The sequence below is a fragment of the Shewanella ulleungensis genome, assembly GCF_014648315.1.
Taxonomy (GTDB): Bacteria; Pseudomonadota; Gammaproteobacteria; order Enterobacterales; family Shewanellaceae; genus Shewanella; species Shewanella ulleungensis.
The window spans coordinates 115344-173014 of the sequence record NZ_BMQW01000004.1 but is presented as its reverse complement, the minus strand read 5'-3'; the positions used below and the strand labels follow the sequence as shown (position 1 = coordinate 173014).

52 protein-coding genes (2 of these 52 cut by a window edge) are annotated in these 57671 nt (G+C 41.7%); 33 read left to right on the top strand and 19 right to left on the bottom strand.

Annotated elements, in window-relative coordinates:
* The 10 genes from IEY40_RS09715 to IEY40_RS09670 form a co-directional block, all read right to left on the bottom strand.
* Window positions 1-24, bottom strand: partial view of a sensor domain-containing protein gene (locus IEY40_RS09715; protein WP_188955611.1) — the 5' end (the start) only. The gene continues 2241 nt to the left of window position 1, outside the view; only the first 24 of its 2265 coding nucleotides appear in the window; its start codon is at window positions 22-24; the stop codon falls past the left edge of the window.
* A gap of 187 nt (window positions 25-211) precedes the next feature.
* Entirely contained in the window at window positions 212-1297 is a 1086-nt protein-coding gene (locus IEY40_RS09710) for a methyl-accepting chemotaxis protein (RefSeq protein WP_188955609.1), read from the bottom strand.
* Between the two features lie 169 nt (window positions 1298-1466).
* Window positions 1467-2279: a sterol desaturase family protein gene (locus tag IEY40_RS09705; RefSeq protein WP_188955607.1), complete on the bottom strand. Its 813-nt coding sequence runs from the start codon at window positions 2277-2279 to the stop codon at window positions 1467-1469.
* Window positions 2276-2938 (bottom strand): CDP-alcohol phosphatidyltransferase family protein, encoded by a 663-nt coding sequence (locus IEY40_RS09700; RefSeq protein WP_188955605.1) that lies wholly within the window; start codon window positions 2936-2938, stop codon window positions 2276-2278. The genes IEY40_RS09705 and IEY40_RS09700 overlap by 4 nt, the downstream gene beginning before the upstream one ends.
* A 71-nt stretch (window positions 2939-3009) precedes the next feature.
* Window positions 3010-3675 (bottom strand): ATP-binding cassette domain-containing protein, encoded by a 666-nt coding sequence (locus IEY40_RS09695; protein ID WP_188955603.1) that lies wholly within the window; start codon window positions 3673-3675, stop codon window positions 3010-3012.
* 8 nt (window positions 3676-3683) lie between these two features.
* Window positions 3684-5336, bottom strand: a complete 1653-nt coding sequence (locus IEY40_RS09690; protein WP_428848151.1) for an ABC transporter permease — start codon at window positions 5334-5336, stop codon at window positions 3684-3686.
* Window positions 5337-5386: 50 nt separating this feature from the next.
* Window positions 5387-6679: an ABC transporter substrate-binding protein gene (locus IEY40_RS09685; RefSeq protein ID WP_229777067.1), complete on the bottom strand. Its 1293-nt coding sequence runs from the start codon at window positions 6677-6679 to the stop codon at window positions 5387-5389.
* Complete coding sequence (locus IEY40_RS09680) at window positions 6666-7523, bottom strand: DUF547 domain-containing protein (protein WP_188955599.1); 858 nt, start codon at window positions 7521-7523, stop codon at window positions 6666-6668. Before IEY40_RS09680 ends, IEY40_RS09685 begins: the two co-directional genes overlap by 14 nt.
* 134 nt (window positions 7524-7657) lie before the next feature.
* Window positions 7658-9811, bottom strand: coding sequence for a dihydrolipoyl dehydrogenase family protein (locus IEY40_RS09675; protein ID WP_188955597.1), 2154 nt, complete (start codon window positions 9809-9811; stop codon window positions 7658-7660).
* An 11-nt stretch (window positions 9812-9822) separates the two neighbouring features.
* Window positions 9823-12207: a TonB-dependent receptor gene (locus IEY40_RS09670; RefSeq protein ID WP_229777066.1), complete on the bottom strand. Its 2385-nt coding sequence runs from the start codon at window positions 12205-12207 to the stop codon at window positions 9823-9825.
* 212 nt (window positions 12208-12419) lie between these two features.
* On the opposite strand from IEY40_RS09670, the gene IEY40_RS09665 reads away from it, so the two are divergent.
* The gene (locus IEY40_RS09665; protein WP_188955595.1) at window positions 12420-12833 is read left to right on the top strand and encodes a hypothetical protein; all 414 of its coding nucleotides are present in this window, start codon (window positions 12420-12422) and stop codon (window positions 12831-12833) included.
* A 345-nt stretch (window positions 12834-13178) separates the two neighbouring features.
* Window positions 13179-13844, top strand: coding sequence for a flagellar brake protein (locus IEY40_RS09660; RefSeq protein WP_188955593.1), 666 nt, complete (start codon window positions 13179-13181; stop codon window positions 13842-13844).
* 121 nt (window positions 13845-13965) lie between these two features.
* Here the strand turns inward: IEY40_RS09660 and IEY40_RS09655 are convergent, their stop codons facing one another.
* Window positions 13966-15372, bottom strand: coding sequence for an FAD-dependent oxidoreductase (locus tag IEY40_RS09655; RefSeq protein WP_188955591.1), 1407 nt, complete (start codon window positions 15370-15372; stop codon window positions 13966-13968).
* A 2-nt stretch (window positions 15373-15374) separates the two neighbouring features.
* Window positions 15375-19823, bottom strand: a complete 4449-nt coding sequence (gene gltB / locus IEY40_RS09650; RefSeq protein WP_188955589.1) for a glutamate synthase large subunit — start codon at window positions 19821-19823, stop codon at window positions 15375-15377.
* 521 nt (window positions 19824-20344) lie between these two features.
* On the opposite strand from gltB, the gene mnmL reads away from it, so the two are divergent.
* From mnmL to oxyR, 3 genes are all read left to right on the top strand, one after another.
* A complete protein-coding gene (gene mnmL / locus IEY40_RS09645; RefSeq protein WP_188955587.1) occupies window positions 20345-21310 on the top strand; it encodes a tRNA modification radical SAM protein MnmL/YtqA in 966 nt (321 codons plus the stop codon).
* Window positions 21311-21540: 230 nt separating this feature from the next.
* Window positions 21541-21906: an Hpt domain-containing protein gene (locus IEY40_RS09640; protein ID WP_188955585.1), complete on the top strand. Its 366-nt coding sequence runs from the start codon at window positions 21541-21543 to the stop codon at window positions 21904-21906.
* A 177-nt stretch (window positions 21907-22083) separates the two neighbouring features.
* Window positions 22084-23007, top strand: a complete 924-nt coding sequence (oxyR, locus tag IEY40_RS09635) for a hydrogen peroxide-inducible genes transcriptional activator OxyR (RefSeq protein ID WP_188955583.1) — start codon at window positions 22084-22086, stop codon at window positions 23005-23007.
* Between the two features lie 5 nt (window positions 23008-23012).
* Here oxyR and IEY40_RS09630 read toward each other — a convergent pair whose 3' ends face one another.
* Complete coding sequence (locus tag IEY40_RS09630; RefSeq protein WP_188955581.1) at window positions 23013-24035, bottom strand: adenylate/guanylate cyclase domain-containing protein; 1023 nt, start codon at window positions 24033-24035, stop codon at window positions 23013-23015.
* A 233-nt stretch (window positions 24036-24268) separates the two neighbouring features.
* Entirely contained in the window at window positions 24269-24937 is a 669-nt protein-coding gene (gene mutH / locus IEY40_RS09625; protein ID WP_188955579.1) for a DNA mismatch repair endonuclease MutH, read from the bottom strand.
* 1053 nt (window positions 24938-25990) lie between these two features.
* Between mutH and rppH the strand changes: the two genes are divergently transcribed.
* The 3 genes from rppH to IEY40_RS09610 are packed head-to-tail and all read left to right on the top strand — an operon-like array spanning window position 25991 to window position 29620.
* Window positions 25991-26509 carry an RNA pyrophosphohydrolase gene (gene rppH / locus IEY40_RS09620; RefSeq protein WP_188955577.1) on the top strand — a complete coding sequence of 173 codons (519 nt, stop codon included), beginning with the start codon at window positions 25991-25993 and terminating at the stop codon, window positions 26507-26509.
* Between the two features lie 24 nt (window positions 26510-26533).
* A complete protein-coding gene (gene ptsP / locus IEY40_RS09615; protein ID WP_188955575.1) occupies window positions 26534-28771 on the top strand; it encodes a phosphoenolpyruvate--protein phosphotransferase in 2238 nt (745 codons plus the stop codon).
* Between the two features lie 48 nt (window positions 28772-28819).
* Window positions 28820-29620, top strand: a complete 801-nt coding sequence (locus IEY40_RS09610; RefSeq protein WP_188955573.1) for a sulfite exporter TauE/SafE family protein — start codon at window positions 28820-28822, stop codon at window positions 29618-29620.
* A 49-nt stretch (window positions 29621-29669) separates the two neighbouring features.
* Here IEY40_RS09610 and IEY40_RS09605 read toward each other — a convergent pair whose 3' ends face one another.
* Window positions 29670-30521, bottom strand: a complete 852-nt coding sequence (locus IEY40_RS09605; RefSeq protein WP_188955571.1) for a thymidylate synthase — start codon at window positions 30519-30521, stop codon at window positions 29670-29672.
* Window positions 30522-30727: 206 nt separating this feature from the next.
* Between IEY40_RS09605 and nhaA the strand changes: the two genes are divergently transcribed.
* The 5 genes from nhaA (at window position 30728) to IEY40_RS09580 (ending at window position 34072) form a co-directional block, all read left to right on the top strand.
* Window positions 30728-31912, top strand: a complete 1185-nt coding sequence (nhaA, locus tag IEY40_RS09600; protein ID WP_188955569.1) for a Na+/H+ antiporter NhaA — start codon at window positions 30728-30730, stop codon at window positions 31910-31912.
* Window positions 31899-32285 (top strand): hypothetical protein, encoded by a 387-nt coding sequence (locus IEY40_RS09595; RefSeq protein ID WP_188955567.1) that lies wholly within the window; start codon window positions 31899-31901, stop codon window positions 32283-32285. The genes nhaA and IEY40_RS09595 overlap by 14 nt, the downstream gene beginning before the upstream one ends.
* A 131-nt stretch (window positions 32286-32416) precedes the next feature.
* The gene (gene nhaR / locus IEY40_RS09590) at window positions 32417-33340 is read left to right on the top strand and encodes a transcriptional activator NhaR (protein ID WP_188955565.1); all 924 of its coding nucleotides are present in this window, start codon (window positions 32417-32419) and stop codon (window positions 33338-33340) included.
* Between the two features lie 20 nt (window positions 33341-33360).
* The gene (locus IEY40_RS09585) at window positions 33361-33609 is read left to right on the top strand and encodes an FAD assembly factor SdhE (RefSeq protein WP_188955563.1); all 249 of its coding nucleotides are present in this window, start codon (window positions 33361-33363) and stop codon (window positions 33607-33609) included.
* On the top strand, window positions 33590-34072 hold the full coding sequence (locus tag IEY40_RS09580; RefSeq protein ID WP_188955561.1) for a protein YgfX: 483 nt from the start codon (window positions 33590-33592) through the stop codon (window positions 34070-34072). Before IEY40_RS09585 ends, IEY40_RS09580 begins: the two co-directional genes overlap by 20 nt.
* A 2-nt stretch (window positions 34073-34074) precedes the next feature.
* Here the strand turns inward: IEY40_RS09580 and nadB are convergent, their stop codons facing one another.
* Window positions 34075-35691, bottom strand: coding sequence for an L-aspartate oxidase (gene nadB / locus IEY40_RS09575; protein ID WP_188955559.1), 1617 nt, complete (start codon window positions 35689-35691; stop codon window positions 34075-34077).
* 234 nt (window positions 35692-35925) lie between these two features.
* Here nadB and rpoE point away from each other — a divergent pair, with 234 nt between their 5' ends.
* From rpoE to IEY40_RS09515, 12 genes are all read left to right on the top strand, one after another.
* The gene (gene rpoE / locus IEY40_RS09570; RefSeq protein ID WP_160053050.1) at window positions 35926-36504 is read left to right on the top strand and encodes an RNA polymerase sigma factor RpoE; all 579 of its coding nucleotides are present in this window, start codon (window positions 35926-35928) and stop codon (window positions 36502-36504) included.
* Between the two features lie 26 nt (window positions 36505-36530).
* A complete protein-coding gene (locus IEY40_RS09565; RefSeq protein ID WP_188955557.1) occupies window positions 36531-37142 on the top strand; it encodes a sigma-E factor negative regulatory protein in 612 nt (203 codons plus the stop codon).
* Between the two features lie 40 nt (window positions 37143-37182).
* Window positions 37183-38115 carry a MucB/RseB C-terminal domain-containing protein gene (locus IEY40_RS09560; RefSeq protein WP_188955555.1) on the top strand — a complete coding sequence of 311 codons (933 nt, stop codon included), beginning with the start codon at window positions 37183-37185 and terminating at the stop codon, window positions 38113-38115.
* Window positions 38116-38330: 215 nt separating this feature from the next.
* Window positions 38331-38804, top strand: coding sequence for a SoxR reducing system RseC family protein (locus IEY40_RS09555; RefSeq protein ID WP_188956011.1), 474 nt, complete (start codon window positions 38331-38333; stop codon window positions 38802-38804).
* A gap of 207 nt (window positions 38805-39011) precedes the next feature.
* Complete coding sequence (lepA, locus tag IEY40_RS09550) at window positions 39012-40802, top strand: translation elongation factor 4 (protein ID WP_188955553.1); 1791 nt, start codon at window positions 39012-39014, stop codon at window positions 40800-40802.
* Between the two features lie 192 nt (window positions 40803-40994).
* Entirely contained in the window at window positions 40995-41909 is a 915-nt protein-coding gene (lepB, locus tag IEY40_RS09545) for a signal peptidase I (RefSeq protein ID WP_188955551.1), read from the top strand.
* The gene (gene rnc, locus IEY40_RS09540) at window positions 41909-42589 is read left to right on the top strand and encodes a ribonuclease III (RefSeq protein ID WP_188955549.1); all 681 of its coding nucleotides are present in this window, start codon (window positions 41909-41911) and stop codon (window positions 42587-42589) included. The genes lepB and rnc overlap by 1 nt, the downstream gene beginning before the upstream one ends.
* Complete coding sequence (gene era / locus IEY40_RS09535; RefSeq protein ID WP_188955547.1) at window positions 42586-43590, top strand: GTPase Era; 1005 nt, start codon at window positions 42586-42588, stop codon at window positions 43588-43590. Before rnc ends, era begins: the two co-directional genes overlap by 4 nt.
* 45 nt (window positions 43591-43635) lie before the next feature.
* Window positions 43636-44349 carry a DNA repair protein RecO gene (gene recO / locus IEY40_RS09530; RefSeq protein ID WP_188955545.1) on the top strand — a complete coding sequence of 238 codons (714 nt, stop codon included), beginning with the start codon at window positions 43636-43638 and terminating at the stop codon, window positions 44347-44349.
* Window positions 44350-44443: 94 nt separating this feature from the next.
* The gene (pdxJ, locus tag IEY40_RS09525; protein WP_188955543.1) at window positions 44444-45181 is read left to right on the top strand and encodes a pyridoxine 5'-phosphate synthase; all 738 of its coding nucleotides are present in this window, start codon (window positions 44444-44446) and stop codon (window positions 45179-45181) included.
* Window positions 45181-45561: a holo-ACP synthase gene (acpS, locus tag IEY40_RS09520; RefSeq protein ID WP_188955541.1), complete on the top strand. Its 381-nt coding sequence runs from the start codon at window positions 45181-45183 to the stop codon at window positions 45559-45561. The genes pdxJ and acpS overlap by 1 nt, the downstream gene beginning before the upstream one ends.
* A 113-nt stretch (window positions 45562-45674) precedes the next feature.
* Window positions 45675-46196: an Mpo1 family 2-hydroxy fatty acid dioxygenase gene (locus IEY40_RS09515; RefSeq protein WP_188955539.1), complete on the top strand. Its 522-nt coding sequence runs from the start codon at window positions 45675-45677 to the stop codon at window positions 46194-46196.
* Window positions 46197-46281: 85 nt separating this feature from the next.
* Here the strand turns inward: IEY40_RS09515 and IEY40_RS09510 are convergent, their stop codons facing one another.
* Both IEY40_RS09510 and IEY40_RS09505 read right to left on the bottom strand, forming a co-directional pair.
* On the bottom strand, window positions 46282-47571 hold the full coding sequence (locus IEY40_RS09510) for an HlyC/CorC family transporter (protein WP_188955537.1): 1290 nt from the start codon (window positions 47569-47571) through the stop codon (window positions 46282-46284).
* A gap of 152 nt (window positions 47572-47723) precedes the next feature.
* Complete coding sequence (locus IEY40_RS09505) at window positions 47724-48512, bottom strand: cytochrome C assembly family protein (protein WP_188955535.1); 789 nt, start codon at window positions 48510-48512, stop codon at window positions 47724-47726.
* Window positions 48513-48786: 274 nt separating this feature from the next.
* Here IEY40_RS09505 and ffh point away from each other — a divergent pair, with 274 nt between their 5' ends.
* The 8 genes from ffh to IEY40_RS09465 all read left to right on the top strand — a co-directional run bounded on the left by ffh (window position 48787) and on the right by IEY40_RS09465 (window position 55682).
* The gene (ffh, locus tag IEY40_RS09500; RefSeq protein WP_188955533.1) at window positions 48787-50160 is read left to right on the top strand and encodes a signal recognition particle protein; all 1374 of its coding nucleotides are present in this window, start codon (window positions 48787-48789) and stop codon (window positions 50158-50160) included.
* A gap of 229 nt (window positions 50161-50389) precedes the next feature.
* A complete protein-coding gene (rpsP, locus tag IEY40_RS09495; RefSeq protein ID WP_160053063.1) occupies window positions 50390-50641 on the top strand; it encodes a 30S ribosomal protein S16 in 252 nt (83 codons plus the stop codon).
* Window positions 50642-50666: 25 nt separating this feature from the next.
* Window positions 50667-51197: a ribosome maturation factor RimM gene (rimM, locus tag IEY40_RS09490; protein WP_188955531.1), complete on the top strand. Its 531-nt coding sequence runs from the start codon at window positions 50667-50669 to the stop codon at window positions 51195-51197.
* A 15-nt stretch (window positions 51198-51212) separates the two neighbouring features.
* Window positions 51213-51959 carry a tRNA (guanosine(37)-N1)-methyltransferase TrmD gene (gene trmD / locus IEY40_RS09485; protein WP_188955529.1) on the top strand — a complete coding sequence of 249 codons (747 nt, stop codon included), beginning with the start codon at window positions 51213-51215 and terminating at the stop codon, window positions 51957-51959.
* Window positions 51960-51992: 33 nt separating this feature from the next.
* A complete protein-coding gene (rplS, locus tag IEY40_RS09480) occupies window positions 51993-52346 on the top strand; it encodes a 50S ribosomal protein L19 (RefSeq protein WP_188955527.1) in 354 nt (117 codons plus the stop codon).
* 619 nt (window positions 52347-52965) lie between these two features.
* The gene (locus IEY40_RS09475; protein ID WP_188955525.1) at window positions 52966-54057 is read left to right on the top strand and encodes a 3-deoxy-7-phosphoheptulonate synthase; all 1092 of its coding nucleotides are present in this window, start codon (window positions 52966-52968) and stop codon (window positions 54055-54057) included.
* Between the two features lie 11 nt (window positions 54058-54068).
* Window positions 54069-55208 (top strand): bifunctional chorismate mutase/prephenate dehydrogenase, encoded by a 1140-nt coding sequence (tyrA, locus tag IEY40_RS09470; RefSeq protein ID WP_188955523.1) that lies wholly within the window; start codon window positions 54069-54071, stop codon window positions 55206-55208.
* A gap of 129 nt (window positions 55209-55337) precedes the next feature.
* Window positions 55338-55682 carry a hypothetical protein gene (locus IEY40_RS09465; protein WP_188955522.1) on the top strand — a complete coding sequence of 115 codons (345 nt, stop codon included), beginning with the start codon at window positions 55338-55340 and terminating at the stop codon, window positions 55680-55682.
* A 101-nt stretch (window positions 55683-55783) separates the two neighbouring features.
* Here IEY40_RS09465 and IEY40_RS09460 read toward each other — a convergent pair whose 3' ends face one another.
* Window positions 55784-57671: the 3' portion of a chorismate mutase gene (locus IEY40_RS09460; protein ID WP_188955520.1), read on the bottom strand. 53 nt of this gene lie beyond the right edge of the window; only the last 1888 of its 1941 coding nucleotides appear in the window; the start codon falls outside the window, past its right edge; the stop codon is at window positions 55784-55786.

Here is a 57671-nt window from a genome sequence, read left to right as displayed (position 1 = left end):
AAAAAAATTGTTCAGAAAACTCATACAACACTATGTGCTAGTTACCGTGATGTTATTAGACAGTAATGCTTTTTTTAAATCAATAAATTGAATATGAATTATGGCTGATAACGTGCAAATTTGTGTAAAGGCATAAAATCATCACCTGATTATTGATTAGATGATGATTTTAAAGGCTTATCTTCTATGAATGTAATGATATTCAAACATTTTATTGCTGACTTTGCATCAATAAATGGTCGATTGCTCTAGCCACATTAATACTTGCTTGTTCCATCGTGTCAAGGTGAGTCAAAATTGCTGATTCGTCACCTGACAACATAGAATCCACCGCCGATTTTCCTGCGCTATGTACGGCTTTATGTGGTTGTTCAATGGCTTTAAAGCTCGACAAGCTTGCATATTGTTGGCCTTCACCATGGTAATACCATTTTCCGAGACGGCATTCAGTGTGGCTATTGACGCTAGCATTACGGTCTTTATTAGCTAATATACTGTAAACGTTGCTTTTCCAGACGCTGTGGTCTAATTTCACAGTGGTTAAAAAGGCGGTCATTGATGCTTCACCAATGACACGCTTCATGACTCCTGAACTTTTGAGCACTTCGGTGACGACTTGATCAATTTGTTCAGAAGACACGGCAATGTCACTCGAACAAGTTTGGTTTGTAATGACAACTTGTTTAATTTGCTCGGTTTGATCAATGACTGTAGCAACTAACTTTTCAATATTGGCGCTGGCGTCATGGGCATTACTGGCTAATTGTCTAACCTCACTTGCCACTACCGCAAACCCTCTACCCGCATCTCCTGCACGCGCCGCTTCAATGGCGGCATTGAGTGCCAGTAAGTTAGTTTGTTCTGAAATCTGTTGGATCGATGACACTAAATTACTAATGCCATTGGCTGATTGACTTAATTGAGCCGCAGTCGCCATGCTCTTTTCTGCATGATCATTTAAATGCCCCGCACGTTCTTTCAAGTTACCGATAGCGACTCGTGTCTGACCGAACAGTTTATCGACTTCAGACAACATGTGTTTTTCTTCATCGAGCTTGATTGAGTTAGCGAGGGTGGTATCTCGAATATCGTTAAGCATCGTTGCACCTTGCAATTGCAAATTGGCGCGTTGAGCATCGTATTCGGATTGATTATCAGAGTCTGCTAATTGCTGAGTTAATTGTGCAATATGCTGATGCAATTGAGAGAGCTCATCTGCATGCTGCTGTTTTGTTTTGGTCAGCTGCTGCTTTAAATCGGCAATTTCTGCTTTTAAGCTCTGGGTAAAACCGATCATAATATCTCTATTGGTTATTTATACATTAGTAATATAGTGAGTAAGTTTGCTTTTTTAATCAAGCTCACCAAGTGTTATACATCACAAACAACAACAATAAAAATATGACACTTTGATAGTTAAAATGCATTAAAAATGACTTCAACTTGAGATCAGAGTGGCCTTATGACTATTTTTTACGAGTAAAAGGCATCCATAATAAACCGTTTAACCATGCATTTTGTTTCGCGTTAGGGTATTGAGTTAAGCCAATATCAATTTGAGAATCTGGTTTGCTGGCCTGTGCGGTGTATGTGCCAAACAGTTTGTCCCACCAAATAATACTAAAACCAAAATTAGTATTACTTTCAGCCATAATTTGGCTGTGATGAATACGATGCAATACCTGAGTGACTAGCACTAAACGGGCTAGGTTTTCAATTTTTGCGGGTAAGCGAATATTGGCGTGGTTAAAAATAGCAAAACCATTGAGCAATATCTCAAACAAGATGACAGCTTCTGCTGGAATACCAAACGCCACAATGGCGACGGCTTTTATGCCAAGGCTGGCAATGATTTCGATAGGGTGAAACCTCAGTGCGGTACTGCTGTCGACATGACGGTCAGCATGATGCACTTTATGTAATCGCCACAATAATGGAATGCGATGAAATAATCTGTGCTGCCAATAAATCAGCAGGTCTAACAGCAACACACTGACGCCGATATTAAGCCAAAGTGGTAAAGCAAAGTAATGCAATACGCCCCATTGTTGTGAGCTGACATACAAGGCAAAGCCGGCTAAACCTAATGGCAGTATTAACCTTGCGATTAGCGATGAAATAATTAGTAAGCCAAAATTACCCAGCCACCGTGTTGCCATTGACGCAGTTTGTGGGTTCTTACGTAGCTTTCGGGCAGGAAATAATAATTCCAGACTCATCATTAATGCCAAAATGGTTAAAAATACTCCGAGTCTAATTGCTGCCATATCATCTATCATGTTTTAGGCCCCTCAACGATATTTGTTCTAGTTTGCTGGTTACTTGAATGGTTTTTTAAGGTGTTATAACCGCCATGAATACGGGTGAAAATAGTAATAGCACCTAAAAAAGCAAACGTATAAGCAAGTTCTGAAAAGTAAGCTGGCCACAAACAAAATGCCACAAAAAAGGCTATGGTTTCAGTGCCTTCAGTAAGGCCGTTTAAAAAGTAAAAACTTTTATGGGCAAACTGTGGCCTTGGTAAATGAAGTTTTTCGGCTGGGATTGCAAACGCTAAAAAACTCGAGCCTGTACCGATAAATGCCGTAAGTAATACGGCAGCGGCTAAAGCGTTTTCATTGGGACTTGCCAATGCAAACCCTAGAGGAATGGCAGCGTAAAACAAAAAATCGAGACAGATATCTAAATAACCCCCAGCTGGCGTAGTGTGTTTTTGATGACGGGCAAGGGCGCCGTCAAGTCCGTCAATGATACGATTTAATACGATAAAAAATAATCCCACATACCATGCTTGTATGGCTAAAAATGGCACAGCTAACATACCCACCACAAAGCCTATGAGTGTTAATTGGTCTGGCTGTACTTGTTTTTTATCCAGTAGTAATACAATTGGTTTAAGCATAGGCTTAATCACCGGTGTAATAAATCTATCTAGCATTTATGGTTTCCAATTAATTGATACACTTGTTGTTTATGTGGATTGAATAATCTTTGCTGATTAAATCAACGCTAAAACAGCGAAATAATTTTACCCTGAGCTGCGTCAGCATCGCTTTGGTCATGAGTGACCATAATAGCGGGCAGTTTGTGTTGACGAATTTGTTCAAACACCAGCTGGCGAGTTTCTTGGCGCAATTGGCTATCAAGCTTACTAAAGGGTTCGTCGAGTAAAATGGCTTTAGGCTGACTGAGTAACACTCTAAGAAGTGCGACTCTAGCTTGCTGACCACCGGATAAGCTTTGTGGACTGCGATGCTCTAGACCGGCTAATCCCACTTGAGATAATGCTTGGCTAATATCTGCTTGTCGCTGTGTTTTGGCACTTGCGGGCATAGCGAAGCTAATGTTACCTGAGACAGTGAGGTGCGGGAACAGTAAAGGGTCTTGATATAATAAGCCAATACGGCGCATGTGGCTGGCAGTGTCAGTGATTGACTGTCCATTTAGATATAAATTGCCTTTGGCACTAAATCCTTTAGGTAACATACCCGTTAGCCAATTTAATAATGTTGATTTACCGCTACCTGATGGCCCCATAATGGTCAGGATATCACCACCGGCAATAGTTTCGTTTAATGATAGCAACACCTGTTGTTGCCGTTGTATGGTTAACTGCTCAATCACCAACGAAGAGGTGTTTGAGTTTGCCGCGCTTATTTGCTCGTGTTTTTGCATGTTTATCCTTATTCGCGGTGTGTTAACAGCATTTTAGGCAGTGCCCATGCGAGCAGAAAACCAAGTGCTGGGAGCAACATTTGGACTAACGCATAAACCGCACTGGTGCGTCTGCTTGCGCCATTAGCTAGCGATACTGCCTCAGTGGTAATGGTGTTGATACGCCCACCTCCGGCCAATAATGTCGGTAAATATTGACTAAAACTAATCGCTAAACCCAATGCCGCAGCAATAAAAATGGGCGCCAGTAACATGGGCAGTTTTATTTGCCAAAATATTTTTGCCTGGCTTGCGCCTAAACTTGCGGCAACATAGCTAAACCGTGGGTCTAAACGTCGAAAACTACTCGCGAGCGATAAAAATACATAGGGCAATACAAAGAGTAAATGCGCTAACACCACATTGATAAAAGTATGGTAGCTGTTAATTTGCTCCAATACCCACACTAAGCCAAATAAAAACGCAATGCTGGGAATAAGCAAAGGTAAGTAAATAATTACGCTACTTAATCTTGATACCGTTTTGTTGGTATGTTGCTCGGCTTCAAGTGTCAACAAGGTCAACACTATGGCTAATCCCGTAGCGCAACCCCCAATTAAAAGTGTGTCGAGTAAAGGTGTGTGCATTTGTTGTAGTGCAGACTGCCAGTGCTGGGTAACAAAAGTCTTAGGCAGCAGATCAGGGTAAGCCCAAAAGCCCGCGAAAGACCACAACACCATGCCAAGTAAGGCTAAACCTATAACCGTTAACATCATCACAGTAATCAAGTGAGTGATGTTTTGTATGATGGCACCGGCATATTCGCGCTTGCCATTAACAAGCATAGATTGACAGAACTTTTTGATTAGTTTTTCAGCGAGCCACCAGCTAAGCAGTAACATTAACGTCAGGGCTATTTGCACAATGGCTCCAGCCGAGGCTTTAATACGCAAGCTTAAATCCACATCGTGAAACCATTGCATAATGGCAACGGCAAGCGTTGGAGGACTATTGGGTCCTAAAATTAACGGGATTTCGACACTGGCACTGGCATACGCAAGTACCGCTAAAATCGGCAAACGTAAAAATGGATACAAGCTTGGCAATACTACTTTAAAAAATGCAGTCATTGGGCAATAGCCCAGGCTTAATGCCACGCGATGTTGAGCTCGCAATGTGTGGCCTAACTCGGGCTGAGCGAGCACACCCAGTGCCATCAACAATAAGAAAGGTAGCTCTTTGAGTGTTAGGCCTAAAATAATACTTAGACCGAAAGCATCATGTGGGAATAACCAATCAGGTGGCGTATCCCAGCCGCTTAACCAGGGGGAAACCAGCCGAGAAAACATCCCTGATGGCGTTATTAAGAAGCCTATTGCAATAGCTGCAGCAGCATGAGGGATAACTAAAATAGGTCCTAACAAGCGCTGGATATAACCTAGCCAAGGGCTGGTAAAGTAACTAGCCAAAATCAAAATGGTAATCACAAAAGCCAGTAAGGTACTGATAAAACTAGTGGACACACTGAGCAGCGCCATATTGCCAATGCCGGGCGTTTGCCATAAATCGACAAAACCATTGATATTAAATTGAGTGTGTCCTAGCACCGGAAACCAGCCAAAAGCGGGTAACACCACTGCAATCAAGCCACCAATAACTGGCAGCACTAGCAAGGCCATCATTAAATATGGACTACTGCGAACTAAGGTATTAAAACCACTTTTTGATGTTATCACCGCATCACTCCATAACGCTGCAACCATTGCGTTGCAATGACTTTAGTCCAACTTGGGTGCGGTTCACTTAATGCGGGGCTGATATCTTGGTTAGTAACATTGGCACTTGGGTGTGACTGTGCTGGTGGCTCAAACCACATCTGCTGCGCCGCAGGCAACTGAGATAATGCAATCACACTGGTGTCACCCCACACGTTTGCTTGTTGCTTTTTGGCTTGCGCTTTTGGGCTGAGTAAAAAGTTCACTACCAATTTAGCGCTATCTGTATGGGCTGCATTGTAAGGAATGGCAATAAAATGGATGTTACTTAGACTGCCATCACGCATGCGATAGCTTCTGGTGCTGTCTGGTAAATCAAAGCGCGCGATAGCGGCCGGTACTTCTGTTGCAGAAAAGGTAAATGCCAATGTCAGCTCACCATCCCCCATTAATCGGCGCAGTGCTAAGCCGCTAGACATAAAGTGTTGGCCTTTACGCCATAAGTACGGGTGTAAATCGTCTAAATATTGCCAAAGTGCTGGCAATAATAATGCCTGACTTTGGGCGTCAGCTTGCTGGTAAAGCCGATTTTTTATGGTTTCAGGTTGACTGTCGTTAAGGGTGATTAGCGCGTATTTTAAAAAGCTCATTGCTAAAAAATCAGGCGGCTTAGGGTAACTAAAACGCCCCGGATATTGTTTGGACCAAATGTTTAATTGCTGTAATGTTTGTGGCGGAGTCTGGGTGAGTAAACTGTCATAATAAAACGTCAGTGCAGCTTTACCCCATGGCGCTTCCATGCCTTGAGTGGGTACGCCAAAATCACGTGTCATGGCGGGGTTATTATCTGGATCGGTTAAGGCAAAGTTGGGCAATTGCGCCACCCAGTTAGGCGTTAATAATTGATGTTTTGCCATTGCGGCGAAATTTTCGCCATTGATCCACACTAGATCAACTTGACCGTTATTGTCGTTATTGGCAGATTTCTCAGCCAATACTCGGCTAACGGCTTCGCCTGTGTCGGTCAGTTTTACATGGTGTAATGTGATTTGGTATTGCTGCTTAACTTGTTCTGCAACCCACTGAATATAGCGATTGATTTGCGGATCGCCGCCCCAAGCATGAAAGTATACATCTTGGTTAACCCCACGAGTTTCAATCAGTTCCCATGCGGCAAGCTTATGGGGTTGTGAATAAGCCACGCTGATCCAAAGGCAGGCATACACACTGATACCTAATGCCGTAGCAGCCACAATATGCTTCATTATGTTACAGATTGTACTCGGGAATATTTGCTTATCTAACTGCATTTAACGACCAGTTATAATCGAGAAAGTCGATAGCTAATTGCTGTTTTTTTGCTGCAGTTTGCTGAACCGCATTGAGTTGTAATGCGTTAGGGTACAACAATAAAAACGCTTCAACAGAATCCGCCCCGGCAAAGCCTTGAGTAAAGTCATCGCCATACCATTTAAAAATGGCAGATAAATAAACCGTGTCGCCTTTGGCATAGTTACGACTGCTGTCAGCTAAAAAACGCTTGGTTTGTGCATCGAGTTGCTGCTCAAGCTTGCTGCCGGTATAGGCTTCTTCAAGCAAAGCAGGGCAGCCTATGCTGGCACAATTTACCGCAAAATGGATTCTAGGATCATTGTATCTTCCACTGCCGCGAATAAGCTTGTGCTCAATGTCATTTAGGCTGCGGCTTTTACCGAGTAAAGGAATAAAACTTTTGTCCCAAGGCGAACTAAATAATCCGCCTAGGTCTTTAATTGATTCAATCTCGGGATACTTGGTTAAGATTAACTCAACGGTCCAGGCGTTGTACGCATTGATGAGCATGGCCAATTGTGTTGATTTATCCCATGCATCAAATTGCGTCTGACTGATGTTGCTCAGCTGCTTGAGGTAGCTTTGCAGTTGAGTGCGTGCGACTTGCATTTCTGCATAATCTACCGCAGTACTACTGCCATGATTAATCGGCTTTACGTGCTGACTCACCAGAGCTTGCCATTGTTGGTGTAAGGCCGATTCAGTTGTGGTTTCCACTGGCATTACTTCGGCAGCAACACTGATTTGGCTGAATAGTAGGGTGCTACAGAGTAGGGGCGCAATGACAACACTTGCGACAAATGCCTTGAATATTGTTCTCATCTTATTTGGCTCTCTTACTGCGATTGGCATCATCCCTTGCCGGGCAGTTTGCTATTGATTTACGCGTGTTTCATTAAATATGCGTCAGTTAATCAGGGTTAACTGACGCTATCATTGGGTCGTCTTTTAAGGGATTAACCACGGCGCCATGTGTGGTATTTTTCTAACCAAAGCAACACAGTTGCTGGGGCATGGTTACGTTTCCATTCTCCGGCAGCGTACTTGTTGCCTTCGGCCCATGTTGGGTAGCTGTGGATAGTACCTAAAATCTTATTTAGTCCTAGACCGTGCTTCATGGCTAATACAAATTCTGCTATTAAGTCACCAGCATGCTCAGAGACTATGGTGACACCTAAAATTTTATCTTTCCCCTTAGGCGTAATGACTTTAATAAAACCGTCGGTCGCGCTGTCGGTTATTGCACGGTCAAGCTCGGCAAAATCAAAACGAGTCACTTCGTAATCAATACCTTGCTGCTTGGCTTCATATTCGTTTATACCCACGCGCGCCACTTCTGGATCGATAAAAGTTGTCCACGGGATAACGCGGTAGTCGACTTTAAACTTTTTCAGGTGCCCAAATAGTCCATTTACCGCAGCGTACCAGCCTTGATGTGCTGCCACATGAGTAAATTGATATGGGCCAACAATGTCGCCAGCAGCAAAGATATTAGGGTACAGAGTTTCTAGGTATTCGTTGGTTTGTATTGTACGGTTTGTTTCAATCCCTAATTCTTCTAGTCCATAACCACTTAAGCGTGCACTACGACCGACGGCACATAAAAGCTGGTCGTATTCTAACGCTAGTTCTTGCTCTTGATGCTTAACGATAAGGTATTTTTTACCGTCTCGCAGTTCGCAGCGCAGCGCTTGGTGTGAGGTTAATATATTCACGCCACTGTTTTTCAAAGCTTGGGTAGCAAACTCAGAGACTTCAACATCTTCTTTAATCATGATGCGCTCAGCCATTTCAACTTGAGTCACTTGTGATCCTAAACGAGCAAAGCTTTGTGCCAGCTCTGAGCCAATTGGACCGCCGCCAAGTACCACTAATTTTTGTGGTGCAGTATCAAGTTTGGCAAACTCGTTCCATAAGGTATCACTGGTGACATAACCGACTTCTTCAATGCCCGGTAATGGCGGCACAAATGGTCGAGCACCCGTGGCAATAACAATGCTGCGCGCGGTTAAGCGAGTGGTGTTCCCGTCTGGGTAGGTAATTTCGACTGTCCATGGGTCGATTAACTTGCCGTAACCCTTAACAACATCAACCCCTAAATTGGTGTAACGCTCAACACTGTCGTGTGGGGCTATATCGGCAACCACTTGATGTACTCGGGCCATGACTTTTTTAAACGAAAACTCTGGAGTGGTGTCTTCTAGGCCGTAATGATGGGCATTACGGATTTGCTGGGCTATTTTGGCACTCTTAATAATGGCTTTACTGGGTACACAGCCATAGTTTAAACAGTCTCCACCCATTTCACCGGCTTCAATTAAGGTCACCTTAGCTTTTACAGCGGCGGCAATATAACTGGTTACAAGACCACCAGCACCTGCACCAATCACAATCATATTTCGATCAAATTTAGTGGGTTTAGTCCAGTTGCTGTACACGCGACGTTTTTTAATCATATTGACGATGGCCTTAGCGATAAGTGGGAATAAGCCTAATAGGGCAAATGACACAATTAGGTTGAACGATAAAATGTTAGACAGACTGTCGATTTGTGCTAATTGAGTCCCGGCATTGACGTAAACAAAGGTGCCTAAAAACATACCGACTTGGCTTACCCAATAGAAAGTCCACGATTTAAACGCAGTAACGCCCATCAGCATGTTGATTAAAAAGAACGGGAAAATAGGCACTAACCGTAGAGTGAATAGGTAAAAGCCACCTTCTTTTTCAATTCCGGCATCAATGGCCGCTAAACGCTCTGGAAAGCGTTGTTTAATAGAGTCGCGTAATAAGTAACGCGACACTAAAAAGGCGAGTGTGGCACCAATGCTTGATGCGAATGAGGCAATAATTAAGCCTTCGACGATGCCAAATAACGCACCTGAGGCGATGGTAAGAATCGCCGCGCCAGGTAAGGACAATGCAGTGACTGCCACATACAATGCAAAGAAGCCACCGATGACTAATACCGGTGATTCTTGGCGCAGTTGGCTGAATTGCTCCATTGAGCCTTTAAGGCCATCAAGTGTGAGCAATTGGTTTAAATTAAAGTGGAAAAATAACCCCACCAGTGTTGCTGCAATAATTAGTAATACGATTTTTTTCAACATGTTTTATAGCCTTAAAATGAATGCTGCAATGTCAGGGTGGCATTAATCGGTAACTCAGGGTAAACCAAGGTAGAACCAAAATAACCGCCTTCAAATACTGGGCGCCAGTTCTTTTGGTCTGTGACGTTATTCACGTCAAGTCTTACGCTGGTTTGTTCGCTAAAGTCATAACGAGTATTGATATTGAGCGTGTATTGATCGCGAATATACACAGTCGCTAAATAGTCCAATGGATAACTCTTGGTATATAGACCGGAGAAACCGGCTTTCCATTTCTCAGTAATTGCAATTCCGCCATTAATTGTGAGCGATTGTTCAGGTAAACCTTGTACGCGGCTATTTGATGGCGCGAATGAGGCAAAATTGGGTGCGCCTATTCCGGTGCCGGTAATGATATCTGGACGTGAATTATCAAAGGCATCGGCGACTTGAACCGTATCTTGGCTACTGGCTGAATTATCATAACGAGCATCTAAATAACTGTAGCCCGCACTAAACCAATAAGGGTCAGCATCATAAAAGGCTTGTGCTTCAAATCCTTTAGTGCGAATACCTGTATTGCTGCCATCACGATTTCGCAAACTGCGTTTTTGATCAAACACTGCTGCATCGACATACCAGGCACTATCGTTTGGCGAATATTTAATTCCCACTTCGGTTAAGGTGTTTTCGGTAGCAAAGTTTTGACTGCTAATTTGGTTATTGGCGCCTAATGTGGTGCCGCCCGCCATGCTGTTTGAGGTGGATTCGTTATAACTGGCACTGGCATAAGTGGTGATAAAGTCGCTCAGTTGATAGCTAATACTAATTTGCCCAGATTCGAGCATTTCATTAATTGAATCACTGGCGGCGATTTGACCTTGGGGTGCTAAGGCATCTCGAGCCTCAACATCATAAAAGTCGGCACGATACCCTATGCTGGTCGATAATTTATCGGTCCATTGACTATTGTGTTGAATGGCTAAGCCTGTTTGCCAGCTGGTTGAGTCTGTAGTGTCTGATAATGAATAGTCGCCGCTGCCATTACCATCAATGTCGTATTGCGCCCCTGGTGATACAAACACCCCTGGGCGCAGTTCAACTAACCTGGCTTGTTGTTCTGCAGTCAGTGGGATTCGGCGATTTTCAATTGGGCCTGTTAAATCGATAGGTAAATCGGCTTCGGTGGTAAATTGGCTGTAACCTAATACCTTGTTGTAGCGTATGTCGGCGGCAACAATAGTGTTTTGATCATTATTCCATTGATAGGCTAGCTCAACTCGGTTTTGTGCAGTGTCAGCGCCATCGATGATTTCAACAAAACTGTTTTGGGCAATTTCTTCGCGCTCTAAATGCTGGTAGTAAGTGATATTTTTAAAGGTGGCTTTATCGCTTAACTCACGCACATAAGTGCTGTGAATGATAAATGTTTGCGCGTTGTTGATGTTGTCAGGGTCGGTCAAAACCTGGCTGCGATCTATTTTTACTAATCCTGTTGGCGACACAATGGCATTAGCGCCAGCTATGGTGCTGCCATTAGGTTGAACGCCTTGACCAGTCACATATAAGCCATCATCAATTAATGCTTGGGTTGGGCGGTTTATCCCAGCGTTGTCGGTAAAATCGACATCATAATATTCGACATTGATGTCCCAGGTGCTGGCATCGTCTGGTAATAGGCGAAATGCTGCAAAAATACTGTCGCTTTGAAAACCTGAGTAATCATAATAGCTGCCATTATCGATATGCTCGACACTTAACCGCACGCCACTTTGATCTTCGACGATATCTGTTGCTACATCTAATTGAGCACGGTAATGCTCCCAACTGCCGGCAGAAGCGGTAAGGTTAGCAAATTTGTCATTAGTGGGTGCTACTTTTGAGTGTACATTAACAAAGCCACCGTTACGTTGGCTGGTGCCTAGCAATACGGGTGGCGCACCTTTTACCACATCTATTTGATCTATGGCATTAAAGGACATAGGAATGCCGAAACCATTATTTCCTGCTTGGCGACGCACACCGTCTTGGTATAACTCACCTAACTGACCACGAATAGTCGGCAAGCTTGATGCGCCAAAGCCGCTAGCCGAATAACTATTAGGGCTGACTTTTTGAATATCTGACAAGTCGATGATATTAAGCTGTTCAATCATCTCGCTGGTGATCGGGGTGACCGAGCGGGCAATATCTTTAAGCGCAATCCCATCACCAAATGGGCCATCAACGGTGCTGTTTTTAGGTGATAAACCTTTATCGTTAATCGCTTTGCCTGAGACATGAATAACTTCGATAGCTGAAGTGTCATCAGCGACGACAGTTAACGAAGAGAATAAGGCTAAGCCAACAGCCAATGCTGTTAATGAGCGGTTTGGATAACGATAAATAGGCATAATTTTTTCTGCTTTAATGAACATGGCCTAAAAGACCCACTAACGACGGTATTTATTACAACAATCTTATGCCAAATAAAGTCAGTTTAGAATTAAATGGAATAAGTGGTTGTGCAACATAATTTTGCTTGGCTCGGTCAATTAGGCGCAGATTAACGCGTTAATCTGACAGGGTTAGTCTAGCTTATTAATCACTCAGCAGAATGAGTTTTATTTATATTTTTTAAGGAATTATGATGCAAACAACACTAAATAGCGACGTTCAAAGTAAATTGCAATGGTCGTTACTGTCTCTTCGTCTTGGCGTTTTTATCGTGATGCTAGTGTGGACATTGGATAAATTTGTTAATCCTGGCCACAGCATGAAGATATTTGAGAAGTTTTACGGAATAGGCGGCGTGAGTGAAGTCGCAGCGTATGTCATGGGTGGATTACAATTGCTATTGGTGTTTGCCTTTGTACTTGGGATTAAAAAACGCATCACTTACGGTGTGATTTTCTTAATGCATGGTGCTTCTACATTATCGGCATTTAATCAATATTTTGATGCATTTAATAACTTATTGTTTTTTGCAGCATGGCCAATGTGGGCAGCATGTTTTGCCTTATACTTATTAAGAGAACAGGATACTAAGTTTACAGTTAAATAACCGTATAGTTATTTATCTCAGTATATTTCAGGTCAGCTTTTGCTGACCTGATTTTTTATGCTGCTCGTAAATATGTCGTTGGGATTATTATCCAGCAAGGTTATTTGTGTCGCGTCATGTAGCAAGTGCTCTTCACTGAATAAAACAAGCTTAGATTTCAAGGCAATCGCTCATAAGCCGCGGCTATCATGGGTAATTAAATAGCGTTTTAAGCACAAAGATCGACAGGCTCTAGCTACTATGATCCTAAATCTGTTATCTTTATCTTTATGTTAATGATGATATTTAGGCTTATAGGTTGATGAAAAAGAGCTTTATCACGTCCACTTATAGGGTGAAAGTTCTATGATAAAAACACCAGTGAGCGAGTTGCTTGACGATTTGCGCTTAATTGATATTGGCATGGAGTTGTTTGTTGAGATCCATTTTGCCAATGGTAAAAAAGTCCAATCTCGTTCAAGTTTGATTGGTTATCAAATTAACCGGTTTATTTTGATTGAGTTTCCCACCAAAGATTTCTCTGAAGCTTACCAGCATATGTTAGCCAATGCTGAAATCGTGGTGAGAGCGATGACCAACAGCGGCTTCAAAGACATCATTGCCTTTAAGACCTCTATTTTGTCGGTGGTTAATCTTCCTGTGCGCATGTTATGTCTCAGTGTGCCTAAATCTATCACCAAGAAAAAAGTCAGAGAGCAGCAGCGAGTCGATATTAAGCAAGATGTGTTTATTATGCATGACGATAATAAAATCAATGCCAAAATGCTCGATTTTTCGTTGACAGGTTGTTTTGTTACGCTCGCGCCTAAATCAATGAATATTGAGCAAGGTGCTGAAATTCATGTGGCGATTTCGATTGATGAAAACTTGTCAGGTATTTTAACTGGATCTGCAGTAAAGGTGCAGCTGCATGAGGAACAAATGACAATAGGGGTGAAATTTTTAGACGAACATCCGGAGTTAAAAAACAAACTGTTTAGCCACTTTTTAGTTAACTTGGCGAATAAATAATTACCGACGGTTAGGCAAAAAAATGCGCATCATATAGATGCGCTAAAATTCACAAGCAAACTCGGTACATTCTGTTAATTATTAGCCTGTAATCAATCACAGGCTATATTGGTCAATCTCGTTAATCTAAGTAGTTTAAGATTCCCATCGCAGCATCGCGACCTTCTGCTATCGCAGTAACGACCAAATCAGATCCTCGGACCATGTCGCCACCAGCAAATACTTTAGGATTGGTGGTTTGGAAAGGGTTATCGTCAACTTTAGTTGCTTTTACCAAACCCCATTCGTTAGTTTCGATACCAAAGTCATCAAACCAAGCCGCAGGACTTGCCTGGAAACCAAACGCAATAATAAGCGCATCAGTCTCTAGTACTTGTTCACTGCCTTGGATGACTTCAGCACGTTGACGACCACTGGCATCCGCTTCACCCATTTGGGTTTCCACACATTCAATACCAACAACAACACCATTTTCAGCTTTAATGGCTACAGGCTGGCGATTAAATAAGAAATTAACCCCTTCTTCACGAGCGTTCTGAACTTCACGGCGAGAGCCAGGCATGTTGGCTTCGTCACGACGGTATGCACAAGTTACGCTTTTAGCGCCCTGACGCACAGCTGTACGCACGCAATCCATCGCAGTGTCACCACCACCAAGCACCACTACATTTTTGCCTTCTAGGTTCAAATAGGGCGTTGATTGATCTTGAGTACCCATTAAATGATGAGTGTTACCGATTAGGTAAGGCAGTGCTTGAATTACACCCTGCGCTTCTTCGTTGGGTAACTTCGCTTTCATCGCTGTGTATGTGCCCATACCTAGAAATACAGCGTCATATTCATCTAATAAGCTCTGAAAGCTAATATCTTTACCAACCGTCATACCCATTTTAAATTGAATACCCATACCTTCAAGTACAGAACGACGTGTGGCCATGACCGCTTTATCAAGTTTAAATGATGGAATACCATAGGTGAGTAAACCACCAATTTGTGGGTATTTGTCATACACCACAGCTTGTACGCCATTGCGCGCTAAAATATCGGCACAACCTAAACCTGCAGGGCCCGCACCAACAATCGCAACTCGCTCTTTACGAGGTGTTACTTTTGTCATGTCTGGGCGCCAACCTTGAGCGATTGCGGTATCGGTAATGTATTTTTCAACATTACCGATGGTGACAGCACCAAAATCATCATTAAGGGTGCATGCGCCTTCACACAAACGGTCTTGCGGACATACTCGACCACAAATTTCAGGCAGAGTATTGGTTTCGTGCACCAAGTCTGCCGCTTCCATAATGCGGCCTTGCTCAGCCAGTTTTAACCAGTTTGGAATGTAGTTATGCAGTGGACATTTCCACTCACAATACGGGTTACCACAGTCAAGACAGCGATCGGCTTGTTCTTTAACTTCTGGTTGCGTAAACGGCTGATAAATTTCAATAAATTGTGTAGCACGTTTTTTGGCTTCATGTTTTACCGGGTCTGCACGACCCACTTCGATAAATTGAAAGTCATTGCTCATGATTATCCTGCCTTTACAACTAATTCCGGACTCTTCTGCTCAATTTTAAGCAGGTCAGCAACGGCAATATTCTTTGGTTTAACCAGTACGAAACAATCTAACCAGTTTTCAAAATCACTTAAAATTAAGTTGGCGTGCTCACTGCCCGTTTCAGCATAGTGAGTTTCGATTAAACCTTTTAGGTGTTGCTGGTGGATGGTTGATTCGACTTTTTGCGTATCAACCATTTCAGTGTTAACTCGGCGGTTAAAGCGACCAAATTGGTCGAAGACGTAAGCAAAGCCACCAGTCATACCCGCGCCAAAGTTAACTCCAGTTTTACCTAAAATCACCACGATGCCGCCAGTCATGTATTCACAACCGTTATCACCGACACCTTCAACCACAGCAATAGCCCCTGAGTTACGAACGCCAAAGCGCTCACCGGCTTGGCCAGCAGCAAATAACTTGCCGCCAGTGGCGCCATACAAGCACGTGTTACCCATAATTGCGCTGCGTTCACTTTGGAATGGGCTGCCAATCGGTGGGTGTATTACAATCTTACCGCCAGACATGCCTTTGCCGACATAGTCATTGGCATCTCCGCATAACTTAAGTTCTAACCCTGGACTATTCCATACACCAAAGCTTTGACCTGCACTGCCATTAAAACCAAGGCTAATCGGCTCTTTTGCACCTTTAACACCAATTTTTGTGGCAATAAAACCAGACAATGCCGCGCCAACAGAGCGGTCGGTATTGTTAATTGAGTATTGATACGAGTATGCCTCGCCAGCTTCAACTGCTGCTGAGCAGTCTGCTAATAACGTTTGGTTAAGCTGGCCAACATCTGACGGAGGATTGATTTCTTTCCAGGTCAATGCTGAGTTTGGTTTTACTGTTGGCTTATATAAAATAGGCGTTAAGTCTAAACCACGTTGTTTATCAGTTTGCCCTTCAAGTGCATGAAGCCAATCACTACGACCGACTAAATCTTCAAACTTGACTACACCTAATGCTGCCATCCATTCGCGCACTTCTTGAGCAACAAACTCAAAGTAAGTCATAACGCGTTCTGGTAAGCCATGATAGTGTTTGTCACGTAAGTTCTTATCTTGCGTTGCTACACCTGTCGCACAGTTATTTAGGTGACAAATACGTAAGTATTTACAACCAAGCGCGATCATTGGCACAGTGCCAAAGCCAAAGCTTTCAGCGCCAAGTAATGCTGCTTTAATCACGTCAGTACCGGTTTTTAAGCCACCATCCACTTGTAAGCGGATTTTATGGCGTAAGCCATTTTCAACTAACGACTGATGTACTTCAGCTAAACCAAGTTCCCAAGGAGAACCGGCATATTTAACTGAAGTAATAGGGCTTGCACCGGTACCACCGTCATAACCCGAAATCGTAATCATGTCGGCATACGCTTTAGCGACACCCGTTGCAATTGTGCCTACTCCAGGTTCTGAAACCAGTTTGACTGACACAAGTGCTTTAGGATTTATCTGTTTTAAATCGAAAATAAGTTGAGCTAAATCTTCAATCGAATAAATGTCGTGATGTGGTGGAGGTGAAATTAAAGTGACACCTGGGCGTGCATGACGTAATCCTGCAATTTCAACACTGACCTTGTGACCCGGTAACTGGCCACCTTCGCCTGGTTTTGCGCCCTGAGCGACTTTAATCTGCAGAACATCAGCATTAACAAGATAATGCGCTGTTACGCCGAAACGGCCCGATGCAATTTGTTTAATTGCCGAGTTACGTTCGCTGTTAAAGCGTCTTGCGTCTTCTCCACCTTCACCGGAGTTAGAGCGACCACCTAAACGGTTCATTGCAACTGCTAACGCCTCATGAGCTTCAGGGCTTAACGCTCCAATACTCATGGCTGCACTGTCAAAGCGAGAGTACAAGGTTTCTGCGCCTTCTACTTTGTCTGTGTCGATAGCGTCTAGTTGGCCTTTAATGCCAATAAGATCGCGTAACGTCGCTACTGGGCGGTCATCAACTAAGCGAGCAAACTTTTTGTACTCGGCATAATCTTGATTTTTAAGTGATGCTTGTAAGGTGTTTACAACATCAGGGTTAAAGGCATGGTATTCACCACCTTCAACATATTTTAATAGTCCACCTTGTGGAAGTGGCACATGAGTTCGGTACGCCGCAGTATGTAAAATCTTTTGATCGTTAGCGATATGTTCAAAATTAACACCTTCGATACGGCTAATCACACCCTTAAAGCATAAATCAATGACGTCACGCGCAAGTCCAACGGCTTCAAATTGTTGGCTGCAACGGTATGAGCCAACGGTACTGATCCCCATTTTTGACATGATCTTACGCAGGCCTTTCTCAATACCATAACGGAAGTTAAGCATTAATGGGGTGACGTCTTCTATTTGGTGTAACTTTGCCATCGCAGAAATTGATTCATAGGCAAGATATGGGTAAATGGCCGTTGCGCCAAAACCAAGTAACACCGCAAAATGATGTGGGTCACGTGTAGAGGCGGTTTCAACAATGATGTTAGTGTCACAGCGCAGGCTTTTATCAACTAAACGTGTTTGAACAGCACCGACAGCCATTGCAGCAGGGATCACTTGTGCATTTTGTGCAACAGCGCGATCAGATAGTACTAGCAAGGTTGTGCCGCTGCGTGCTAAACGCTCAGCTTCATCGGTAATACGATGTATCGCTTGTTCTAGGCTTTCGTGTGTGTCGTAGTTTAAATCAACGGTATTAGCACGGTAGTTCGTGCTATCTAGACCGAGCAACTGGTTAAAGTCACTGAACAGTAATATCGGTGAGTTAAACATTACACGATAAGCGTTACCTGTGGTTTCGCTAAATAGGTTTTGTTCGCGGCCAACACATGTTGCTAAAGACATCACATGTTTTTCACGTAATGGGTCGATAGGCGGATTGGTGACCTGAGCAAATTTTTGACGGAAATAGTCATATAACGAGCGTGACTTTTTCGACAATACTGCCATTGGGGTATCGTCACCCATTGAGCCGATTGCTTCTTCACCTTGACTTGCGAGTACCCAAATAACTTGCTCAAGTTCTTCGCGGGTGAAACCGAATTGTTTTTGGTATTGCAATAACGTTTTTGAATCAAAACCACTAGCGCCTAATTTCGTCGGAGCCATTTGTTCGGCAGGAATTAAGGTTTGGCTGTTTTTAGCCATCCATTCTTTGTAAGGATGACGACGTTTTAAATCATTATCGATTTCAAATGATTGGTATAAACGACCATTTACAGTGTCTAGTACTAATAACTCTCCAGGACCGACACGGCCTTTTTCAATCACTTCATCAGCAGCATAATCCCAAATACCCACTTCAGAGGCTAAGGTTAAAATACGATCTTTAGTGATCACATAACGAGAAGGGCGCAAGCCATTACGGTCAACCGCACAAGCAGCATGACGACCGTTGGTCATTACGATACCGGCAGGGCCATCCCAAGGTTCCATGTGCATTGAGTTAAAGTCATAAAAGGCTTTTAACTCATCATCCATTTCTGGGTTTGATTGCCACGCTGGTGGAATAAGCAAACGCATGGCGCGGTATAAGTCCATACCACCAGATAAGAGCATTTCGAGCATGTTATCAAGTGAGGATGAATCAGAACCTGTTTCGTTCACAAACGGAGCGGCTTGCTGTAAATCTGGTAGCAATGGTGAATTAAATTTATAAGCACGAGCTCGTGCCCATTGACGGTTACCCGTAATGGTATTGATTTCACCGTTGTGGGCTAAATAACGAAACGGTTGCGCTAATGGCCATTTTGGCGATGTATTGGTAGAAAAGCGCTGATGAAATAAACAAATAGCACTTTTTAAGCGAATGTCAGCAAGGTCTGTATAAAATGAGGGCAAATCTGCCGGCATCATTAAACCTTTATAGACGATCACTTGACCAGATAAACTGGCAACATAGAAATCTTTGTCATCGGTTATTTGTTGTTCAAGACGACGACGCGCCATATACAAACGGCGTTCAAGATCTTTTTCACGCCATCCCACTGGCGCATTAATCAGAACTTGATAAATTTGTGGCAAACTTGCCCGGCCAATCTCCCCCAGAACATCTGGATTAACCGGTACTTTACGCCAACCTGCAACACTCAATGTTTCTCTTTGTAGTTCTTTTTCTAAAATTAATTTAGCTTCGTCAGCGCGTTGTTCGTCCTGGCTGAGAAACAGCATACCAACGGCAAACTTTCGGCTTAAATGCCAATCGTTTTCTGCGGCGATAGCTTCAAAGAAACCCGTAGGCATTTGCATTAATAAACCACAGCCATCACCTGTGCGTCCGTCAGCTGCAATACCACCACGATGCTTCATTCGATCGAGACCATGAATTGCGGTGCGCACAATGCGATGACTAGCGTCACCGTCCATTTGTGCTATTAAACCAAATCCGCAATTGTCACGCTCAAAACTGGGATGATACAAGCTCATACAAAAAACCCCCTAAACCTCTACTGGATACGACTCGGGGTAAATGTGAAACATTCCATAGATATGCACCCGAACCATTCAAATTAAACTGAGAATGCATAAAGGTCAAACCAAAAAAATGCAACAAACTGAAATATAATTACCAAATAAGCGTAACAACCCACCAAGTTTACGTTAACGTTAACTGCGTTCTTGTTGCTATAACCTTATGAATAAAAACAATTTTAGAAATTATTCAAACAAATGATTACCTTTTAGTAACAATCAGTTAAAATTGTATGTGAAATAAAAATATTGAATTTTATTTCAAATACAGTTTATGGATAAAAAATTATTCTAAATGAGTAAATATTCATTTCTGGGCATGTAAATACGTCTGGCATTGTTTTAAACAGTTTTCCTTCCATATCTCAGTTTGCAGCATACTTGAATTGATCGAACGTTTTATTGATTTAGCACCAAGACAGACGTTTAACTGCTCCTTAAAATGACGCCCTTTTGATAAATATTAAGGGCTTATTGTGGGCTTAGACGATTACGTTAATACTTTTGGCTCTTACTGCAAATCTAGATACGGTGAGCGCATCAAAAAACTCACTATTGACGCGCAGTTTACCTGCCCAAATCGTGATGGCACATTAGGCATAGGAGGCTGCACCTTCTGTAATGTGGCCTCGTTTAATGCTCAACAAGGTCTCGAACAACCTATTTCAACTCAGCTTGCTGAAGGAAAGTTACGAGCTCACTTTCCTCCTTCTGATAAGCAAAAAACTCGACCGGCAAAAGTATCAATTGCTAAGTATATTGCTTATTTTCAGGCATATACGAGTACCTATGATGAATTTAGCCAGTTAAAACGCAAATATGATCAGGCGATTGAAGATAAAGACATTGTTGGTCTGCATATCGGTACTCGCCCAGATTGCGTACCTGACGAGGTCATCGATTTATTAGTTGAGTATCAACAGCAAGGGCTAGATGTGTGGTTAGAACTTGGATTGCAAACAAGTAATGCTTTGACACTCAAAAGGATTAATCGTGGCCATCATTTAAATGAATATCGCAAAACTGTTCATGCTGCACGCTCACGTGGAATTAAAGTATGCACTCACTTAATTTTAGGTCTACCAGGGGAAACGACGGCCGATTACTTTAATAGTTTACAAACCATATTAGGCATAGGTGTAGATGGGATAAAATTGCATCCTTTACATATCGTAGAAGGCAGTACGATGGCGAAGCAATGGCGTTATAAGCCTATGCCTTTATTAACTCTCGAGCAATATGCTTCAGCTGCAGCAACACTCATTCGTCATACACCTGAACACATTATTTATCATCGTGTAACCGCTTACGCTAAAAAGCCAATGTTACTTGCACCAGACTGGTGTGCTTACCGCTGGGATGGTCTTGTTGCGATTGTGGATGAACTTCGAGAATACGGTGGTCAAGGAAGCGCTCTTGTTGGGCAATATAAAACGGCTTAGTGTTATTAGGTGCGAGTGTGTTGTTAGTCTTTTTAATCGTCTTATTGGATAAATTAGTGCCAAAATGAGCTTTTTTTAAACATTGGTAATACCAGTGGTACAGAGGTGTTAATGAGTTGTTATCGTTTTAAATAAAAATGGCATGATCCTTTAGCAAGTCTTGCATAGGGTATTTTACTCGGTATTATGTTTGTAATTTTATAGAGTTAGATTTTAATAGAGGTGCCACAATGGCAACAACGCAGTTAGACTCAATATTGGATCTCAATACGCTTGAGCAATATATCAGTGCCATTGGTGCTGGGACCTTATTAAAAAGCGTCGTGTTATTTGAGCAGTTAATGCCTGAGTATGTTAGTAGTTTAGTTAAAGCTGATGATGCTAGTGACAAAGAAACTTTATGTGCAGAAGCACACAAGTTTAAAGGTGCGGCAGGTTCTGTTGGGTTAAAGCGCATTCAACAATTTGCTCAGCTATTACAGCATAGCGAAGAAGCTAACTGGGATGCGGATCATAAAACTTGGCTTGGCCAAATTGTTGAACATGCTGCTAACGATTTACAACAATTAAAAGAGTACTTGGAAGCTAAAGCCTAATTGCTATTAAGCTCGCATCAGTAAGTTTTTAAACGTAAGCACATAACAACGAAAAAATGCCTCATATTTATGAGGCATTTTTTATGGGCGTTTATCATGTAATCCACATCATTAACTTGTCATTTGACCTTATTTAATTCATTATTTGAATCAACAACGATAAGGGCAATCGCTTATATGAAAAACCTACCCAGCCTTAAAAATCTCTATTATTTAGTACATTTACATCAAGAACAAAACTTCAACCGTGCTGCAAAAATGTGCTTTGTGAGTCAGTCTACACTTTCTAGTGGTATCCAAAACCTGGAAGAACAATTAGGCTATCAGCTAATTGAGCGCGATCATAAGTCGTTTATGTTTACTGCTATTGGTGAAGAAGTGGTTGAGCGTGCTCGAAATATATTAACCAATGTGGATGATTTAGTTGAACTGGTTAAAAACCAGGGTGAACCAATGACCGGAGAGATCCGTTTAGGCTGCATTCCAACTATTGCACCATTTTTACTGAGTCGCGTGGTTAAGTTGTGCCAGCAAGATTACCCAAAGCTGAGCTTGCTATTAAAAGAAGACACTACTGAGCGTTTACTCGATGCGTTAGCTAAAGGTGAGTTAGATTTATTAATATTGGCATTGCCAGTTGATACTAATGGTTTCCATAGTATGAAAGTGGGTATCGACCCGTTTAAAATGGTAATGCACAAAGAGTTATCGCAAGGTGTTTTGCAGCCTATTGATTACCAAAAAATGCCAGATGAAAGTATCTTTTTACTGCAAGCAGAGCACTGCATTACTGGTCATGCGATTACAGCATGTCAGTTAGGTGATAGTACCAAGGTTAATCCATTTGCGGCAACCAGCTTGCATACGTTAGTGCAGATGGTTAATAGCAAATTAGGTACCACTTTTTTACCGCAGATGGCTATAGATACTGGCATTTTACACGACACTGATTTAATCGCTATGGACCCTCCTGGTGAAGCACCGTATCGAGATATAGGTTTAGTGTGGCGCCAAACAACTAGTCGTATTTCAACGTTTAGAACTTTAGGGTTAGCGATTCAGAAGAAATTGCTTGCTCAAGAATTACCAAGCAAAAAATAGACGAATTATAAGTGCGTTGATTTGATCGGAGCAGCACCAAATACTTCAATTGGGTGTTGCTTTCCTTTTAGGACAATTGGGCCTAAATCTGTTAATTCGTATTGGCTGTTTTGCTGCTCAAGCCGATGGACCACATCTCCAGATAGCAACATTCTTTGGCCTAATGGATTACATTGATCTTGTAGTCTTGCCAGTGTGTTGAGGACATCACTAAAGAAACTAATCTCTTGTTTATGTACGCCAACTACCGCCGCAACCACTTGGCCACAATGCGCTGCAGCCTTAAATTTAGGGACAAACCCATATTGTTGTTCAAAATATTGAGTTTGCCATTTGAGCTGCTGGCAAAATTCAAAATAAATGTTCATACAGCGATCGTGCTTTATACCTTGCTCCAAAGGCCAATGGATTAACACTGCATCGCCCATATAACGATAAATTTCCGCTTCATTGTCTGAAACGGTATCGGCCAACATACTAAAGCTGTCCTGAATTAAGCGGCTAAAACGATAATCACCTAAACTCTCTGCATGTGCTGTAGAAGAAACCATATCGATAAATAAGAATAATTGATGCTCATATCGAGGTTTATGGTATCTACCCAAACCAATATTTAGTAGAACTTTAGGTCCAACTAATAGAGCCATCTGTTCGATAAACGCTAAGCTAACCCGCACCACTACAAGGTATACCACCAGCGCCTGAAATGAAGGACTGTAAATAATATGTATGCTAAGCATTTGTCTTAGTGTCACCATGTGGTTGTCTATCGCCCACATATTTAAAAATTGAGTAACATAAGCAAGTGTGGTCGCACCGAGGAGTAAAAACAGGCCTTTAAATACCACTGAAAATAAATAGGGCAGGCGGCTGATAGCACTGAAGTCGGCGATTAAATTTGACATCCAATGTAATCCACCAAATATAAATCCCATGAATACCGCAAGCGTGGCTAAATCGGCATTACTAATGGCCCAATCTGGAAGCTGTGCGGATTGTGAATAGCGAAAAAACACAAATGACGCCATTGCGACGCACCAAGCAAACACAGCGAATAATAATTTTTGAGTCTGACGGCGTGCTTTCACTAGGAAATTAAGTGTCCGAATGGCTTAGTAATAATCGGTGTAGTTTATAGAATAACGGTTCGATTGGGACAGTTTATTTGTGATGTAGATCAAGAGATGTGCAGAAAAATGTGTCCTAGTGCATACTTTTGTCCAGATGATGTAACTTGTATTCAATAATCGTGATGGTTAATTTAGCCAAAGGCGTTATTTAAAATTTGTTGTGTAAACTCAATTTTTAAATAAAAACCGCGAGGATTAGATAACTGTATGCTACCGTCTTCGGCAATACTTTCGGTTAACGTTTGACTGTTAGCAGCCTTAGGCCGAAGCTGCAATACCTCGCCATGGCGAGCTGTGATTTTATCTACTTTTCCCAGAGCGATAAGCTCCATGATTTCTTCCCAATCTTGTTGCAATTGTTGAGCTTGTAGCGCATTAGGTTGCCACAGTATAGGTGTGCCTACGCGTCGCTCTGCAACGGGAATACTGCGCTCACCTTCTACTGGTACCCACAATACGTGTTGCAGCTTATGAAATACAACACTGTCTTGCCATGTTAATCCTTGAATATTAACCAGTGGGGCCACGGTGACATAAGTGGTTTCGAGCGGTTTGCCTTTACAGTCAATAGGGATTGTTTTTAACTCAATACCGAGGTGAATAAAGTCTGGTTGTGGTTTCGAACCGGCTAATGCGCCTAATTCAGATTCGATCAATTGCCCAACCCAACCTTTATCGCGTCTTAGGTTTTCTGGTACTGATATTTGGTTATCTGCTGCAATATCTGCAAGGCGAATACCCGCCATATCATGCGCTCTTTGCATTAATTCATGAATGTCTTTAGGGGACGATTTTGCCATGAGCTAATAAGTACCTCTATATTGATGCAAGTAATCTCTGAGAAAAGTGTTTATACAATGATATTACCATGAGTAATCGTTAACTTGCCTGGAATGGCTTAATTGCTGTTGGTCGTTGGCAATACGTATATTAATGGAGATTTTGAACTTAACCTTCGCCAAGCCAAAAACAGTGTGCAATATGCTATCAAGTATTGATTAACAATAACAAGTTTACTGAGTTTATTATTCTTGGTTAAAAAATAACCTCAAGTGTTGCAAATAACAAAAAACAACAAAATGATACTTTAAGTTATTGTTTTTAAGTTTCTTTTTTTCTTTCGTATTTCAAAGGTTTTAGTTTGTCCCAAGTTACTCTCCCTTTTCCCTGTATTTCACACATAGTTATCCACAGATTTAATGGATAACTGTTATTTTCAATGTCTTTAACTGATTAAAAAGGCCAAGTCAACGCAATAAAATAGCTTTTTTATCAGTTTATTTTCAAAAAAGCCTTGTTATTTGTGTATAACTTATAAGGTAAGCAATGCATTTAGGTAACATCTGTAATGCTGTTTGATTTTTGTTCAGTTATTGCGATCGATCATAATCCTTAGCCTTTTAAATTTTTATCGCTTTGTATTTGTTAAGTATTTTTGTGGTATTTGTATGGTTATTAAAAATTGTTAACTGCTGGTTTTTACATCTTAATCAAGGTTTACCAAAGTTTCGAACAGAGATATCCACAGAATTTGTGGATAATCTACAGTTCTATCGAGTTTGGCTGTTGATAAAGTGTATTTGTGCACAATGCTATGCAATTATCCACAATGTAAGGTATTGGCAGCTTCTTACACTTGTTATTGAGCGCAGCTGTATTTTACTTTAAGTGCGATGAAATTGATGAGTGAATCCTAGCCAAGAGTAAAGCAAAGACTTAATTTTATGCAATTTCCTGATTTTAATTTAATTATCCCGCTAACTAAGGTGAATTGAGGGTAAATAGAGGTTTGCCGATAGGCATGCTTTGTGAAACAATCAAACGATATAAAATTTGTTAATTTTGGAGTCCATGTGATTGATAGCGACGGCTTTCGCGCAAATGTGGGCATCATTATCTGCAATAAATTTGGACAAGTAATGTGGGCCCGACGTTTTGGCCAACATTCATGGCAGTTTCCACAAGGTGGGTTAGATGATGGCGAATCTGCGGAAGAAGCTATGTATCGTGAACTTTACGAAGAAGTGGGGCTGAGACCCGAACATGTTCAAATTTTAACATCCACTCGCTCTTGGTTACGTTACCGTTTACCTAAGCGTTTGGTACGCCAAGAAAGCAAACCTGTTTGCATTGGCCAAAAGCAGAAATGGTTTTTACTACAATTAAAAGGTCACGATAATACCATTAACTTAAATTCTTCAGGTCATCCTGAATTTGATGATTGGCGTTGGGTGAGTTATTGGTACCCGGTTCGTCAGGTAGTGTCTTTTAAGCGCGATGTATATAGAAAGGTGATGAAAGAGTTCGCATCGACGACATTAGCGCTGCAAACGCGCGAATTTAGTAACAAACGAAGCAAACAACGGAGTTAACTGATTTCATAGAGGGTTGAAACAGTGATAAATATGCTCAGGGATATCACCCAAGCTGTAGCGAGAGCCAATAGCTTGGAGAGTGCATTAAATATTTTGGTGTCACAAACGCGCATCGCGATGGCGACGCATTGCTGTTCTATTTATATCCTCGAGCAACAAAACCTGGTGTTATCGGCCACTGAAGGACTTGAAAAGTCCGCTGTCGGCCGAGTCAGTATGCCTCTTTCTGAGGGCCTCGTCGGCTTAGTCGCCCAACGTGAAGAAGCCGTTAACTTGGCTGACGCACGTATCCACCCGCGTTTTAAATTATTCCCCGAAGCTGTTGAAGAAGAGTATCGAGCCTTTTTGGCGGTTCCAATTATTTTTCAAAAGTTGGTTGTGGGTGTGATTGTTGTACAGCAGCCTGAAGCTAGACAGTTTAGCGAAAACGAAGAAGCATTTCTGATGACGTTGGCTGCTCAGCTTGCGGTTGTGATTAGAAGTCTTAAGCATAAAGCTGCCATTACCAATGTTCAGCATCAAGTTGTATTCAGTGGTGTTACGGCATCGAGTGGTATCGCGATTGCCCACGGCTTAGTGCTGGGTGGCACTATTTCATTAGAGCAGCCAGAATTACATTGCGCAGATATAGAAAGTGAATTGCGTCGACTAAAACATGCTATGCAGCGTTGCAGTGACATGTTGTCTTCGATATCACAGCGTTTTGAACGCGAAAAGTCAGCCGATGTTGCCTCTATTTTTACCGCATTCCAATTACTCCTCGACGAGTCTAGCTTAGGCGGTGAATATGCCCGCGAAGTTGCACTTGGTTGGCAGCCAGAGTCGGCGGTGAGTCGTGTCTCGTTGCGCTATATTGAACAGTTTTTGGCGATGGAAGACCCGTATTTAAAAGAACGGGCCAGTGATATTCGAGAACTAGGTCAAAAAGTCCTACGACAATTGATTGAGCCTGGACGCTTAGAGGTTGATCCAGATAAGCCGGTTATTTTAGTTGCCAAAGAAGTTGATGCGACATTACTCGCTGAATTTCCAAGACAAAAGCTAGCGGGTATTGTAACAGAGCGTGGTGGGGTTAATGCCCATGCTGCAATATTAGCTCGCGCTTTAGGTGTCCCTGCTATTGTGGGTACAGAAGATATTCTGTCGGCTGATATCGATCAAAAACTATTAGTGCTTAATGCCACGAGAGGGCAACTTCTTGTTTCACCTTCTCCGGCAGTAATTGAAGAATATCAATTACTGCTTGATGCTGATGTTGAAAAGCAAAAGCAATTTTCTGCTGAGTTAAGTTTACCGTCGATTACAACCGATGGGCAGCGGATCCAGTTATATCTCAACGCAGGCTTATTAAGTGGTATTGCGTCTGAAATTGCCGAAGGTGCTGACGGTATTGGTCTTTATCGTACCGAAATTCCCTTTATGCTTCATCAACGCTTCCCGAGTGAGAGTGAACAAATCAATGTTTATCGTCAGGTGCTTAGCGCTGCAGGTGATAGACCTGTTGTGATGCGCACGTTAGATGTAGGTGGAGATAAGCCTTTACCATATTTTCCAATCAAAGAAGATAATCCATTCTTAGGATGGCGTGGTATTCGGTTGTCGCTTGATCATCCCGAATTATTTTTGGTGCAGTTACGGGCCATGTTACAAGCGGGTGGTAAAAGTAATCAGCTACAAATCTTATTACCTATGGTGAGTAACCTCGATGAGATCGATCAAACTTTAGCTTATCTTGAGCAAGCCTTTACCGAATTAAGCCGAGAATTAAATACAATTTTAGTGAGACCTAAAGTGGGCGTCATGCTTGAAGTGCCAGCATTACTTTATCAGTTACAAGATGTGGCCAAGCGTGTCGATTTTGTGTCTGTAGGCAGTAACGATTTGACGCAATATCTGCTCGCTGTCGATCGTAATAATCCTAGCGTTAGCTCATTATTTGACAGCTATCATCCTGGGATCTTACGTGCCCTAAAAATGGCCGTTGATGATTGTAAACATTACGACTTAGATGTGAGTGTCTGTGGTGAATTAGCCGGCGAACCCTATGGTGCCTTATTATTGGTGGCGATGGGCTACCACAAGTTGAGTATGAACCAGGCCAGTTTAGCTAGGATTAACTATTTACTTAGACGTGTTTCACAACAGGATTTATCAGAGTTACTTATAGTTGTGCTGAGCCAATGTAACGGCCAACAAGTAAGAACTTTATTAGCTAATTTTTTACAACAGCATGGTTTAGAAGATTTAGTTAATCCGTAAGTAGTAAATGTTATTACGGTTTATAGCGCTTATTAGAAGGATGTCGTAATGGATAGTATGCTGCAGGTTTTTATTATTTGTCTGTTGCTTGGTTCAATTGTTGGCTTTCTAGCCGGGTTACTGGGTATTGGTGGTGGGCTCGTTATAGTACCTGCATTATTATACATTTTACCGTCAGTTGGTGTGAGCGTTGCTCAGTTAACCCATGTCGCGATTGCAACCTCACTAGCTTCGATTATTTTAACCTCTATGTCATCTGCTACCGCTCACCATAAACGCGGTAATGTGCCTTGGGAATTATTCAAACCGATCATGCCAGGTATTGTGGTTGGCTCTTTGGCCTCGGCATTTGTTTCTGAACAAATTTCATCTGCAGATTTGCAACAAACGTTTGCAATATTCGTGGTGTTAATGGCAATTCAAATGGCGTTTCCTTTTAAGGTCAAAACCGGCGACAACATGCCTAAATTTGGCGTGTTATTTGGTATATCCATTGTAATTGCGCTTATTGCAGGTTTAATGGGGATAGGCGGTGGCGTCTTGTTGGTGCCTTTCTTGAGTTACTGCGGATTGCAAATGCGTCAAGCGGTCGGGTTTTCATCAGTAACCGGTATGTTTATCGCAATTTCAGGTACCATCGGCTATATCATTGCAGGCTTTGATGCGCCAAATTTACCTGAAGGTGCATTTGGATTTATTTATTTACCTGCTTTATTCGGCATCATTATTAGTTCAATACTGTGCGCACCTATTGGGGTTAAAGCGGCGAGTTCTTGGCCTACTCCAGTGTTGAAAAAAATCTTTGCTTGTTTGCTTATCGTGGTTGGTCTGAAGCTTTTATTGAGTTAATTTAAAGCAAGCCCTAGTTCACTTTCTTGAACAAGGGCTATGAGCTGCATTACACTGCAAAAGGGTATTTAATGGCATCGTGATGTTCATAGCCTTCAACGCTAAAATCATCTAATGTGACCCAGGTTTCAATGTCGTTTAAGCTGGTGATTTTGGGGTTGATTATCAACTTTGGTGAGCTATATGGTTCACGTGTTAATTGAATATCACGCATGGGGGCCAGTTGATCTTCATAAATGTGGGCATTAACGATTTTATGGTACGCCTTGCCGGGTTTATGGCCTGTTATTTGTGCCATTAACGCAAGCAATACATATACTTGAACCATATTGAAATTGAGCCCAAGCGGCACATCACAACTGCGTTGGGTACTGTTAAGGTACAATGTGTCACCTAAGAGCGAAAAATGATGTTCGTACATACAAGGACGTAGACAACCGAGGTCAAAAGCGCCAGGATGATAAAAAGTTAAGATTTCACCGCGGTTATCAATGCCTTTACTTAGGTCATCCACTATTTGTTGTAGTAAATCAACATGGCCACCTGTCGGTTTTGGAAACGCGCGACCGAGTGCACCATAAATGAGCCCCATATCATCGTGGCCTTTACGGTTTGGGTTATTAAGCCAAGCTTGGTTTTCGTTGGCGTTAGCGTCCCATGTTTTGGTGCCTAATGCTCTAAAGTCAGCGGCATTTTGATAACCACGCAAATACCCGAGCACTTCAGCAATTGCCGATTTCCAAAAACTCTTGCGCGTGGTGACTAGTGGGAATTGATTGTTGCCAACGTCGTAAACTAAATCGGCATTAATGACGGTAAGGCATTTTTTGTTGGTTCGGGCATTATTGACCCATTCACCTTCATCTACGATGCGTTTGCACAGATCTAAATACTGTTTCATTTGTTCCAATTCCTTTTTTGCTTTTAGCGATTATACCTAATCAAGGCAGCCAAATCTTTATGCGCTAAAATTTTAATTTAAGACTAAATACGTTAAGTAATATCATAGATACCTCGGTAAAACCGAGTTAACTAGCAGAAAGAATCGATTATTATTGTTTGAGTTGATACTGTAGAGTCAATCTATTGTTCATAAAGGAGTGTTATATGGAACGTGCAATTAGAAACTTTGTCAGTCAAGAGTCAGCTGGTGGTATTTTGTTGATGGTCGCAGTGGCCTTGGCAATGCTCTTAGCTAATTCGCCTTTAGCGGATTTATATCAGGGCTTCTTGAGTACAGGAGTACAATTGCGTGTAGGCGAGCTAGATATCAATAAGCCATTATTACTCTGGATTAATGATGGCTTGATGGCATTGTTCTTTTTACTCATAGGTCTTGAGGTTAAACGCGAACTATTAGAAGGTGCACTTTCAAGTGTCGCTAAAGCTTCGTTACCAAGTTTTGCTGCGATTGGAGGTATGGTATTCCCTGCATTATTTTACCTTGCATTTAACTATACCAATCCTGAAACCCAGGTTGGTTGGGCAATTCCTGCAGCAACTGATATTGCGTTTGCGTTAGGTATTATGGCGTTGTTAGGCAGCCGAGTACCTGTTGCGTTAAAAGTGTTTTTATTGGCTTTGGCTATTATTGATGATTTAGGCGTAATTGTGATTATTGCCTTATTTTACAGCACTGATTTATCGATGATGAGTTTAATTATTGCTGCTGTTTCTATAGTGTTAATGGTCGCGCTTAATCGAAGAGGTGTAAGCGCAATAACCCCATATGCATTAATTGGATTCGTATTGTGGGTTGCGGTTTTAAAATCTGGTGTGCATGCCACGTTAGCGGGTGTCATTATTGCATTTTGTATTCCATTACGAGACAAAGCTGGCGCGTCGCCATCAGGGCGTTTAGAGCATAAGTTACATCCTTGGAGTACCTTTTTAATTCTACCAGTATTCGCTTTTGCTAACGCGGGTTTGTCATTGACCAATATGTCTTTCGAGTCTTTTGCAGAACCGATTACTTTAGGCATCATGATGGGGCTTATGTTAGGTAAACCTATTGGAGTATTATTATTTAGCTACGCGGCAGTGAAACTTAAATTAGCAGAGTTACCCCCGGGGATTGGTTGGAGTCAGATTATCCCTGTTGCAGTAATGTGTGGTATCGGCTTCACCATGTCAGTCTTTATTGCATCGTTAGCATTTGAACATTCACCAGCAGCTTATGGTGATTATGCAAGATTAGGCATTTTAACAGGATCGTTATTTGCAGCGCTGATTGGTTACTTTTGGTTAGCCAAAGTTCTGCCTAAGACAGGAGAAAACCATGAAACTATTTAAATTATCATTAGGGCTATTACTGAGTGCATTTGTTATCCCTGCGTCTGCAAACTCGTTTGATGTTTGTTTGAAGTCATCTGAGTCGGCCACATGTCAGAGTTATTTAGAGGGCGTTGTTGATGGTGCGTTGATGTACCGTGATAATCAGGCTAAGAAGCGCATTGACCCCAATAACTATGAATCGCGTGCGTTAAAATATCGTGCGGGTAAACGTTACCAAACTGCCAATGTTAATTACTGCTCAAGCCACATATTGATTAAAGAAGAAGTGGTGTCTGCGCTAACCGAGCAAGTGTCATTAAACAATGTGAGTAATAGCGATGAGTTAGAAATTGTTATTACTAGCCTGCTGGATTGCCCACGACCTAAATAGTGACTATGCTATTTTAACGCAGCCTCAAGGCTGCGTTTTTTTATAAGTGTTTACCGTGAAAGTACTCAATTATTTGCGATCGACGATTTTTGCTATAGTAGAGAGATTAATTTTTTAGGTTTTTGAATGATATGCAGCATTTAAACTATAACCATCTTTATTATTTTTGGATGGTACAAAAAAAAGGTTCGGTGACTAAAGCTGCCGAAGCTCTGTGTCTTGCTCCACAAACCATCACTGGCCAAATTCGTGCATTAGAAGAACGCCTGAAAGGGTCGCTGTTTAAACGTGTAGGGCGAAATTTAGTAGCGACCGAGTTAGGTGAATTGGTTTTTCGCTATGCAGATAAAATGTTTAGCCTTAGCTATGAAATGCTTGATTTACTCAATTACCAAAAAGATGACTCATTGTTATTTGAAGTGGGTATTGCAGATGCATTATCAAAAGCATTAGTTAGCAGAGTGTTGTTAACGGTTATCCCTAACGATGGTTCGGTGCATTTAGCTTGTTATGAGTCGACTCATGAAAGTCTTATCGAGCGCTTGCGCGAGCATAAGTTAGATATGATTTTATCGGATTGTGCTGGCGGCTCATTAAAATATCCAGAAATTCTATCAAAAAAACTTGGTGAATGTGGTATCAGCTTTTTTGCAGCAGAAGCTTCATCGCTGCCTTTTCCTGCTTGTCTTGAAGAGCGTAAATTACTTATCCCCGGAAAGCGGACATCTCTTGGGCAACAGCTACATCGTTGGTTTGCTGAAAAAAATCTTAATGTGAATATACTAGGCGAGTTTGATGATGCAGAGATGATGAAGGCGTTTGGTTATTTTAATCGGGGTATTTTTGTCGCACCGTCTATTTATCGTCATGATATACTGTCCCAAGGAATGGTTTTGCTTGGTGAAACCAACGATATACAAGAAGAATACCATGTAATGTTTGCTGAACGTATGATTCAACATCCGGCGGTTAAATCGTTATTAGCCACTGATTTTGGTGATTTGTTTGCAGGGTTAGATCTACAAGTACAAAGTTTTGAACATCGTATTAGCTAGTAGGCATCAGGAGATTTGTGTTGGAATTAATGAATATTGCTCGTGTTCGCTGGGCATGCCGTCGCGGAATGTTAGAATTAGATGTCTTGTTTCAACCGTTTGTTGAAGCACAATATGAAGCACTGACTGATGCTGACAAGCAGACCTTTATCCGTTTATTAGAATGTGAAGACCCTGAGTTATTTGCTTGGTTTATGGGTCATGAACAATGCCCTGACTCACAATTAGCCGACATGGTCGTTAAAGTTCGTGGACGAGCAGCACCTTAAAGCTTCTTCAGCTTTTACCCGCTCTTTTAGCACTCATCAGCATCAATTTGCGTTGAGTGCTTCATTTCTATTTCGATTCGCACTAGTGTGTGCTTTTGCCGTTATGCTGTGCAGCTTTCTAGCTTGGCCAGCTTCATCATTATCGTTATATCTATTTATACAATTGTTATTGGCCATGTTAACCCTAGGGTTGCTGATTTATTGTTTGCGTAAGCTAAATTTATGGTATTGCGTGTTGTGCATCGATAATTCTGGCAGAACAACAGTGTCAGATGCCGTATCTAAAGGTTGTATAGTCGAGTTTAGCCGACACCCGATAGTGAATCCATTAGTGTGTGTTCTCTTTTTACGGGAGGTTAAAACCGGTGAAAAACGATGGGTGTGGGTATGGCAAGATATGTTAACCGACACCGAGTATCGCACTCTGTGTCGGTTATTATTACAACTTAAACTGCCTTATTAACTTTATCGTCCAGGCTGTAAAATTGTCGGCTTAGGGTTGTCAATTTGTTCCGGATAGTCGATGTTGTAATGCAAGCCCCGGCTTTCTTTACGCTCCATGGCACATCGAATTATTAACTCAGCTACTTGCACTAGATTACGCAGTTCTAATAAATTATTACTGACTCTAAAGTTTGAGTAATATTCTTCAATTTCTTGTTGCAGCATCAAACAACGTCTAAGTGCGCGCTCTAAGCGTTTATCGGTACGCACAATACCGACGTAATCCCACATAAACAGACGTAGCTCGTGCCAGTTATGAGCAATAACCACTTCTTCATCAGAGTTGCTGACTTTACTCTCATCCCAAACCGGCAGCGGACATGGCATGGCAATTTTATGCAGTTGGCTTTCGATATCTTGAGAGGCTGCTCGTGCAAAGACTAAGCATTCTAGTAGTGAGTTACTGGCTAAACGGTTTGCGCCATGTAGGCCTGTATAAGCTACTTCACCGATGGCATATAAGCCATTGATGTCTGTTTGGCCGTGCAGATCTGTCATCACGCCACCACATGTGTAATGGGCGGCAGGTACCGCTGGAATAGGATCTTTAGTGATATCTATACCTAATTCAAGACAGCGCTGATAAATGGTTGGGAAATGTTTAATGATAAAGTCAGCAGGCTTGTGGCTTATGTCTAAATAAACACAATCAGCTCCGAGGCGTTTCATTTCATAGTCGATGGCTCTGGCAACAATATCACGAGGCGCGAGCTCTGCTCGCTCGTCAAAATCAGGCATAAAACGGCTGCCATCAGGACGACGTAAATAAGCACCTTCACCTCGTAATGCTTCAGTCAGTAAAAAATTTCTAGCATTAGGATGAAATAAACACGTTGGATGGAATTGATTAAATTCCATATTAGCGACACGACAACCGGCGCGCCATGCCATAGCTATTCCGTCGCCACTGGCAATATCTGGGTTAGAAGTATATTGATATACTTTAGAACTGCCTCCGGTTGCCAGAGCAACAAACTTTGCTTTAATGGTTTCGACATGTTCTTCATCTCGGTTCCACACATAAGCACCTAGCACTCGATTACCCGGGCGATTGAGTTTACGCGTAGTAATTAAATCGATAGCGTTATAACGCTCTAGCACCGTGATATTGGGGTGCGCAAGAGCGCGTTCTTGTAATGTGGTTTGTACTGCTTTACCGGTAGCATCAGCTGAATGTAAAATACGGCGATGGCTGTGTCCGCCTTCACGGGTAAGGTGGTATGGCATAGCTGCGGTGCTGTCTCCAGCGACAGTTTCTTCTTTATCAAATGCTACGCCACAGTTAATGAGCCACTGCATTGCACTTTTGGCATTTTCTGCGGTATAGGTGACAACGGATTTATCACACAGTCCTGCGCCAGCAATTAAAGTATCACTGACATGAGATTCAATTGTGTCACCTTCATCAAATACTGATGCGATTCCACCTTGAGCATATAAGGTTGATCCTTCAGATAAAGGGCCTTTAGAAAGAAGAATTACTTTTGATTTTTCAGCTAGATGTAACGCTAAAGTCAGTCCTGCAGCTCCGCTGCCGATGACCAAAATGTCAGATTGGTGTTCAACTGCTTGTTTCATCAGGTATCATGGTGTGGCCAAGTGGTTTGATTATAGTAAATCAAATTATCTAGGCTGGGTACTTTTACAGCGTGTTTTATTGCGGTTTTGCTTAGTTATTTTAATTACATCTCAAAATAATTAACTTTTTTTAATTCAATATCGAACTTTTTTCATATCGGTGAGTCTACTTATATGAACAGGATTCGAGCGACTGAGAAATCAGTATTACAGATTTAGGAGTAGTCGGCTCGGATGAGTGGACAATATAGTGATCAACAATTAGTTGAACGAGTACAGCAAGGCGATAAAAACGCATTTAACCTGTTAGTGCTAAAGTATCAAAATAAAGTGATGAGTTTGATTTCTCGGTATATTCGCAACCAAGCGGATGTTCAAGATGTGACACAAGAAGCCTTTATTAAAGCATATAGAGCGTTAGCGAATTTTCGTGGTGAAAGTGCATTTTATACTTGGTTGTATCGTATTGCGGTAAACACCGCAAAAAACCATCTTACTTCACAAGGGCGCAGAGCACCTGCAAACGATGTGGATGTTGAAGATGCAGAATATTATGAAGGTAGTGATGCGTTAAAAGAGTTTGCATCGCCTGAGCGTTTATTAATGAAAGATCAAATGAGCAAAGTGATCTTCGATACGCTTGATACCTTGCCAGAAGAATTAAAAATGGCGATATCGCTCAGAGAGTTAGACGGTATGAGTTACGAGGATATTGCCAATATCATGGATTGTCCTGTCGGGACCGTTAGATCACGTATCTTTCGTGCTCGAGAAGCAATCGACAAACAGCTCCAGCCTTTGCTGGAAAAGTAACTGCCTTAACGTTAAATAGGTGAAAAATGCTTAAATCAAGTCAAGAATGGGTATCTGCAGCAGTTGATGGTGAAGCCGATGAAAACACATTAGCACAACTTTCTACTGACGTTGATTCACATGCACAATGGCAGCGTTATCACATGATAGGTGATACGATGCGCGGTGATCTGCCCGCGACCATTGACTTAGATCTTTCTGCTAGCATTATGGCTGCAATTGAGCTTGAACCGACAATTATGGCCCCTAAAGCGCAGCTTAAAGAGTCGACAGAGCAAGTTGCTTCAAGTCCTGCTAAAACCAGCAATGTTGTGCCATTTTTCAAACAGTTTGGCCAATATGCGATCGCAGCAACTGTTGCAATGGTAGCCATTGTAGGTGTGCAATCTTATAATCAAACTAATGATGCTGAGTCACCATTACCTGTATTAACTACACGGCCTTTAGTGGGTACTGTGTCGCCAGTAAGTTATCAAACTGGGGCAGTGCAAAGTCAGCAAAATTACTCAAACGATCAAGTGATTGAACAACGTCGTCGTATTAATGCTTATATTCAAGACCATATGTTGCAACAACGCTTGAATCCAGGTGTGGTTATCGACGAAAATAACAATCAAGATGCTGCGGTTAAGCCTTAATCCGTAGCGAAACCTTGCCTTATCATTCTTAGGAGTTAGCTTGCGCCTTATCCTGCTAGCACTGTTAGTTTTAACCTTTTCAACACACGCTGAAGAAGATTTATCTGCAAAAGCTTGGCTTAAAAACATGAGCCAAGCGTTACAAGATAAACAATTCAAAGTGTCTATCATCCAACTTCAAGCCGATCACATACGTCCACTGGTTTATATACATGGTATCGTCGATAATCAAGAGGTTGCATTACTTGAATATCTCAATGGCCCGCCTAAAAATGCTGTGAGAGTGGGTAATCGGGTTACTTTTATTGAGCATGATCAACCCGCTTACAGTGTCAGTGCTCCACGCATTCAAGGTGTGTGGCCTGCAGCGTTAGCGGGTGACATTAGCCAGCTTGAAAAAGGCTATCAATTTGTTATTGGCGGGCGTAGCCGTATTGCTGGCCGTCCAGGTCAAATGATCCGTTTACTCGCTAACGACGAAAACCGTTATGATGCGCAAGTTTGGGTCGATATGGACACCTATCTGCCACTTAGATTTGATACGTTAAATAAAGAAAAACAACTGCTGGAACAAACTATGGTGGTTGAGTTAATTGAGCTTGCTGAGCCTGCTAATATTTTGATTGAAGCTGCTAAGCAAGATTGGCCAGCGGTCATCAATCAAGCAGAGCGTACAGACGGTAAAAATTGGCAATTTACGTGGCTACCACAGGGATTTGACGTAGTTGTACGCGATCATCATCGCTTAATAGGGATCCATGAGCCTGTAGAATATATTGCGTTAACAGATGGATTAGCCAATATCTCTGTCTACGTGGCACGTTCAGGTGAAAACCCTATGCCAAATGAGTTACTTACCCGTAATGGTTTATCTATGGTGGTTGTTAAGGTGGGGACGCTAGAAGTGGTCGCCATTGGTAAGGTCCCTTCAGAAACGCTAGAGCGTATAGCAAATAGTTTGGTTTTAAAATAGCCAACTCCTAAGGTTAAAGTATCTTTTAAATGATGCTTTAACCTGTTATTTACAATCTTAAATTTCTAATTGTAGTGTTGTCTATTTCTACGGCTCAGGTGTAGGAATAACATTGTGCTGAAAGGAATAACTGTATTATTTCGCTTTGTGTTAATATCGGGGCATTCAGGTCAATAGGTCGTTTTATGAGCCAATCAACAGCGTCACAATCAACAATGATGGAAGAAATTGCTCGTGTTGTTGACTATCAACAAGGCTGGGCGACCGTTGAGGTGGAATTAAAAAGTGCCTGTAATCATTGTGCAAGTAGTGAAAACTGCGGTACATCAACTATTGCGAAAGCTTTTTCTGTAAAAACTCAACGATTTTCATTGCCTGCGGATAAACCTTGTCGTGAAGGTGACTTATTGAAAGTAGGCTTGCCAGAAAGCGTTATTATCAAAGCTGCTGCATTGGTATATTTATTACCTTTGCTCGGCTTGTTTGTCTTTGCAACATTTGGTCATTTATTTGCTGCTGGGCTCGATTTAAGTACTAACGCATTTGCAATGATTTTTGGTGCGATTGGCGCTGTCATTGCTTGGTTTATAGGCAAGCATTTAGCCAGCAAAATAGAAATGGATGCGTCGCCAGTGATCATTGCCTATTTAGGCCAAGAAGTCGGTGTTATTCGTGCTCATCAAGCATAAATCAGTCATATTTCGCTAAGTTAATACTTAATTCCAGCTTTAATAGAGCCCTATTAGGGCTATAATTACCCACGTAAACTTGGCGTTTTGGTCTATCTTAGAGGCAAAATAGAGACTATTGCTGAATCTGATTGGTATTGCCCCCCTAATCAGGTACAATTTGCCTCCTTAATTTTAATCAAATTTAGTAGTAGTCATTGCAGCATAATGAAACACATTAGAAACTTCTCGATTATTGCCCATATCGACCATGGTAAATCAACTTTATCCGATCGCCTGATCCAGGTATGTGGCGGCTTAACTGACCGTGAAATGGCTGCACAGGTTTTAGATTCTATGGATCTAGAACGTGAGCGTGGCATTACGATTAAAGCCCAAAGCGTAACCCTTGATTACCATGCAAAAGATGGTAATACCTATCAATTAAACTTTATTGACACCCCCGGCCACGTTGACTTCTCTTACGAAGTATCACGTTCGCTTGCCGCGTGTGAAGGTGCATTATTAGTTGTTGATGCTGGGCAAGGTGTTGAAGCTCAAACACTCGCAAACTGTTACACAGCACTAGATATGAATCTAGACGTTGTCCCCATTCTTAATAAAATAGACCTACCACAAGCTGAGCCTGACCGCGTTGCCGCTGAAATCGAAGATATTGTCGGTATTGACGCTAAAGATGCAGTACGTTGTTCTGCCAAAACGGGTGTTGGTGTAGATCTTGTTTTAGAAGAAATTATTGCAAAAATTCCACCTCCAGTAGGTGATGAGAATGCGCCGTTACAAGCATTAATTATCGACTCATGGTTTGACGCTTATCTTGGTGTCGTTTCATTAGTACGTATTAAACATGGCGTATTAAAGAAAGGCGACAAGTTTAAAGTCATGTCGACAGGTCAAAACTACAATGCTGACCGTGTAGGTATTTTTACTCCGAAAGAAAAAGATGAACCGGAGCTGCGCGCAGGCGAAGTAGGTTATGTTATTTCGGGTATTAAAGAAATTCACGGTGCACCAGTGGGTGATACGTTAACTCACGCAAAAAATGGTGCCGACAAACCCTTACCAGGATTTAAAAAGGTTACTCCACAGGTTTATGCTGGTGTGTTCCCTATTTCTACTGACGAATACGAAAACTTCCGTGATGCATTAAACAAGCTGAGCTTGAACGATGCGTCGCTGTTTTTTGAACCTGAGACCTCGAGTGCACTTGGTTTTGGTTTCCGTATTGGTTACTTGGGCTTACTCCACATGGAGATTGTTCAAGAGCGCTTAGAGCGTGAATATAACCTTGATTTGATCACCACAGCGCCGACAGTAGTTTACGAAGTTGTGATGACCAATGGCGATGTCGTATATGTTGATAATCCATCGGATTTACCTGCTCTGAATAATATCGAAGAGCTACGTGAGCCGATAGTTGAAGCCAATATCCTTGTGCCAAAAGAGTACTTAGGTAACGTTATTACCTTATGTATCGAAAAGCGCGGTTCGCAAACCAACATGGTTTATCACGGCAACCAAGTGGCAGTAACCTATCATTTGCCAATGGCTGAAGTTGTGATGGACTTCTTTGACCGTCTAAAATCAACCAGTCGTGGTTATGCATCACTTGAATATAACTTTATTCGTTTTGATCCAGCAGATATGGTGCGTTTAGATATCTTAATCAACGGTGATCGTGTTGATGCATTAGCGATGATTATTCACCGCTCTAACATTCGTCATCGTGGCTTAGCTCTCGTTGAAAAAATGAAAGAACTGATCCCACGCCAAATGTTTGATATTGCCATTCAGGCTGCTGTAGGCAGTCAGATTATTGCGCGTTCAACGATTAAAGCATTACGTAAAGACGTAACCGCTAAATGTTACGGTGGCGACGTTTCGCGTAAGAAGAAACTGCTTAATAAGCAGAAAGAAGGTAAAAAACGCATGAAGCAAGTGGGTAACGTTGAAGTGCCGCAAGAGGCATTTTTAGCGGTACTTAAATTAAACGATTAATTATAATTAATTGTTTTAATTTGCTTAATAACGCCGCGTATTGCGGCGTTATCGTTATTTTTACTATATATTTTGTAACACTCAACAGGGTGAATGTTTATTCGTTAATCACCATACTGGAATGAGTTAAATTGGGTTATTACCCAAACCATATGGAAACATTTACATCATCCTGCAGGAGATAAATCAGTAATGGCAGCCTATTTTTCACTTATTTTAGTGCTCGTAACCTTAGGTAGTGGTCTTATCTGGTTGATTGACGTTGTATTTTTTGCGCCTAAACGTCGTGAAAAACTGGCATTAGCTCAAGCTAACTCAAACCAATTGAGTGCTGATGCCATTGACAAAATTGTCCGTGAACCTATTTTAGTGGAAACCGCGCATTCGATATTTCCGGTTATCGCATTTGTAATGATTTTACGCTCATTTATTTATGAACCCTTTCAAATACCCTCAGGTTCAATGATGCCAACATTGCTCGTGGGTGATTTTATTTTGGTGGAAAAATTCAGCTATGGTTTACGTGACCCGGTATGGCGAAGCAAGTTAGTTGAAACCGGTGAGCCTGAACGCGGTGATGTATTTGTATTCAAATATCCTGAAAACCCCAAAATTGATTATATTAAACGTGTAGTGGGTTTACCTGGTGACAAGATTATCTACCGGAATAAACAATTAATGATTCAAGAAGCCTGTGATAGTGGCACTGATTGTGCTGCACCGAAAGTGATTGAACATACTGAGCTAAACCGTGGCGAATTTAGTCAAAACGATACACCATTAATTCGGTTAAGCGAGCAATTAGGCGATGTTCAGCATGATATTTTGATCAATCCAGCGCGTCCTGATTTTAGACAACATTTTTACCCGCAGCCAGGCTTGCCTGCTGGAGAGTTCGTGGTACCTAAAGGCATGTACTTTGCGATGGGTGATAACCGCGATAATAGCACTGATAGTCGTTTCTGGGGCTTCGTGCCAGAAGAGAATTTAGTCGGTAAAGCTGTTGCTATTTGGATTAGTTTTGAATTTGACCGCAACCCTAATGATTGGTTACCTACTTGGGTTCCTACCGGTGTGCGTTTTGATAGAGTAGGTGGAATACATTGATGGAACCCATTAAAAATTTGCCGCGTTTGTGCCGTACTTTAGGTTACGAGTTTAATAATGTTGAGTTACTTACTCAGGCATTAACTCATCGTAGCGCAGCAAATAAACATAATGAGCGTTTAGAGTTTTTAGGTGATTCGATTTTATCGATAGTGATTTCGGATGCGTTATATCACCAATTTCCTAAGGCGACCGAAGGTGATTTAAGCCGTATGCGCGCAACCTTAGTTAAAGGTGACACGCTGACGTTAATCGCCAAAGAATTTAAGTTAGGTGACTATTTATTTTTAGGTCCTGGAGAGCTAAAAAGCGGCGGTTTTAGACGTGAGTCTATTCTAGCTGATGCTGTTGAAGCTATTATTGGTGCCGTATATCTTGATGCCAATCTCGATGTTTGTCGAACTTTGCTATTGAGCTGGTATGAAGGCAGGTTAGCAAATATTAAACCAGGGATTAATCAAAAAGATCCTAAAACCATTTTGCAAGAACACTTGCAGGGTTTTAAAAAGCCATTGCCTGACTATCAGGTTGTTGCGGTAGAAGGTGAAGCACATGATCAAACCTTCACTGTAGAATGTAAAATTAGCGAATTGAATCAAGTTGTCACAGGTGTGGCAAGTTCTAGAAGAAAAGCTGAACAGCTTGCTGCTGCTCAGGTATTGGAGTTACTGAATAAATGACCAAAAAAACAGACTTGCCAGCAGGTGCTAATCAAGAGCCTAGCTTAGATGAACTGCTGGCAAGGATGAACCAAGCAGCCCCAACTGCCGCCGCGAAATTTGATGTTACATACTGTGGTATGGTGGCTATTGTCGGTCGTCCTAACGTAGGTAAGTCGACACTGTTAAATAAATTGCTTGGCCAAAAAGTCAGTATTACGTCTAAAAAACCACAAACGACTCGTCATCGTATTATGGGTATTCATACTGATGGTCCTAACCAAATCGTATTTATTGATACACCTGGTTTACACATTGAAGAAAAACGTGCAATTAACCGTTTAATGAATCGAGCAGCTGCCAGCTCATTAGCTGATGTTGCGATGGTCATTTTTGTGGTCGATGGTATGACATGGACAGCTGACGATGAAATGGTATTACAAAAGCTCAAGCATCGTAACGATGACCGTAAAATCATTTTAGCGATTAATAAAGTCGATAACATTAAAGATAAGGAAAAGCTATTTCCTTATTTAACAGAACTTGCTCAGAAGTTTGATTTTGACGAAATTTTGCCCATTTCAGCCAGTAAAGGAACCAACGTACAGCGCATTTTAGAGATGGCACGTGATTCGTTACCTGAAGCGCCGTTTTACTTCCCTGAAGACTACGTTACCGATCGCTCGCAACGTTTTATGGCTTCTGAAATTGTCCGTGAAAAACTCATGCGCTTTTTAGGCGATGAACTTCCATATGATGCCACGGTTGAAATTGAGCAATTTAAAATGATGGACAACGGTGTCTATCAAATTAACGCGCTGATTTTAGTTGAGCGAGAAGGCCAAAAACGTATGGTCATTGGTAATAAAGGTGAGCGTATTCGTACCATTGCCACTCAATCACGTCTGGATATGGAAACGTTATTCGACAATAAAGTGTTTCTTGAAGTCTGGGTGAAAGTAAAGTCTGGCTGGGCTGATGACGAACGTGCATTAAGAAGTTTAGGTTATGGCGAAGACTAAGTCGCTAGCTTTCCTCACTATCGTTATCTTGTAGGCATGGCCACCATGAAACGTGGCTATGTGTTACATCATCGACCCTTTCGTGAGTCGAGTGTTATTGTCAATTTATTGATAGAAGGCGTTGGTCGAGTTGACGCTATTACTCGAGTGGGTTCAGGCAAACGGTCAATTAAAAGTATTTTACAACCATTTCAACCACTAATTATTCAATTTAGTGCCCAATCTGAAGCTAAAAACCTTGGATTAAAAAATATTACCCAAATAGAGTCTGCCGCTCCTGCGATGCCTTTAACCGGCAATAGCTTATATTCTGGTTTTTATCTTAATGAATTACTCGTACGACTATTGTCAGTAGAACACCAGGCTGAAGGGCTATTCTTAGAGTATCATCGTGCGCTAATGTCACTTGCTAAAGGTTTTTGCTCCAGTCATTTACGGTATTTTGAAATGGCGTTATTACTTGAACTAGGTGCTTTCCCCTCATTAAATTATGACTCTCAAGGGCATGAGTTAGAGGCACAGTGCTGCTATAGGTTCGTTGCTGAAAGTGGTTTTTTACCAGTGGTACAAACTAAAGATTCTAGTTTCTCACATGGTAAAGGCAATTTAACTGGCGCGATGTTGTTAGCATTGGCATCACAAAACTTACAGACAGATCAACTTAATCAAGCCAAAGGTTTAATGCGTTATTTGTTAACGCCGTTATTAGGTAATAAACCATTATTAAGTCGGCAATTATTTGCCAAAAATGCGCAATAAAGCTTTTCGTATTATGACATGAACCAAGTACAATTCATTTCGTACTAGTTACGGTCAGTCCAATTATTCGTTTATTAATTTTAAGGAGCTCGGTGTGAGCGGAATTTTATTAGGCATTAACATCGATCATATCGCCACATTACGCCAAGCTCGTGGTACAAACTATCCTGATCCTGTCCATGCTGCTGCAGTTGCAGAGCATGCTGGTGCCGATGGTATTACGATTCATTTACGTGAAGACAGACGTCACATTCAAGACCGTGATGTTTACTTATTAGCGAAAACGCTTAAAACACGAATGAACTTTGAGTTTGCTGTTACAGAAGAAATGATTGCTATCGCGTGTGATATAAAGCCGGCGTACGCTTGTTTAGTACCTGAAAAACGTGAGGAGCTAACAACTGAAGGTGGCTTAGACGTTGCGGGGCAGCTAGATAAGATGACTTCTGCAGTGACTCGTTTAGCTGCACAAGGCATTAAGGTGTCGCTCTTTATTGATGCAGATAAAACCCAAATTGACGCAGCAGTTGCTGTTGGTGCACCTTACATAGAAATTCACACAGGCTGCTATGCAGATGCACAGACCGATGCCGAACAAGCACAAGAGCTTGCACGCATTACCGAGATGGCGAGCTACGCTCACAGCAAAGGTTTAGTTGTGAATGCTGGACATGGTTTGCATTACCATAATGTGAAAGCGATAGCGGCCATTCCAGAATTGTATGAGCTTAATATTGGTCATGCGGTAATTGCTCGAGCTGCAATTGATGGCTTAGAGACTGCTGTGCGTGATATGAAAAAATTGATGCTTGAAGGCCGTAGAGGCGAGTAATGGCAATTGTGGGTATTGGTACCGATATTGTTGAAATAGCCCGTATACACGAGCAGCGTGAACGCCTAGGCGACAGATTAGCCAAACGCGTACTCACGGAGTCTGAACTGGCTATATATATGCAGTCAAAACAAGCAGAGCGTTTTTTAGCAAAACGTTTTGCTGCTAAAGAAGCCGCCGCCAAAGCCTTAGGCACAGGCATTGGGAGAGGTGTTTCGTTTCAGCATATTCATATCGACAATGATGCCAATGGTGCTCCGATAATCCATTTTACTGACGGTGCACTTATTCGCTTAACACAACTTGGTGGCTGCAGAGGGTTTATTAGCATTGCTGATGAACAACATTATGCGGTAGCCACTGTAATATTAGAGCGTTAATTTGTCGTATTTGTCGATAGAAAGGCGCATAGGCGCCTTTTTTTGTGTCTTTTAAAACGATTCAAACTAGGTTAAATTAACAATATAACAACACTAATAATAAGAGACCCAAGATGAAATCGGCAGTAGAACAATTATCAACTTATAAAAGCGTTCATTTAAACCCTAAAAATATACGAACTCATTTTGTTGGTGTGCCGATGATTATTTGGTCGGCATTTTTGATGTTAGGTACACTTCGCTTGGCTTGGCAAGATTATCAAGTGAGTGTGGCAATGTTATTAACACTAGTGGTATTGGCTTATTACATGATGCTACATGTGCGTTTAGCCATAGGGTTAGTGCTATTTATTATACCAGTACTTTATACCACAGAGATGGTGGTCCATACTGAACATCCAATGATGATTGCTCTGAGTGTTTTTGCCTTAGGTTGGGTTATTCAATTTGTTGGTCATAAATATGAAAAAGCCAAACCCGCTTTTATGGATGACTTAAATCAACTGTTAATTGGGCCTTTTTTCTTAATGGCAGAGCTTTATTTTATGTTTGGTTGGGAAAAAGATCTTGCTGCAGAAATCAAACCGCTTGCCCGAGATAAGCGCCGCGCTTTAGAAGCGAAATTGCGGGGTTAGTATTAAATAACTAACGGCATGTGTTAGTCGTTTAAGCACAAAAAAGGCGCTCTATGAGCCTTTTTTTGTTAATCAATAACTGACGTTATTCATCATCATTCTCAGCAGCAGTAATGTCTAAATGACTGGGTAATACCCTTACTGCTTTAATCATGTTATCAGCGACTTCAATTACTTCTAAATGATAACCCGCAATTCGCAAACTGGTATTGGCAGCAGGAATGTCTTCGAGAAACTCGATGATAAGACCGTTTAGGGTTTTAGGGCCATCGATAGGGAAGTTCCATTTCATTTCTTTATTGAGATCACGAATGTTAATGGTTGCGTCAATTAAAAAACTGCCATCTTGTTGAATGTTAATGTCTTCACTTGGCGTTGTAATCATTGACGTTGTAAAGTCACCCACAATTTCTTCTAGAATATCTTCCAAAGTCACGAGACCTTGAATGTCGCCATATTCATCAACAACCAAACCAATGCGTTCTTTGTTTTGTTGAAAGTTTGTGAGCTGTACGTTTAGCGGAGTGCCCTCTGGTATAAAGTACAACTCCTTTACTGCACGGAGCAAAGATGACTTACTGAACTGCTCTTTAGACTGTAAGCGTAACGCATCTCGCAAGTGAATAAAGCCTACGGCATCATCAATATTGTCACGATAAACTAATACGCGTGTATGAGGGCTTTGAATTACCATTTTATTGATTAACTTAAAGTCATCATTTACGTTAATTGCGTAAATGTCTGAACGTGAAATCATGATGTCTTCAACAGTGACTTTTTCTAGATCAAGAATGGATAACAACATTTCTTGGTGACGTTGTGGAATGAGTGCGCCAGCTTCGTGTACAACCGTACGTAATTCTTCCTGGCTTAGTGCGTCGCTTGTTTTAACGGTTTTTATACCCATTAGGCGTAAAAAACCTGAAGTTATTAAGTTAATCGCTTTAACAAAAGGCGATAACAATACTAATAGCCAGCCTAGTAAAATACTCGACGGAAATGCAATTCGTTCTGGGTGTAAAGCTGCAAACGTCTTAGGTGTTACTTCTGCAAAAACTAACACCACAACCGTTAATACGCCTGTTGCAATCGCTACGCCCATATCGCCAAATAAACGCATACCAATAATAGTTGCGATGGCTGAAGCTAGGATGTTGACAAGGTTATTACCGATTAGGATTAGGCCGATGAGCCGATCTGGACGATCAAGTAACTTTAAAGCACGTTGTGCTCCACGGTGACCACTTCCTGCAAGATGCCTTAGTCGATAACGGTTTAAGGTCATCATTGCAGTTTCTGAACCAGAGAAATAAGCAGAAATGATAATTAAAACTGCAAGGAAAATAAAAAGCGCGCTGGTAGATATAGCGTCCAAAAAAGGGCCCCGTTAAGTACATTAAAGTTGGTAAATATCACCAATACATAAAATTTGAACAATCATTATTTATTAATGACTGTTTGTGTCAAGTTATCTTATTTGATGAGTCAGTGATAAAAAGCTTGTTATCTGGCTATTGAGCTACAAAACTAACTTAATATCAGTTCTTTAACTATTCGAGCACCAAAATAGGCCAACGACAGTAAACCTGCGCCAGATAAACTATAAATGACAGCGGTACGAATTCTACAGCCTACGGTATATTGTTGCCACAACATAATGGCATAAACTACCCACGCCATCATTGATAGTATGGCTTTATGGCCTTTACCATCTACAAACATGTCATCTAAATACACAAAACCCGTCACCAAAGATAAACTTAACAACACAAATCCGATAATGATTAAATGATAAAGCTGTCTTTCAACCGTCATTAATGGTGGCATTGCTGGGCTCATCATCATTTGTTTCTTTTTAAGCTTATTTTGGATAAATGACAATTGAATAGCATATAACGCTGCGATCATCAGGGCGCTGTAAGCCATTAAAGAGAGCACTACATGGGCTAAAATTTCAGGATGAAGTTCGAAATGAGTCATAAACTGTGGTGGTAATAACCAAAGCAATGCAACAGATAAGACTGAACAGGCATAGACCACAGGAACAACAATTATCACTTTCAAGCGCGGCATTGTGATAGTAAAAGTGAACGCGATAATCCAGTTAACCAGCGAGATCACGTTGGTTAAACTAAAATTTTGGCCATCTACTGTAAATATGGCATTTGATAACGCAAGGCCATGAAATACCACTGCGATACTAGACGCTATCATTACCGCTTTGCGGTTAGGGCCTTGCACATGAAATAGTCTGCTGGTGACTAGGATTAAAGCAATGCAATAAAACAGCATGGCGCCAGCTGAAAAAATAACCATTTGAAATCAACCTATCAAAGTAATGAAAGCATCGCTGAAAAAGCGGTAAGCGCAATAAAAATATCGCCGATACACCGCAATCTCATTATTTGTCTTAGATTAACATGATCACCCCCTAATATGGCAGTGACCTGAGGCTCAAAATTTAACAGTATCTTACCCTTAGCTGCAAATAATTTACCTAATCACGATAACTGATCATCGCAAGTATCGTAATTTAGAGTGGCTTGGGTATAATAGCCACAATTATCGATATGCTGAAAAGAGCTGGCCAATGTTTGAAAATTTATCCGACAGACTGTCACGCACACTAAAAAACATTAGTGGCCGTGGTCGCTTAACAGAAGACAACATTAAAGAAACCTTGCGTGAAGTGCGTATGGCGCTGCTTGAAGCAGATGTCGCTTTACCTGTTGTTAGAGAATTCGTAAACAGCGTTAAAGAACGCGCTGTAGGTCAAGAAGTATCAAAAAGCTTAAGCCCTGGACAAGCTTTTATTAAAATCGTCCAAAGTGAGCTTGAAAAAGCCATGGGCGAGTCGAATGAAGCGCTAGATTTAGCGGCAATACCGCCAGCCGTCATTATGATGGCCGGCCTGCAAGGTGCGGGTAAAACCACTTCTGTAGCTAAACTAGGTAAATTCTTACGAACTCGTCATAAAAAATCTGTTTTAGTAGTTAGTGCTGACGTATACCGACCAGCGGCAATTAAACAGTTAGAAACATTAGCATTAGAAGTTGACGTAGAATTTTTTCCATCGGATGTGAGTCAAAAGCCAGTAGATATTGCTAAAGCCGCAATTAGCTACGCAAAGCTTAAATTTATTGATGTGGTGATTGTCGATACCGCAGGTCGTTTACACGTCGACGAAGCAATGATGGATGAAATCAAGCAGCTTCATGCAACGGTTAAACCAGTAGAAACCTTGTTCGTGGTCGATGCCATGACCGGGCAAGATGCGGCTAATACAGCTAAAGCATTTAATGAAGCTTTACCGCTTACCGGGGTTATTTTAACTAAGGTAGACGGCGATGCTCGAGGTGGTGCAGCATTATCTATCCGCAACATTACGGGTAAACCGATTAAATTTTTAGGTGTGGGTGAAAAAACGGATGCTCTAGAACCGTTCCACCCAGACCGTATCGCGTCACGTATTTTAGGCATGGGTGACGTGTTGTCACTGATTGAAGAAGTTGAACGCGGCGTCGACAAAGACAAAGCCATGAAGCTTGCTTCAAAAGTAAAATCTGGTGGCAGCTTTGACCTAGAAGATTTTCGTGAGCAATTACAGCAAATGAAAAACATGGGCGGCATGATGAACATGCTCGAGAAGTTACCTGGTGTGGGTCAATTGCCGCCAGAGGCTTTAGCTCAGGTCCAAGACGGAAAAATGACCGGCCAAATGGAAGCCATCATCAATTCGATGACAGCCAAAGAACGTAAAAACCCAGATTTAATCAAAGGGTCTCGCAAACGCCGAATCGCATTAGGTTCTGGCACTCAAATTCAAGACGTTAACCGTTTATTAAAGCAGTTTACCCAAATGCAGAAAATGATGAAAAAGATGTCTGCAAAGGGGGGCATGAAGAAGATGATGCGCGGAATGAGCGGAATGTTACCTCCAGGGATGAAATTTCCAGGACGTTAATTGAAGCATCTTTTATACATAAATGCAGTTAATTGATATACACATCAGTTGGTTAGATTGGATCTTTACAATTAAGGTAGCAAAATCGGTGATTTAAAAATCATCAGATTTGGTTGCAATAGTTCAAAAGTCAGGTAAAATCTTCCGGCTTTCTTTCTGGGACTCTTCGCGAACACGGAGTTCCAGTTTTTATTTTTGCTTCTAGCAAATCATTAGAGGAATAAAACGCATGGTTACCATTCGTTTAGCTCGTGGCGGCGCAAAAAAGCGTCCATTTTACAATATCGTTGTTGCTGATAGCCGCAATGCTCGTGACGGTCGTTTCATCGAACGTGTTGGTTTTTTCAATCCATTGGCTCGTGGCCAAGAAGAAACTTTACGTTTAGATCTTGATCGTGTTGAGCACTGGGTTGCTACTGGCGCAGCAACATCTGAGCGTGTTGCAAAACTGATCAAAGACGCACGTAAAGCTGCTGCTTAATTGCGTATTAAAAAGGTATAGATAGATGAGCGATAACCAACAGCCAATCGTACTGGGTAAATTAGGATCCAGTCATGGTATTAAAGGTTGGCTTAAAATCACTTCCTATGCCGATTCTGTTGAAGGTATTTTTGATTACTCGCCTTGGTTGATTAAAGAGCAAGGTGTTTGGCGTGAAGTTAAGGTCGCGCAGTGGCGTTTTCAAGGCAAGGCACTTGTTGCTGAACTTGAAGGTGTTAACTCTAGAGAGCATGCGCAAATGCTCACAAATTGTGAAATTGCGATTTTGCCGGAACAAATGAAAGACCTCGCTGATGATGAATTTTATCACCGTGATCTTATCGGCTGTGAAGTGACCAATATAAACGGCTATAACATGGGTATAGTTGACCAGATCGTGGAAACAGGATCAAACGACGTACTTCTTATTAAAGCTAACGCTAAAGATGCCTTCGGCAAAGCGGAACGTATGGTCCCCTTTGTCCCCGAGCAATTCATCAAACAGGTGAATCTGCAAGAGAAACAGATTTTAGTGGATTGGGATCCTGACTTCTAAGTCGAGGTACAACATATGTGGTTAGGGGTAATCACCCTGTTTCCAGAGATGTTTCGTGCCGTTACAGACTTTGGTGTTACGGGTCGAGCCGTCAAAAGCGGCCTGCTAGAGGTGCAAACGTGGAATCCTCGTGATTTCACCCATGATAGACATAGTACTGTGGATGATCGCCCTTATGGTGGTGGCCCAGGAATGTTAATGATGGTGCAACCTTTACGCGATGCTATCCATGCAGCAAAAACTGCTGCAGGTGATGGGGCAAAAGTGATTTATTTGTCACCTCAGGGACGTAAGCTGGATCAGCGAGGCGTGACTGAATTGGCTAAATCAGACCGATTGATTTTAGTGTGTGGTCGATACGAAGGTGTTGATGAACGCATTATTCAAACGGAAGTGGATGAAGAGTGGTCTATCGGTGATTATGTGCTTTCGGGCGGAGAATTACCGGCAATGACGTTAATCGATTCAGTAGCTCGTTTAGTACCTGGTGTACTGGGCAAGCAAGCATCAGCAGAGCAAGATTCTTTCTCTGAAGGTTTACTGGATTGTCCTCATTATACGCGCCCTGAACAATTGGATGGCATGGATGTTCCGGCAGTGCTGTTAAGCGGTGACCACGAAAAAATTAGACTCTGGCGTTTACAACAAAGTATCGGAAGAACTTTTTTGAGACGACCAGAATTATTTGAAAATCTAGCTCTGACTGACGAACAAACGACTTTATTAGCGCAGTTCGTGAATGAAACGGACAAGTCCGCATAGTCAATGCTCAGTTAATTCTAGAATGGAGTAGTTATGAACAACATCATTAAAATGCTCAACGATGAGCAAATGAAAACAGACGTACCTGATTTCGGTGCTGGTGATACAGTAGTGGTTCAAGTACGTGTTAAAGAAGGTGATAAAGAGCGTCTTCAGGCTTTTGAAGGTATCGTTATCGCAAAGCGTAACCGTGGTCTGCACTCTGCATTCACAGTACGTAAAATCTCTAATGGTGAAGGTGTTGAGCGTGCTTTCCAGACGCATAGCCCGTTAATTGCTAGCATCGAAGTTAAGCGTCGCGGCCGTGTACGTCGTGCTAAGCTGTACTATTTACGTGAGCGTTCAGGTAAATCTGCACGTATCCGTGAAAAATTGGCAACTAAGTAATAGTTACCGATTCAAAATAAAGATGCAGTGTTCGCACAACAACCCGCCGAAAGGCGGGTTTTTGTTTGTGGGGCTTTTAAAAAATAATAATTAATGGAAATGGTATAACAGCTAAAAAGTAAAAAAATGATTGTTTTTCGTACATCATATCATTATACCATTTCCATTAATTATGTGACCAATCAGAGTCGCTCAGACTGTTCAGTTTGAGGCGCATTGTTGAAACAATGGTTATTCCCTTTTAAAGCAATGCAACAAAAAAATGGACTGTCTGAGCGACTCCTGCAAGGCGGTTTTCTGTGCCTTCTATGCTGCTTAATAGCATTTTGACGTACGACTGCATGGACGCAGGAGGTAGAGCAACTATGCCTACAATCCTATTACTTGCCTAGAAGGTACAGAATTCCCGCTGAATGACCAGATAATTAGTGGAATTGGTATTACCAAGTCATTTTTTGTCCCTTTGTGTAAATAAGCCTTGCTCTAGGAGCTTTGTACAGGCATAGTTGCTTTAAGAGTGTAATGGTGTATCAGTACAAGGGTACGATTTGCACTAAACAATACTCAAACATAAATCTATTAGTGACCTTTGGTCTGTCGTCAAAAGAGAGTAATAAGTATGCAGCAAGATACGATTAATAATGTGCACATTAGTTCAGAACAAGTGCTAGTGACTCCAGCAGAATTAAAGCAAGAATTGCCGTTATCGACTCATGCTTATCAATATATTCTTAATGCCCGTAAACAAGTTGCTGATATCGTCCACAAGCGTGACAATCGAGTGCTAGTTGTCACTGGCCCGTGCTCTATTCATGATATCGATGCTGCCAAGGAATACGCATTAAAGCTGAAAAAACTCCATGATGAGTTAAGCGATGAATTTTATATTCTTATGCGTGTTTACTTTGAAAAACCACGAACAACTGTTGGTTGGAAAGGGCTTATTAATGATCCTGATATGGATGAGTCGTTTGATGTTGAAAAAGGCTTAAGAATGGCGCGTGAGCTAATGATTTGGTTAGCTGAACTCGAGTTACCTATTGCGACTGAGGCATTAGACCCAATTAGCCCACAGTATTTATCTGAGCTGGTGACTTGGTCTGCCATTGGAGCAAGAACCACAGAATCACAAACTCATCGTGAAATGGCATCAGGCCTATCGATGCCTGTGGGTTTTAAAAATGGTACCGACGGTAAACTAGACGTAGCTATTAATGCATTAAAATCAGCGGCAAGCAGCCACCGCTTTATGGGGATTAATCAAGAAGGCCAGGTGGCATTATTACAAACTGCTGGCAATCCTGACGGACATATCATTCTACGTGGCGGTTCAACACCAAATTATGATGCGGTAAGTGTTGCACAAAGCGAAGCGCAAATTCACACAGCAAAACTGAGCGCTCGTTTGGTCGTTGATTGCAGTCATGGAAACTCTTCAAAAGATCATTTTCGTCAGAAAAACGTTTGCGAAGATGTATTTAACCAAATTGAGACAGGTAATAAATCGATTATCGGTGTTATGCTTGAAAGTAACCTCAATGAAGGAAATCAGAGTTCAGATAAGCCATTGGCAGAGTTAAAATATGGTGTTTCTGTAACTGATGCATGCATTGATTGGGAAACCACTGAAACTATTTTAAGACAAGGCGCTAACCAGTTGTCTGCAGTATTACCGACTCGATTCGATATGCTACAGGTTGCCAACGGTTAATGGATAATAATATGAACGAAAAGACTACTGCTGATCTTGAGAATTTACGCGACCTTATTGATGGTGTCGATCAGCAACTGTTGCATTTACTACGTAAACGTCTTGATTTAGTTGCTCAAGTTGGTGCTGTTAAACATTCTGCTGGCGTACCCATTTATGCGCCTCAGCGGGAAGCATCAATGCTGGCTAAACGCCGTGCAGAAGCACAAAGCATGAATGTGTCGCCACAGCTTATCGAAGATATCTTACGCCGATTAATGCGCGAGTCTTATCTGAATGAAAAAGATGTTGGTTTTAAACAAGTTAAACAAGATTTAGGGCGTGTGGTAGTGGTTGGTGGCCAAGGAAAGCTAGGTCAGTTGTTTACCCAAATGCTTACCCTGTCGGGTTATAAAGTCAAAAGTATTGATAAACATGATTGGCAGGATGCGAATGCTATTTTTGACGGGGCTGGTTTAGTTATTGTCACTGTACCTATTAATGTTACTTGTGATGTGATCCGCGATAAATTAACCCAGCTACCACCAAATTGTATTTTAGCGGACTTAACATCTATTAAGGAAAAGCCTCTTGCTGCGATGCTAGCCGCTCATAAAGGCCCTGTAGTTGGTTTACACCCTATGTTCGGGCCAGATGTGGGCAGCTTAGCAAAGCAAGTCGTGGTGGTCTGTCATGGTCGTCAACCGGAGGCTTATCAATGGTTATTGCAACAAATTGAGATTTGGGGCGCACGAATTGTTGAAGCTGAAGCTGAACGTCATGATAATGCAATGCAACTTGTGCAGGCTATGCGCCACTTTTCGACTTTTGTTTATGGGTTAAATCTGTGTAAAGAAGAAGCCGATATTGATAATCTATTACAGTTTAGTTCGCCGATTTATCGTTTAGAATTAGCTATGGTCGGTAGATTGTTCGCTCAAGATCCTGAACTTTATGCCGATATAATCTTTGCCCAGCAAGGCAGCCAGCATGCGATTAGTGATTATTTAGATAATTATCGTGATGCGCTTACTATGCTAAAATCAGGTAATCGCCAAGAGTTTGTCACTCAATTTCAACGTGTCGCAAAATGGTTTGGAGACTTTGCTCCTCAGTTCCAACATGAAAGCCGTGCAATGTTGCAATCGGTAAATGATATGAAGACAGGTTAATCATTTTTAATTGATCAAATTATTGCCAAACAGTAACACAAGGCTTATGTTTAGCTAATGAGATGAACAGATTTTCCTAGTTTATTCAATGTTAGCTAACATCTAAAAACTTGCCTTTGGAGGAAACCCATGTCGATGACACCATCGCATATGCTCCCTGTACAACAGGTTGAAGATAATTCCCTTGGGCATTTTCTTTACGGTTTAATGAGTGCTTTCCCACTTTTTTTTGTTCCTGTTCTATTAAGCTTATGGCTTAACTTAATTCAGAAAAATGTTAGTCCTGACTCAGTGCTTGGCAGCCATTTACGTTGGCAACGCATGAGTATTATCGGTTTATGTCCATTTTTTATAGCAGGTTATTGGATTAGTCCATTATGGTTAAGTTTGCCGATGTATCTTGTCGGTGTCAGTTGGTTTAGTTACCGGATTTTTAAAGGCTGGATAAGCCTTAATGATGGGCTAGCTGTGTAGCTGTCAGTTAAAACATATCGTTGAAATGAAAATGCCGAGAATTATCTCGGCATTTTTATGGCTGGTTTACTTGGACCAGATTTTGGTTCTGTAGGCATTTATTATTGATACAAACTATGAATAATATCGGCCTGAGAAATACCCTCTTGTTGCAATAATACAATACCATCAGCCTTAAGCCGTTTTACTGCATTGGCATGAGTGCTTAACAATGCTGAATTGATACAGAAGCTGGTATTAACAATAACAGGTAGATGGCTGCGCGATTTGACTTCCACTACGCCCGCTAAATCGAGACTAAGCTGCTCTGGGTGAGTAAAGCTTCTTACTCCTGACTCACATAGCACAAGTTGCTGATTGCCATGGCTGAGTACAGTATCAGCAGCTTGCAGCCAATCGTCAATACTTGCCATCGTGTTACGTTCTAACATAACAGGTAAATTAACCGAGCCGATCAACGCTAACATGTCTGGGTTGTACATTTGTTTACCAGACAAAATAAGCATATCGGCTAGCTGACTTGCTAAAGTAAATTCCTGCTCTTGATCAATTTGCATTATGCAAAGTAATCCTGCTTGCTCAATAACTTGTGCGTGTTGCTTAAGTTGTTGTTCACTCATTTGATTTTTTAAATCATTAAGCAGTATCGCTTGAAAGCCCGCTTCTTTAATCAACTTGGCTTGCGTTGCTAGTACTGTGTTGTCTATTGGCAAGTTAATTTGTTGTAGTGTGCTAAATTGACCTGCGCCTAACTGCATATGTTGACATACAAGTTGGGTATCCTCTGCTTTATAAGCGCGAGAATGTTTTGCTTGGCTACTCGGTTGCACTTTAACGGGGGCTTGCTTAGAGCTGTCAGGCTCTATTAGCAGTTGAGCTTGAGATAGCTGAGTGGGCTTAACAGTTTCACATGGATAACAACCTAGCACTTTAATAAAGCGTGTTAACCGCTCTAGCTCTTTAATCGCTTGTTGTACTTCAGTTGTGGCTAAGTTGCCATCTATGTCTAAATAGAACATTTCTTCCCATGGTGTGCCGGGAATAGGGCGAGACTCAAGCTTACTCATGTTCAGATTATGGGCTTTCAATACTAATAGCGCTTCAACTAGAGCGCCTGGTTTTTGGCCTGTAGCCATAATCAATGTTGTTTTTGCCGGTAATTGCGATGGCACAGCAGAGGCCTTTCTGGCGACAACAATAAAACGGCTTTGATTTATTTTTTGATTAGCTAAACCGTTTTCAAGTGCCACTAATTGATACAAAGCACCGCCTTCAGCACTGCCAATAGCGGCGACGGAGTTATTGTCAGCATCAATGACTTTTGTCATAGCCTCAGCACTGCTTGAACAATATTCTAGTTTAATGTGCGGATACTGGCTTAAATAGCGACTGCATTGGCTGATAGGTTGTGGATGGGCATAAATCGTTTTGATATCAGCGAGTTTACTGTCTGGTTTTGTCAGCAAGCAGTGGCCAACTTCGATTGTTGTTTCACCTACAATGGATAAGGTTGTATGTTGTAATACATCATACACTTCGTTGATTGAACCTGATGAAGTGTTCTCTATCGGCAAAAAACCATAATCGGCATGTCCTGACTCAACAGCATTAACTATGTCATCAAAGCTTTGACAGCCAAAATCAATCATTTCAACTTGGCGACGTGAACAATATCTCGTTGCTGCTAAATACGAATATGAACCTCTAGCACCTAAGTATGCCACAGTATATTGCTGCTTTTGAGTGTCAGGGTTTGCTCGGCCGTGCAAGTAGGTTTGTTGAAAGAGTACTGAATCTTCAATGATGCTTTGGTAAAGTGATATTACAAAGTGTGCATCAAGACCTTGATCGCGTCCTTGTTGCACTAAACGTTCAAGTAGTTCTTTTTCTCTTTGTGTATCTCGAATTGGTCTGACATCTATCTCTTTACTGCGCGCGACATTTAAGCTCAATTGACGGCGTTTAGATAACAGTTCTAACAATGATTTA

Bases quoted from the DNA above. Each gene is read 5' to 3' on its own strand.
- IEY40_RS09710 (WP_188955609.1), bottom strand. From the start codon at position 1,297: ATGATCGGTTTTACCCAGAGCTTAAAAGCAGAAATTGCCGATTTAAAG.
- IEY40_RS09705 (WP_188955607.1), bottom strand. From the start codon at position 2,279: ATGATAGATGATATGGCAGCAATTAGACTCGGAGTATTTTTAACCATT.
- IEY40_RS09700 (WP_188955605.1), bottom strand. From the start codon at position 2,938: ATGCTAGATAGATTTATTACACCGGTGATTAAGCCTATGCTTAAACCA.
- IEY40_RS09695 (WP_188955603.1), bottom strand. From the start codon at position 3,675: ATGCAAAAACACGAGCAAATAAGCGCGGCAAACTCAAACACCTCTTCG.
- IEY40_RS09690 (WP_428848151.1), bottom strand. From the start codon at position 5,336: ATGATGGCCTTGCTAGTGCTGCCAGTTATTGGTGGCTTGATTGCAGTG.
- IEY40_RS09685 (WP_229777067.1), bottom strand. From the start codon at position 6,679: ATGCAGTTAGATAAGCAAATATTCCCGAGTACAATCTGTAACATAATG.
- IEY40_RS09680 (WP_188955599.1), bottom strand. From the start codon at position 7,523: ATGAGAACAATATTCAAGGCATTTGTCGCAAGTGTTGTCATTGCGCCC.
- IEY40_RS09675 (WP_188955597.1), bottom strand. From the start codon at position 9,811: ATGTTGAAAAAAATCGTATTACTAATTATTGCAGCAACACTGGTGGGG.
- IEY40_RS09670 (WP_229777066.1), bottom strand. From the start codon at position 12,207: ATGTTCATTAAAGCAGAAAAAATTATGCCTATTTATCGTTATCCAAAC.
- IEY40_RS09665 (WP_188955595.1), top strand. From the start codon at position 12,420: ATGCAAACAACACTAAATAGCGACGTTCAAAGTAAATTGCAATGGTCG.
- IEY40_RS09660 (WP_188955593.1), top strand. From the start codon at position 13,179: ATGATAAAAACACCAGTGAGCGAGTTGCTTGACGATTTGCGCTTAATT.
- IEY40_RS09655 (WP_188955591.1), bottom strand. From the start codon at position 15,372: ATGAGCAATGACTTTCAATTTATCGAAGTGGGTCGTGCAGACCCGGTA.
- gltB (WP_188955589.1), bottom strand. From the start codon at position 19,823: ATGAGCTTGTATCATCCCAGTTTTGAGCGTGACAATTGCGGATTTGGT.
- IEY40_RS09640 (WP_188955585.1), top strand. From the start codon at position 21,541: ATGGCAACAACGCAGTTAGACTCAATATTGGATCTCAATACGCTTGAG.
- oxyR (WP_188955583.1), top strand. From the start codon at position 22,084: ATGAAAAACCTACCCAGCCTTAAAAATCTCTATTATTTAGTACATTTA.
- IEY40_RS09630 (WP_188955581.1), bottom strand. From the start codon at position 24,035: ATGGCGTCATTTGTGTTTTTTCGCTATTCACAATCCGCACAGCTTCCA.
- mutH (WP_188955579.1), bottom strand. From the start codon at position 24,937: ATGGCAAAATCGTCCCCTAAAGACATTCATGAATTAATGCAAAGAGCG.
- IEY40_RS09610 (WP_188955573.1), top strand. From the start codon at position 28,820: ATGGATAGTATGCTGCAGGTTTTTATTATTTGTCTGTTGCTTGGTTCA.
- IEY40_RS09605 (WP_188955571.1), bottom strand. From the start codon at position 30,521: ATGAAACAGTATTTAGATCTGTGCAAACGCATCGTAGATGAAGGTGAA.
- nhaA (WP_188955569.1), top strand. From the start codon at position 30,728: ATGGAACGTGCAATTAGAAACTTTGTCAGTCAAGAGTCAGCTGGTGGT.
- IEY40_RS09595 (WP_188955567.1), top strand. From the start codon at position 31,899: ATGAAACTATTTAAATTATCATTAGGGCTATTACTGAGTGCATTTGTT.
- nhaR (WP_188955565.1), top strand. From the start codon at position 32,417: ATGCAGCATTTAAACTATAACCATCTTTATTATTTTTGGATGGTACAA.
- nadB (WP_188955559.1), bottom strand. From the start codon at position 35,691: ATGAAACAAGCAGTTGAACACCAATCTGACATTTTGGTCATCGGCAGC.
- rpoE (WP_160053050.1), top strand. From the start codon at position 35,926: ATGAGTGGACAATATAGTGATCAACAATTAGTTGAACGAGTACAGCAA.
- IEY40_RS09565 (WP_188955557.1), top strand. From the start codon at position 36,531: ATGCTTAAATCAAGTCAAGAATGGGTATCTGCAGCAGTTGATGGTGAA.
- IEY40_RS09555 (WP_188956011.1), top strand. From the start codon at position 38,331: ATGATGGAAGAAATTGCTCGTGTTGTTGACTATCAACAAGGCTGGGCG.
- lepA (WP_188955553.1), top strand. From the start codon at position 39,012: ATGAAACACATTAGAAACTTCTCGATTATTGCCCATATCGACCATGGT.
- lepB (WP_188955551.1), top strand. From the start codon at position 40,995: ATGGCAGCCTATTTTTCACTTATTTTAGTGCTCGTAACCTTAGGTAGT.
- rnc (WP_188955549.1), top strand. From the start codon at position 41,909: ATGGAACCCATTAAAAATTTGCCGCGTTTGTGCCGTACTTTAGGTTAC.
- era (WP_188955547.1), top strand. From the start codon at position 42,586: ATGACCAAAAAAACAGACTTGCCAGCAGGTGCTAATCAAGAGCCTAGC.
- recO (WP_188955545.1), top strand. From the start codon at position 43,636: ATGAAACGTGGCTATGTGTTACATCATCGACCCTTTCGTGAGTCGAGT.
- acpS (WP_188955541.1), top strand. From the start codon at position 45,181: ATGGCAATTGTGGGTATTGGTACCGATATTGTTGAAATAGCCCGTATA.
- IEY40_RS09515 (WP_188955539.1), top strand. From the start codon at position 45,675: ATGAAATCGGCAGTAGAACAATTATCAACTTATAAAAGCGTTCATTTA.
- IEY40_RS09505 (WP_188955535.1), bottom strand. From the start codon at position 48,512: ATGGTTATTTTTTCAGCTGGCGCCATGCTGTTTTATTGCATTGCTTTA.
- ffh (WP_188955533.1), top strand. From the start codon at position 48,787: ATGTTTGAAAATTTATCCGACAGACTGTCACGCACACTAAAAAACATT.
- rpsP (WP_160053063.1), top strand. From the start codon at position 50,390: ATGGTTACCATTCGTTTAGCTCGTGGCGGCGCAAAAAAGCGTCCATTT.
- rimM (WP_188955531.1), top strand. From the start codon at position 50,667: ATGAGCGATAACCAACAGCCAATCGTACTGGGTAAATTAGGATCCAGT.
- trmD (WP_188955529.1), top strand. From the start codon at position 51,213: ATGTGGTTAGGGGTAATCACCCTGTTTCCAGAGATGTTTCGTGCCGTT.
- rplS (WP_188955527.1), top strand. From the start codon at position 51,993: ATGAACAACATCATTAAAATGCTCAACGATGAGCAAATGAAAACAGAC.
- IEY40_RS09475 (WP_188955525.1), top strand. From the start codon at position 52,966: ATGCAGCAAGATACGATTAATAATGTGCACATTAGTTCAGAACAAGTG.
- tyrA (WP_188955523.1), top strand. From the start codon at position 54,069: ATGAACGAAAAGACTACTGCTGATCTTGAGAATTTACGCGACCTTATT.
- IEY40_RS09465 (WP_188955522.1), top strand. From the start codon at position 55,338: ATGTCGATGACACCATCGCATATGCTCCCTGTACAACAGGTTGAAGAT.